General features: G+C 36.7%; 46 protein-coding genes and 1 pseudogene (1 of these 47 running past the window's edge). 42 read left to right on the forward strand and 5 right to left on the reverse strand.

Translation table 11 applies throughout. From position 1 onward, the window contains the following. The first annotated feature begins 168 nt into the window (after window positions 1–168). The 5 genes and pseudogenes from OCV53_RS04510 to OCV53_RS12410 form a co-directional block, all read left to right on the forward strand. Window positions 169–1,038, forward strand: a complete 870-nt coding sequence (locus tag OCV53_RS04510; protein ID WP_055196755.1) for a class II fructose-bisphosphate aldolase — start codon at window positions 169–171, stop codon at window positions 1,036–1,038. A gap of 14 nt (window positions 1,039–1,052) precedes the next feature. Beyond that, window positions 1,053–1,574 (forward strand): YjbQ family protein, encoded by a 522-nt coding sequence (locus OCV53_RS04515; RefSeq protein ID WP_055196757.1) that lies wholly within the window; start codon window positions 1,053–1,055, stop codon window positions 1,572–1,574. A gap of 13 nt (window positions 1,575–1,587) precedes the next feature. Beyond that, window positions 1,588–2,274, forward strand: coding sequence for a triose-phosphate isomerase (locus OCV53_RS04520; protein WP_055196759.1), 687 nt, complete (start codon window positions 1,588–1,590; stop codon window positions 2,272–2,274). A gap of 764 nt (window positions 2,275–3,038) precedes the next feature. After that, window positions 3,039–4,127, forward strand: a complete 1,089-nt coding sequence (locus tag OCV53_RS04525; RefSeq protein ID WP_022375202.1) for a glycerol dehydrogenase — start codon at window positions 3,039–3,041, stop codon at window positions 4,125–4,127. Between the two features lie 504 nt (window positions 4,128–4,631). Further along, window positions 4,632–5,000 (forward strand): annotated as a pseudogene (locus OCV53_RS12410) (group II intron maturase-specific domain-containing protein); the annotation flags it as partial. 70 nt (window positions 5,001–5,070) lie between these two features. Here the strand turns inward: OCV53_RS12410 and OCV53_RS04535 are convergent. Then, the gene (locus OCV53_RS04535) at window positions 5,071–5,787 is read right to left on the reverse strand and encodes a LytR/AlgR family response regulator transcription factor (RefSeq protein WP_055196763.1); all 717 of its coding nucleotides are present in this window, start codon (window positions 5,785–5,787) and stop codon (window positions 5,071–5,073) included. Window positions 5,788–5,820: 33 nt separating this feature from the next. Continuing rightward, a complete protein-coding gene (locus OCV53_RS04540; RefSeq protein WP_055196765.1) occupies window positions 5,821–7,131 on the reverse strand; it encodes an ATP-binding protein in 1,311 nt (436 codons plus the stop codon). 181 nt (window positions 7,132–7,312) lie between these two features. Between OCV53_RS04540 and OCV53_RS04545 the strand changes: the two genes are divergently transcribed. Further along, complete coding sequence (locus OCV53_RS04545) at window positions 7,313–8,284, forward strand: RCC1 domain-containing protein (RefSeq protein WP_055197190.1); 972 nt, start codon at window positions 7,313–7,315, stop codon at window positions 8,282–8,284. Window positions 8,285–8,325: 41 nt separating this feature from the next. After that, window positions 8,326–8,787 carry a hypothetical protein gene (locus OCV53_RS04550; protein WP_055196767.1) on the forward strand — a complete coding sequence of 154 codons (462 nt, stop codon included), beginning with the start codon at window positions 8,326–8,328 and terminating at the stop codon, window positions 8,785–8,787. A 225-nt stretch (window positions 8,788–9,012) separates the two neighbouring features. Here the strand turns inward: OCV53_RS04550 and glmS are convergent, their stop codons facing one another. Continuing rightward, complete coding sequence (gene glmS / locus OCV53_RS04555) at window positions 9,013–10,833, reverse strand: glutamine--fructose-6-phosphate transaminase (isomerizing) (RefSeq protein ID WP_055196769.1); 1,821 nt, start codon at window positions 10,831–10,833, stop codon at window positions 9,013–9,015. 528 nt (window positions 10,834–11,361) lie between these two features. Here glmS and OCV53_RS04560 point away from each other — a divergent pair. The 15 genes from OCV53_RS04560 to OCV53_RS04630 all read left to right on the forward strand — a co-directional run bounded on the left by OCV53_RS04560 (window position 11,362) and on the right by OCV53_RS04630 (window position 31,241). Continuing rightward, on the forward strand, window positions 11,362–13,368 hold the full coding sequence (locus OCV53_RS04560; RefSeq protein WP_055196771.1) for an LTA synthase family protein: 2,007 nt from the start codon (window positions 11,362–11,364) through the stop codon (window positions 13,366–13,368). Window positions 13,369–13,466: 98 nt separating this feature from the next. Then, window positions 13,467–14,747, forward strand: coding sequence for a trigger factor (tig, locus tag OCV53_RS04565; protein ID WP_022375207.1), 1,281 nt, complete (start codon window positions 13,467–13,469; stop codon window positions 14,745–14,747). A 77-nt stretch (window positions 14,748–14,824) separates the two neighbouring features. After that, window positions 14,825–15,406 carry an ATP-dependent Clp endopeptidase proteolytic subunit ClpP gene (clpP, locus tag OCV53_RS04570; protein ID WP_022375208.1) on the forward strand — a complete coding sequence of 194 codons (582 nt, stop codon included), beginning with the start codon at window positions 14,825–14,827 and terminating at the stop codon, window positions 15,404–15,406. Between the two features lie 23 nt (window positions 15,407–15,429). Continuing rightward, a complete protein-coding gene (clpX, locus tag OCV53_RS04575) occupies window positions 15,430–16,731 on the forward strand; it encodes an ATP-dependent Clp protease ATP-binding subunit ClpX (protein ID WP_055196772.1) in 1,302 nt (433 codons plus the stop codon). A 116-nt stretch (window positions 16,732–16,847) separates the two neighbouring features. Further along, window positions 16,848–19,154 carry an endopeptidase La gene (gene lon, locus OCV53_RS04580; RefSeq protein ID WP_055196774.1) on the forward strand — a complete coding sequence of 769 codons (2,307 nt, stop codon included), beginning with the start codon at window positions 16,848–16,850 and terminating at the stop codon, window positions 19,152–19,154. 31 nt (window positions 19,155–19,185) lie between these two features. Beyond that, window positions 19,186–20,466 carry a bifunctional folylpolyglutamate synthase/dihydrofolate synthase gene (locus OCV53_RS04585; protein WP_055196776.1) on the forward strand — a complete coding sequence of 427 codons (1,281 nt, stop codon included), beginning with the start codon at window positions 19,186–19,188 and terminating at the stop codon, window positions 20,464–20,466. 14 nt (window positions 20,467–20,480) lie between these two features. Next, the gene (locus tag OCV53_RS04590) at window positions 20,481–20,960 is read left to right on the forward strand and encodes an HD domain-containing protein (RefSeq protein WP_055196779.1); all 480 of its coding nucleotides are present in this window, start codon (window positions 20,481–20,483) and stop codon (window positions 20,958–20,960) included. 10 nt (window positions 20,961–20,970) lie between these two features. Then, window positions 20,971–21,777 (forward strand): dihydropteroate synthase, encoded by an 807-nt coding sequence (gene folP / locus OCV53_RS04595; protein ID WP_055196780.1) that lies wholly within the window; start codon window positions 20,971–20,973, stop codon window positions 21,775–21,777. Window positions 21,778–21,790: 13 nt separating this feature from the next. Then, window positions 21,791–22,612, forward strand: coding sequence for a 2-amino-4-hydroxy-6-hydroxymethyldihydropteridine diphosphokinase (gene folK, locus OCV53_RS04600; protein WP_055196781.1), 822 nt, complete (start codon window positions 21,791–21,793; stop codon window positions 22,610–22,612). Window positions 22,613–22,615: 3 nt separating this feature from the next. Beyond that, window positions 22,616–23,749: a bifunctional chorismate mutase/prephenate dehydratase gene (locus tag OCV53_RS04605; RefSeq protein WP_055196783.1), complete on the forward strand. Its 1,134-nt coding sequence runs from the start codon at window positions 22,616–22,618 to the stop codon at window positions 23,747–23,749. Window positions 23,750–23,807: 58 nt separating this feature from the next. Further along, complete coding sequence (locus OCV53_RS04610; protein WP_055196785.1) at window positions 23,808–26,291, forward strand: LTA synthase family protein; 2,484 nt, start codon at window positions 23,808–23,810, stop codon at window positions 26,289–26,291. Between the two features lie 21 nt (window positions 26,292–26,312). Continuing rightward, complete coding sequence (locus OCV53_RS04615; protein ID WP_055196786.1) at window positions 26,313–28,799, forward strand: LTA synthase family protein; 2,487 nt, start codon at window positions 26,313–26,315, stop codon at window positions 28,797–28,799. Between the two features lie 176 nt (window positions 28,800–28,975). Continuing rightward, window positions 28,976–30,265 (forward strand): adenylosuccinate synthase, encoded by a 1,290-nt coding sequence (locus OCV53_RS04620; protein WP_055196789.1) that lies wholly within the window; start codon window positions 28,976–28,978, stop codon window positions 30,263–30,265. 18 nt (window positions 30,266–30,283) lie between these two features. After that, window positions 30,284–30,835, forward strand: coding sequence for a signal peptidase I (gene lepB, locus OCV53_RS04625; protein WP_055196790.1), 552 nt, complete (start codon window positions 30,284–30,286; stop codon window positions 30,833–30,835). Between the two features lie 28 nt (window positions 30,836–30,863). After that, complete coding sequence (locus OCV53_RS04630; protein ID WP_022374841.1) at window positions 30,864–31,241, forward strand: RidA family protein; 378 nt, start codon at window positions 30,864–30,866, stop codon at window positions 31,239–31,241. An 81-nt stretch (window positions 31,242–31,322) separates the two neighbouring features. Here the strand turns inward: OCV53_RS04630 and OCV53_RS04635 are convergent, their stop codons facing one another. Beyond that, window positions 31,323–32,405, reverse strand: a complete 1,083-nt coding sequence (locus tag OCV53_RS04635; protein ID WP_055196792.1) for a pyridoxal phosphate-dependent aminotransferase — start codon at window positions 32,403–32,405, stop codon at window positions 31,323–31,325. Window positions 32,406–32,521: 116 nt separating this feature from the next. Here OCV53_RS04635 and OCV53_RS04640 point away from each other — a divergent pair, with 116 nt between their 5' ends. From OCV53_RS04640 to OCV53_RS04665, 6 genes are read left to right on the forward strand one after another with little or no spacing between them, the layout of a single operon-like run. Next, window positions 32,522–35,665, forward strand: coding sequence for a DUF5717 family protein (locus OCV53_RS04640; RefSeq protein WP_055196794.1), 3,144 nt, complete (start codon window positions 32,522–32,524; stop codon window positions 35,663–35,665). A gap of 3 nt (window positions 35,666–35,668) precedes the next feature. Continuing rightward, the gene (locus OCV53_RS04645; RefSeq protein ID WP_055196796.1) at window positions 35,669–36,700 is read left to right on the forward strand and encodes a DUF5716 family protein; all 1,032 of its coding nucleotides are present in this window, start codon (window positions 35,669–35,671) and stop codon (window positions 36,698–36,700) included. Continuing rightward, window positions 36,693–37,493, forward strand: a complete 801-nt coding sequence (locus tag OCV53_RS04650) for a tetratricopeptide repeat protein (RefSeq protein ID WP_055196798.1) — start codon at window positions 36,693–36,695, stop codon at window positions 37,491–37,493. The genes OCV53_RS04645 and OCV53_RS04650 overlap by 8 nt, the downstream gene beginning before the upstream one ends. Further along, complete coding sequence (locus OCV53_RS04655) at window positions 37,468–38,490, forward strand: hypothetical protein (RefSeq protein ID WP_055196801.1); 1,023 nt, start codon at window positions 37,468–37,470, stop codon at window positions 38,488–38,490. Before OCV53_RS04650 ends, OCV53_RS04655 begins: the two co-directional genes overlap by 26 nt. Before the next feature lie 2 nt (window positions 38,491–38,492). Continuing rightward, window positions 38,493–41,132 (forward strand): valine--tRNA ligase, encoded by a 2,640-nt coding sequence (locus tag OCV53_RS04660; RefSeq protein ID WP_022374847.1) that lies wholly within the window; start codon window positions 38,493–38,495, stop codon window positions 41,130–41,132. Window positions 41,133–41,168: 36 nt separating this feature from the next. Next, on the forward strand, window positions 41,169–41,912 hold the full coding sequence (locus OCV53_RS04665; protein ID WP_055196803.1) for a phosphatase: 744 nt from the start codon (window positions 41,169–41,171) through the stop codon (window positions 41,910–41,912). A gap of 50 nt (window positions 41,913–41,962) precedes the next feature. Here the strand turns inward: OCV53_RS04665 and OCV53_RS04670 are convergent, their stop codons facing one another. Next, window positions 41,963–42,895, reverse strand: coding sequence for a ribonuclease H-like domain-containing protein (locus OCV53_RS04670; RefSeq protein WP_055196805.1), 933 nt, complete (start codon window positions 42,893–42,895; stop codon window positions 41,963–41,965). Between the two features lie 230 nt (window positions 42,896–43,125). On the opposite strand from OCV53_RS04670, the gene ruvA reads away from it, so the two are divergent. The 14 genes from ruvA to OCV53_RS04740 form a co-directional block, all read left to right on the forward strand. Continuing rightward, window positions 43,126–43,731, forward strand: coding sequence for a Holliday junction branch migration protein RuvA (ruvA, locus tag OCV53_RS04675; protein WP_081019991.1), 606 nt, complete (start codon window positions 43,126–43,128; stop codon window positions 43,729–43,731). A gap of 13 nt (window positions 43,732–43,744) precedes the next feature. Next, window positions 43,745–44,749, forward strand: a complete 1,005-nt coding sequence (gene ruvB, locus OCV53_RS04680; RefSeq protein WP_008392602.1) for a Holliday junction branch migration DNA helicase RuvB — start codon at window positions 43,745–43,747, stop codon at window positions 44,747–44,749. Between the two features lie 3 nt (window positions 44,750–44,752). Continuing rightward, the gene (locus OCV53_RS04685) at window positions 44,753–47,134 is read left to right on the forward strand and encodes a U32 family peptidase (protein ID WP_055196806.1); all 2,382 of its coding nucleotides are present in this window, start codon (window positions 44,753–44,755) and stop codon (window positions 47,132–47,134) included. A 6-nt stretch (window positions 47,135–47,140) separates the two neighbouring features. After that, window positions 47,141–48,517: an FtsW/RodA/SpoVE family cell cycle protein gene (locus OCV53_RS04690; RefSeq protein ID WP_055196808.1), complete on the forward strand. Its 1,377-nt coding sequence runs from the start codon at window positions 47,141–47,143 to the stop codon at window positions 48,515–48,517. Further along, entirely contained in the window at window positions 48,450–49,931 is a 1,482-nt protein-coding gene (locus tag OCV53_RS04695) for a peptidoglycan D,D-transpeptidase FtsI family protein (protein WP_055196810.1), read from the forward strand. The genes OCV53_RS04690 and OCV53_RS04695 overlap by 68 nt, the downstream gene beginning before the upstream one ends. 125 nt (window positions 49,932–50,056) lie before the next feature. Further along, a complete protein-coding gene (locus OCV53_RS04700; protein ID WP_008392597.1) occupies window positions 50,057–50,506 on the forward strand; it encodes an NUDIX hydrolase in 450 nt (149 codons plus the stop codon). A gap of 134 nt (window positions 50,507–50,640) precedes the next feature. Beyond that, window positions 50,641–51,840, forward strand: coding sequence for a D-alanyl-D-alanine carboxypeptidase family protein (locus OCV53_RS04705; RefSeq protein ID WP_055196812.1), 1,200 nt, complete (start codon window positions 50,641–50,643; stop codon window positions 51,838–51,840). A 111-nt stretch (window positions 51,841–51,951) separates the two neighbouring features. Continuing rightward, window positions 51,952–52,767 carry an SDR family oxidoreductase gene (locus OCV53_RS04710; protein ID WP_055196814.1) on the forward strand — a complete coding sequence of 272 codons (816 nt, stop codon included), beginning with the start codon at window positions 51,952–51,954 and terminating at the stop codon, window positions 52,765–52,767. 37 nt (window positions 52,768–52,804) lie between these two features. After that, window positions 52,805–54,727, forward strand: a complete 1,923-nt coding sequence (locus OCV53_RS04715; protein ID WP_055196815.1) for a BglG family transcription antiterminator — start codon at window positions 52,805–52,807, stop codon at window positions 54,725–54,727. 18 nt (window positions 54,728–54,745) lie between these two features. Continuing rightward, entirely contained in the window at window positions 54,746–55,195 is a 450-nt protein-coding gene (locus tag OCV53_RS04720) for a transcriptional regulator GutM (RefSeq protein ID WP_015530380.1), read from the forward strand. Between the two features lie 17 nt (window positions 55,196–55,212). Next, the gene (srlA, locus tag OCV53_RS04725) at window positions 55,213–55,755 is read left to right on the forward strand and encodes a PTS glucitol/sorbitol transporter subunit IIC (protein ID WP_055196817.1); all 543 of its coding nucleotides are present in this window, start codon (window positions 55,213–55,215) and stop codon (window positions 55,753–55,755) included. Between the two features lie 34 nt (window positions 55,756–55,789). Further along, window positions 55,790–56,803, forward strand: coding sequence for a PTS glucitol/sorbitol transporter subunit IIB (gene srlE, locus OCV53_RS04730; RefSeq protein WP_008392589.1), 1,014 nt, complete (start codon window positions 55,790–55,792; stop codon window positions 56,801–56,803). Window positions 56,804–56,836: 33 nt separating this feature from the next. After that, window positions 56,837–57,190: a PTS glucitol/sorbitol transporter subunit IIA gene (locus tag OCV53_RS04735; RefSeq protein WP_008392588.1), complete on the forward strand. Its 354-nt coding sequence runs from the start codon at window positions 56,837–56,839 to the stop codon at window positions 57,188–57,190. Between the two features lie 189 nt (window positions 57,191–57,379). After that, window positions 57,380–57,671: the 5' portion of a metallophosphoesterase gene (locus tag OCV53_RS04740; protein WP_070097218.1), read on the forward strand. Its footprint extends 593 nt past the window's final position; 292 of the gene's 885 nt are visible here — the first part of the coding sequence; its start codon is at window positions 57,380–57,382; its stop codon lies beyond the right edge, outside the window.

Genomic DNA, 57,671 nt, shown 5'->3' on the forward strand with positions numbered 1-57,671 from the left:
ATATCGAATTAGATAAGAGCACACTGATCTACAAGTTAAGAAAAGAACAGGATGCTATGTACGGAAGAAACGTATTATAAGAGATAGAAAATACTCATACTTTCCTGCCACACTTATATGTGGCAGGAAAGAAATTAAAATGGTGAATGTAAATTAGGAGGAAGACGGATGTTAGTAACTTTAAAAGAATTACTCGACCAGGCCAAAATAGAACACAAAGCGGTAGGTGCATTTAATGGAACAACATTAGAAGCAATCCGCGGTATCATTCAGGCAGCAGAAGAATTAAATTGTCCAGTAATTCTGCAGCATGCACAGAGCCATGATGATATCATTGATCTAGAAGAAATCGGACCGATCATGAAATATTACGCAGAACGTGCAAAAGTTCCTGTTGCACTTCATTTAGATCATGGAAGCTCCTTTGAACGATGTGTACAGGCCTTGCGTTTAGGGTTTACATCAGTTATGTACGATGCATCAGCAAAAAGCTTTGAAGAAAATGCCGAAGAAACAAAAGAGATTGTGAAAATCGCACATGCAGTAGGTGCAAGTGTAGAGGCAGAACTTGGACATATTTTTACATCTGAAGTTGTTCATGGAGAGGGTGGCTCCGCAGACAGCAAGGATGATTATGATGATCTTGATGATATTTATACAGATCCAGAAGTTGCAAAGAAATTTGTAGAGTTAACAGGGGTTGACTGTTTAGCTGTTGCATTTGGTACAACACATGGAGTATATTTAACAGAACCAAAACTAGATCTTCCTCGAGTAGCAAGAATCAGAGAGGCTGCTAATGTACCACTAGTTATGCATGGTGGATCCGGAGTATCCGATGAAGATTACGCTGTTGCGATCGAGAACGGAATCTGTAAAGTAAATTACTATACATATATGAATGTTGCCGGAGGAAAAGCCTCCAAAGAATTCTGGAAAGATGATGAAACAAATTTCTATGATTCTATGGCAATCAAAGCAACAGAAGCGATCAAAGAAGATGTAAAACGTGCGATCAAAGTATTCCAGAAATTATAGAAAAGAGGATAAAAATGGCAGTATATAAAGAAACAATTGAGGTAAAATCTCATGGGAAAACCCCAACATATATTGATATTACAAAGGACGTAAGAAGAGTCATTGAAGAAAGCGGGATCAAGAACGGTATCTGTGCCGTGATTTCTCCTCATACAACATGTTCCGTATTCTTCGAAGAATTCTGTCATGACTATAATGAAGATGGAGATGAATTTTTACAGGAAGATTTAAATAATGTTCTTGCAAAGATCATTCCAGACCATGTATCCAAAGATCAGTATGTATATCCAGGAGAAGAACACTACAAAGCAGTAGAAAGCTGGCCAAATGCTGAAGATTATCTTCCAGGAGGAGACAGAACAGCATTATTTAATGGAGATGCACATTTAAAATCAACATTATTAGGTTCCAGTGAAACATTCGAAGTAGATAACGGAAAACTTGGGGTAGGTACAACAGGATATGTATATTTTGCAGATTTTGACCGTACACGTCCACGTACAAGAAAATGTAAGATTGTAGTTCTTGGAGAATAAGGAGGAAAGCATCATGGCAAAAGCCCAGTCACCATTTTTAATTGTCAATCCTAAGTCATATTTATACGGAAAAGAAAGTCTTGAATTAGCAAAAGCAGCTGATCAGGTTGCCAAAGATACAGGACTTCAGATATATTTCACATGTCCATATGCGGATATCCGTATGATCAAAGAAAATACAACTGATATCATCGTATGTGCACAGTCCATGGACCCATTAGTTCCAGGAAGAGGAATGGGACACGTATTACCAGAATCTTTAAAAGAAGCTGGAGCTGAAGCATTATTTTTAAATCATGCAGAGAATCCTAAAACAGTCAGTGATCTGTACGCAACGATCAAACGAGCAAAAGAACTTGACATGATCACAGTTGTATGTGCAGACTCAACCGTAGAAGCCAAAGCAGTTGCCTGCATGGACCCAGACATCGTACTGGCAGAGCCAACAGACTTGATCGGAACAGGCCAGGTGGCAGATGATTCTTACACAATTGAAACAGTCAAAGCGTTAAATGCGATCAATCCAAATGTATTAGTAATGATCGCATCCGGCGTAAGCACAGCTGAAGACTGCTACAATGTAGTAAAATTAGGAGCAGACGGAACAGGTGCAACCTCCGGAATCTTAAACGCACCATCCCCTGCACAGAGAGTCAGAGAAATGGCAGAAGCAATCGTTAAGGCAAAAAATGAAAAATAAAAGTTAACAAATAGTTTGTTCACTTGTTTTCTTAATCCATATGAAAAATAAGAAGGGATCTTGGATTCCTTCTTGTTTTTTGTATAATTCTGATTTGAAAGGTAGTCGTTGACTGTTGTATGAAATAGAAAGAAGATCAGAACAAATATTTATAATATATCGGTGGCAACACGCATATTTTAAGAGCGTTTTTTACAAATCGCCTATCCGCGCCTGTTCCTTTGATAACTCCTTGGCTGCGAGCCAAAATGCCCGCAGCTACAGTCAGACAATCAACCACAGAGCGCTGCGAATTTGTAAAAAATGCACTTAAAATATGCTGATCGTTGCCACCGATATATTATAAATATTTGTTCTGATCTTCTTTCTATCTCATACAACGGAAGACTATTCAAACCACTACGGAGTGTGTATGTTAAACAGTATTGGATGATAATTTTTGTATCCGTTAACGGAAGATCAAAGGAACTTACAATCACCGATTTGACGAGAAGTTTGACATATATTTAAATCTTAATTATATCCAATACCATCCAACATACACACCAACTCAAATTTTCCAATCTTGTAGTTCCCTACACTATAACCTTCAGGTATATGAGCAAAATTTCACCGCTGTGCTTTCGGTTGCTTATTTATTTTTTCCATATACGGAAAGACTTCAGTTGGCCAACACTACAATTAAAATTTTGAGCAATTCCACTAAAATAATGTTATAATAATAACAAACACCAAATCAAATTAACCAAGAAAGGAGCAAAATCATGGCAGCAATCATCGGAAGCCCAACACGTTACATCCAAGGAAAAGGGGAAATGAAAAACCTATGTTCCTATGCAGATAAGTTCGGAAAGAATCTATTCATTTTAACAAGTGCATCCGGAAGAAAACGAGTAGAACCAGCGATCAACGAAGGGAACAAAGACAGTAATCTGACATACGATGTATTTAATGGAGAATGTTGTATGACAGAGATCAACCGTATCATAAAGATCGTAGAAGAAACAGGAAGCGATGTGATCATCGGAATCGGTGGAGGAAAGATTCATGACACATCAAAAGCTGTTGCATACTATACAAAGAAACCAGTCATTATTGTACCAACCATTGCATCCACAGACGCACCATGCAGTGCATTATCTGTGATCTATACAGATGAAGGTGTATTTGAGAAATATTTGTTCTTGCCATCAAGCCCGGATATGGTTATGGTAGATACAGATATCGTTTCAAAAGCACCAGTAAGATTGTTGATTTCAGGTATGGGAGATGCCCTGGCAACTTATTTTGAGGCAAGAGCATGTAAAAGATCCGATGCAAGTAATTGTGTTGGCGGAAGATGTACATTGGCAGCAATGAATCTTGCACAGTTATGTTTTGATACATTAATGGAGAACGGAGTACAGGCAATGACAGCAGCAAGAGAAGGAATCTGTACAAAAGCTGTAGAAAATGTAATTGAAGCAAATACTTACTTATCAGGAATCGGATTTGAAAGTGGAGGATTAGCAGGAGCACATGCGATCCATAATGGATTTACAGCAATCCCAGAAACACATAAGATGTATCATGGAGAGAAAGTAGCATTTGGAACATTGGTTCAGCTGGTACTAGAAGATGCGGGAGAAGATGAGATCATGGAAGTAATTGATTTCTGCAGTGAAGTCGGACTTCCTGTGACATTAAAAGGATTAGGAATCGAAGAAGTGAAACCAGAACAGATTATGGAAGTTGCGAAATTAGCATGCGCACCAGAAGATACAATGGGAAATATGCCATTTGAGGTAACACCTGAAGATCTGTATGCAGCAATTATGGGTGCGGATGCACTTGGAAGATATTATACAGAATAGAAAATTGCCAGTATCTAGTTAATAGACATAGAAAATATGAAAGAACCCCTGAAAGGTTGATCAACCTTTCAGGGGTTCTTAAAAATGTGCGCCTAGCGGCGCACGTTTCGTTTGCGCGCCATGGGCGCGCTCTCGCAGGTGAAAGTCCTGAACATGCCCAGGTAGTGGGAAATGTATAGCTGAACAGCAAGGGTGTCCATCGTGAGGTGGAATCTGAAGGAAGCTGTAGGCAAATCCTTGGTCCGACGGACAGAAATCGCATATGAGGCTAGGCTTCGAGAGATAAGCTGGCGAAAGACAGCAAAGTCTAATAACTACCACATTTGTAGAAGCAGAGTAAATGCGGCGGATTTATGAGGAGAAAGAGCGTGCAACTTAAGCGTGGAGATCTCACAGAGGTTTCATTTGCCTAGTAACAATGAACTGTGAGAAGTCAGCAGAACCCATAGTAGTGAAGAAGTTTCTGTAATGGAAATGGAGCGAAGGGGCGAACAATCAATAAGTTCTTCCCGCAAGCGATGTCAGACAATCAAGCTAAGCCTTGAGAAAATCAAAGTATATGCAAGAGGATGGCTTAACTACTATGGAATTGCAAGTATGAAAAACAACATAGATGACATCAACGGATGGCTCTATCACAGAATACGTATGTGTATATGGAAACAGTGGAAGAAACCGAAGACGAAGGTACGTAATCTTATCAATATGGGAGTACCCGAAGACTTGGCAATGCAAGCGGGTAATACCCGACGGGGACATTGGTTCGCAACGCATACAGTTGCAATAAACATGGCAATGACAAAAGAAAGACTGATAAACAGTGGCTTTTATGATTTAGCCATAGCCTATCAGTCAGTGCACGTCAACTATTGAAAGCGCCGTATACCGAACAGTACGTACGGTGCTGTGAGAGGACGGCGGTTAGTCACCGCCTCCTACTCGATTAAAAAATAGAATTACACAAAAAATCAGTAAATAACATTTGAAACTTTTTCTTTTTATATCGACTGACTGGAATGGTGATATTCAAATTTAATACAGCACAATCTTTTTGTATAGAAGTTACATATGCCATATTAACAATATAACCTGTATGACAGCGATAAAAACGTTTATCAAGTTTAGTTTCGTATGTTTTTAAAGATTCATGTCCTGTGATTTCAGATCTAGATGTTAAATGAAATAAAATATTTCGGTTATAGGTTTCTATGTATACAATTTCAGAAAATTTAATTTTGAAGATATTACCAGAATCTTTCACAACTAAAAAATTATTTTTATTAGATGTTAGTTCTGAAATAGCTCGGTCCAAAACATTTTCTAGTTGAGTATATGAAAGTGGTTTTACAAGATAATCAAAAGCTTTTACTTTATAACCAGACAAAGCATATTCTGGAAAAGCAGTCAAAAAGATTAAAATTACGGATGGATTGATAGCTCGTATTTTTTCAGCAATTTCTATTCCGCTATATGTTTGAAATTTGATATCTAAAAATAAGATATCAATATCATTTTGAGAATCAAGATAAGATAGCAGATCCTCTTCATTTTCAAAGAAGTTAAAATGATGGATAGTTTTACGTTTTTTAAAGTACTGTTCTAAAAGCAATTGAAAATTGTGAATAAAGTCTTTTTCATCATCACAAATACAGATTTTCATAATGTTCCCCTTCCTTATATAATAAATAATATTTTAATTTAAGTTTTGTGGAATTGGTATGGAAATATTTACAACAAATTCTTCAACACTAGAAGAAAAAGAGATATTTCCGTTATATTTGGAAACGATTTTTTTGATCGAAATGGTTCCAAAACCATGCATAGCAGAATCTTTTTTCGTAGTTATGAAGGTTCCGTTTTTATGCTTTAATTTTTTGTTATATGTATTGGATGCATGAATACACAAATGATTTTGTGTCGTATTACAGTGAAAAGTAATACTTTTGTTATTATCACAACACTGGGTAGCTTCAATACAATTATCTAACAAATTACCAAGTAAAGAACATAACTCTATATTACGAATAAAATGAATATTCTCTAATTCCACGTTTATTTTGCAAGAGATGTGTTGTTCTTTGATCAGCTTTAATTTTTCGGAAATTAAAACATCAATAAAAGGATTTCCTGTGTGTACAGCATAGGAAGATTTTGAAAGATCATTTAGTAAGGAATCAATATGTTGGGTGTATTGATTGCTTTCTGCTGGCTGTGACTTTAAGGCTAAAAGCTGATTTTTAAGATCATGACGTATAATATTTAAATCTTCAATGTCCTTTTGTTTTTGTTGATAATAATAAAAAGTTTTTTCTTCTTGTGATTTTACAAAATTAATATAAGTTTCCTCGGCCTTTTTAGAAAGGTATAAGTGAAATAATATAAAATGACAAAAAGAAGTAATCATTAACACAATAGAGATCCATAAAAAGACTTCATGATATTGTGAGGAAATATTAGAAATTTTCAACAAGTATATAATACCTAAAATGAGAAGTAAGCATGTGATGATCGGAAGAAAATAAAGAATGCTTTCTATCATAGTAAATGAAACTTCCAGATCATTTGGTTTGTAATAAAAAACAAAATGTAACAATAAGAAGGATAAAATTTTTGAAAAAATGATCATTTCAAGTGAAAGAACTTGGTTATTAAAAATATCAGATAAAGAAGTGCAATATAAAACACTAAAACAAATTCCAACAGTTAATAATTCACACAAACATAAAACAATATAAAATACAGCGATCATTTTTAAAGTAGATTTCAAGTGGAAATCCAAATATAAGAAACGATTTAAAAGTACGATTGAAATCAGTTCATAGACTAATTTAAAAATAAATGGGCAAGAAAGTAAATTTAAAACAATAATAGAAAGTCCCCATAATGTGTAAATAATACCTGATTTTATGTAAGAATATCGAAAATCAAAATATTTTGTACAATAGCATAATAAAAGCGTATCAATAGAGGTTCCAAGAATGGTTAGTAGTATAGTAAGTGTCATAAGTTAATCTCCTGTTATAAATTTTCTCTAAAGATATATTTTACTAAAAAATTATATTTTGTAAAGACTCTAGTATAACCATTTAGGCATAAAAAACGACTAAATGTGCAGGCTAGATTTTTATTTGCAGAAAAAGATGGTATTATGTAAGAGAAAACATATGAAAAGAGGAAAAAGCAAGATGAGACAAAGTAAGAGAAAGAGGATTGTATTCATTGTGACAGTGATTAGTATCATAGTAGTTCTTGGAATTGTTGGATTGTTTAAATCAGGTGCAATGATACAAAAAGATTATAAAAAACCGGTAAGATACAAAAAACTAAAATATCTATCCTATAAATTAGAAGATCATTATAATAAAAAGATTCTTTGCTCTTCTGGAATCAAAGAAATGCCGTACGAGTACCAAATTAAAAAGAATGGGAAATTGTATGGAACATTAATTGATGAATATGGGTATCCACTGAAAAAATATGGACATGTGATGGAAGATACGATTGCGTATAATGTAAAACATATAAGTTTTGGAGGAAGAGGAAGTTTGCTGTATCTTGATCATAAAAACAGACTATATGGAATGGGCTGGAATAGTCATGAAGAATTTCAGATTAAAATGCCAGAAGATAAAAGAAATAATGTAAGTACAGCAGTTTTTCGTCAACCTGTTTTTATTATGAAAAATATTATTTATGCTTCAATCAATGAAGGTGGGGCAGTGATTGCTATGAAAAAAGATCGTTCTGTATGGACATGGGGGAGTAATGCAGGTGGAATGTTAGGATATGATAAAAATACAGATTTGATTTCCTGTAAACCTAAGAAAATATTTGAAAATGTAAAATATATTGTAGCAGGTGGATATAATATGGCAGTGATTACAGAAAAAAATGATTTATATTTGTGGGGAGATAATACATATGGACAATTGGGAAATGGAAAGAAAGATGGTTGGTATTTTGGAGATTCTGATAAAGAATGTTGGTTTAAACCTAAAAAAGTAATGAAAGATGTAGCAGCTGTTCATATGGGAAGTGGGGGAATTATTGTTACCAGAATGGATGGAAGTAAATGGGCAACAGGAATAGGATTTGGAAATGAAAGATCAGAATCTGGAAAGAAAGTTAGTACTAGATTTGTGATGATATCAAAATAATAGTTATTTGAAGATTAATTTTTAATTTAAGGAGAAATGTTTTGAGAGATAAAAAGAAACTAATAGTGTTAATAGTAATATTATTGATGCCAGTGGCTGGAATTGGGTATTTTATAAAAATGTGTTTGAGGTATATGAAAAGTGCTGAAATGGGAATGTTTTTCCCGAACAATTTTTTTAAACAATTTGGAATATGGAGTATTGTTTGGATTATTCTGTGGATAGTAATAATATTTATAGATAAGAAATGTAAAATAAAAAAAGCAAATGAAAGAAAAATCAGTAAAAAAATCTTACAGTGTATTGTTATGCTTGTAATGGTAGTGATTTCATTTTGGATTTATGTATCTGTTTTAAGTGGAAGGTTTAATCAATATATGGTATTGGTTTTTTTGGCGGAAATTATAGATGTCTTTATGGTAACATTGGTGATTAAAATATTTGGGAATTTGATAGATATTTATTTTGATAGGAAAGAAAATAAAGAAGTGGTAGATAAATAAAGAAATTTAAAAAATAAAAGATGCGAAAGAATGGATTAAGTTCTTTCGCATCTTTGCTTTATATAAGTTTCTTTGTTCTGTCGATTTAGTCTTTCGTATGTTTTAGACGTCCACTCAACTAAGTTCGTCTGTCGCCTTTGGCTCGGACTCACTAAGGTTCGGGACGGGCTTTCGCACTAAATTCATCTGTCGCCTGACGGCTCGGATTCATTAAGTGCTCAATGCCTATTCAACAGTTACAGATTTAGCCAGGTTTCTTGGCTGGTCAGCATCATATCCTCTAAACAGTGTTACATGATAAGCAAGTAACTGTAATGCAACAGTAGAAGGGAATGTTGCAAATAAATCATCTGTAGCAGGAACCTGAATTAAATCATCATAGATTCCTTCATAATTTGTCATATCTTTATCTGTTACAACAATAACGTGAGCTCCACGAGCTTTTACTTCCTCAACGTTTGCCATTAATTTAGGTAATACATTTTCCTGTGTAGCGATCGCAATTACAGGAACTCCTTCTGTGATCAGAGAGATCGTTCCGTGTTTTAATTCCCCTGCGCAGTAAGCTTCAGCATTTACATAAGAGATCTCTTTTAACTTTAAGCAAGCTTCACAAGCAATACCGTAATCTAAACCTCTTCCAAGATAGAAAGCAGAGAAAGTATCTTTGATTTTCTCAGCGATTCCTTTGATGTAATCATCCATCTTTAATACATCTTCGATCGTTCCAATCGCCTGCTCAAACTTCGCACAGAAATCTTTCATCTGTTCGTCTGTCATTAAGTTGTTAACTTCAGCAAGTTTTAATGCGATCAGATACATACCTGCACACTGTACAGAGAAAGCTTTTGTACTTGCAACAGCAATCTCAGGACCGGCATGTGTATATAATACATAATCACTTTCACGAGCGATACTAGATCCTTTTACGTTAACGATAGAGATTGTTTTTGCTCCACGTTCATTTGCAAGACGAAGTGCTGCAAGAGAATCTGCTGTTTCTCCAGACTGCGTGATAACAACAACTAAAGTATGTTCATCTAAGATTGGATTCATATAACGGAATTCAGAAGCTAATTCAACAGTTACAGGAATACGGATCATAGCTTCGATCAGATGTCTTCCGATCAGTCCTGCATGCCATGCAGTACCACAAGCTGTTACGATTACACGATTTACACCTTTAAAGATATCATCAGAGATATTATCTGCTGTAAAATCTGCACGGTTGTTATGGATACGAGGCATGATCGTGTTATGAAGAGCTTCTGGCTGATCATAGATCTCTTTCTGCATAAAGAAATCATATCCACCTTTCTGAGCTGCTGTTGTATCCCAGTCAACGTGAAGCATCTTAGGTTCTTCAACTTCACCGTCCATTGTATATAATGTAATGCTGTCACCTTTCATAACAACGATGTGTTCTTCAGGTACAACGAAATAGTCTTTTGTATATTTTAATAATGCAACCATATCAGAAGCGATGAAAGATCCATCTTCTGTATGAGATGCTACTAGAGGACTTGCATTTCTCATGCAGTAGATTTCCCCTGGATGATCCTTAAACATTACGCAGAAACCATAAGCTCCTTCTAAAACCTTGTCAGCTTCTTTTAATGCTGCAAATGGATCACCATCATATAAAGAATCGATTAACATTGCTGCAACTTCAGTATCTGTTTCAGAAATCGCTGTATATCCTTTTGTTTTTAAAGAAGCAGCTAATTCTTTGTAGTTTTCGATGATTCCGTTATGGATCAATGTTACGTTTCCAGATACATGAGGATGAGCGTTGACTTCTGTAACACCACCATGTGTTGCCCAACGTGTATGTCCGATACCACATGTTCCTTCAAGACCAGCAGTAGCAGCAACTTTTTCACGAAGAGTTGCAACTTTACCAGTTGTTTTTACGATCTGAGTTTCAGATCCGTTGTTTACTGCGATTCCGGCACTGTCATATCCACGATATTCTAACTGCTGTAATCCATCAACTAAGATTCCAGGTGCCTGTAAGTTTCCAGTAAATCCAATAATTCCACACATAATATAAATCTCCTTAAATTTGCACAAAGAAATAAGAGGAAGTACAGATATGTAAAAAACTTCCAAATAGATCTTCGATTTTCTTTTTTCTAACATCATATGCGGTTTTGTCCAGATTATACTGCCTCTGTTTCATGATCACTCATGGTTTTACTCAGTATATCACGTAGTCTGGAGCTGCGGGAAAGCATCCGCCGAATATCTCGATAACTTTCCTCCTCGTTAACCTTCCTATCAGACAAGAGTATGTCTGTTTCCGTATCAGAAAGGTGCATGGCGCTTCGATATGTTTAAAAACTCCTTTCATTTTATTTGAAGAAAATACTCAAAACCCAAAGCTTTTCAACGTTAGTGATTCTAACACGGAAATAAAATGAAGTCAAATAAGAATCGTATATTTAATAAAATGTTAATAAGTTACGGAAGAAAAAGTCATATTTTAATAAAGTTTTAAGAAGTTAAAACTAGATACTTTAGAACATGAATGGTATAATACTATGACAGCAAAAGAAGATAAAGGAGAAAAGAATGAAAACTTTTTTTAAGAATACAGGGAAAGTGATCGTGGAAAAACTTCACAGACATCCGATTATATGTAATCTTGTATTATCGGTTGTTCTGGCATTTTTACTGGAAGTTTTAGGTCGTCAGACATTTGATCTAAGTGCGGTTGGGTTTGTGAATGAACGGACCAAGATGTTCCTTTACAGCATTTTTATTATATTTTTGACATATTCTGTGACATTGATCACTAAGAGACGACTTTTTACCTATATTATAGTGACATTGTTATGGAGTGTTGTTGGGATTGTGAATTTTATGATGCTAAGTTCACGAAATACGCCATTTACTTATGTTGATATTACATTGATGAAATCTGTGCTTCCGGTTATGAATAATTATTTTACTCCTCTGGAGATCGGGGCAATCGGAGCATTAATTTTGATCGCACTGGTGTTGCTTGTTGTAGCATATATGTATCTTCCAATGGAAGAACAGTTAAATCGTAAGATTGGATTTGTGAAAGTGGCAGTGATCGTGGCAGCATTTGCAGGAGTAACATCGTATGGATTTAAGAGTGGTATGTTGACAGAGGAGATTCATAATATAAGAATTGCATTCAGTGATTATGGAACAGCATACTGTTTTTGCATTACAGCTTTGAAGAATGGAATCGACAAGCCATCGAACTATTCAGAGAAGAAGATTGAACAGATTGAAGAGCGCACAAAAAAAAGTGTTGCCAAGATGAAGAAAGAGAAAGTGAAGAAGCCAAATATTATTTTTGTACAGCTTGAATCACATTTTGATGTAACGCAAGTAAAAGGATTGAAATTTAATAAAGATCCATTGGAGAATTTTCATAAATATATGAAACAGTATTCTTCTGGGCAATTGTCTATGCCTTCTTATGGGGCGGGAACAGCAAATTCAGAATTTGAACTGATCACGGGAATGAATCTGGATCATTTTGGAGCAGCAGAATATCCTTATAAGACAGTGCTTCAAGATACTACGACAGAGAGTATGGCAACTGTATTAAAGCAATATGGATATAAAGCCCATGCGATCCATGATAATAGTGCTTCATTTTATGATAGAGATCTTGTGTTTTCACAACTTGGATTTGATACATTTACAACGAAGGAAAGTATGAATATCAGGAAATGGACGGAAAATGGATGGGCGAAGGATGGAATCCTTACAGGATATATCATGGACAGTCTGAATTCTACAAAGAATCAGGATTATGTTTATTGTATTTCTGTACAGGGACATGGAGATTATCCAACAACTCAGATCATTGAGAATCCAGAGATCAAAGTTGAAGGTATCAAAGATGAAGCTCTAAAGAATAAATACACGTATTATGTCAACCAGGTCTATCAGATGGATCAGTTTGTCGGAAGACTGGTTAAAGCATTAGAAAAACGTGGTGAACCAACAATTCTTTGCATGTATGGTGATCATCTGCCAAGTCTGGATATTGAAGATGAGGATCTGACATATGGAAACAAATACCAGACAAGTTATTTTATGTGGGATAATATTGGACTAAAGAAACAGGATGGAACGATCGAGGCATATGATCTTGGATCAGAAGTTCTTAATAAGTGTAATATTCATACAGGAATCATGAATAGTTTTCATCAGACAAGAAAAGGAACAAAGAATTATCAGAAAGATATGAAGAATCTTCAATATGATATGCTATATGGCAAACAGTATGTATGGAACCAGCAGAATCCATACAAGGCGACAAATCTTAAATTTGGAATCCGTCCACTTACTGTGACTAAGGCATATGAGACAAAGGACAGTGTTTTTATTGTAGGAAATAATTTTACGAACTTCTGTCAGGTTTATGTTGGCGATGTGAAGATCAATACAACGTATCATAATGAACATCTTCTGGAGGTTTCGAAGAAGGATCTTAAGAATGGAGATACATTTAAAGTAAGCATTGTAAGTAAGACACCAAAAGTATTAAGCAGCTCAAATGAGTATGTTTATCAAGAAAAAAGTGAAAAATAACGCAAAGATGCTTGTATAAGGCGTAATTCTTATGCTATAATAGGTGAATGTTTGTGAAATTACAAAAAAGATAATAATTTTTAGGAGGATCTATACAGATGAGTTTGCAAGTGGAAAACTTAGAACATAATATGGCAAAGGTAACAATTGAAGTTGAAGCAGCGAAATTAGATGACGCTATCAAACAGGCTTTCAACAAGAAAAAAGGGCAGTTTAATGTACCTGGATTCCGTAAAGGAAAAGTACCTTTCCAGTTAATCGCAAAAGAATACGGAGTTGAAATCTTCTATGAAGATGCGGCAAACATCTTAATTCCAGACGCTTATGCAGAGGCTATGAAAGATACAGATTTAGAAATCGTTTCAAGACCAGAGATCGATGTAACTCAGCTTGAGAAAGGAAAAGATTTCATCTTCACAGCTACATTTGCATTAAAACCAGAAGTAACATTAGGTGATTACAAAGGAATTGAAGTACCTAAAACAAGAGTTACAGTTAAAAAAGATGAGATTGAAGAAGAATTAAAGAAAGTTCAGGAACAGAACGCAAGAGAGATCACAATTGAAGATCGTGCAGTAAAAGACGGAGATATCTTAACAATTGATTACTCTGGATCTGTTGATGGAGTAAAATTCGAAGGTGGAACAGCCGAAGATCAGACATTAGTAATCGGATCAGGAGCATTCATCCCAGGATTTGAAGAACAGTTAGTAGGAAAGAATTTAAATGAAACAGCAGATATCAATGTGACATTCCCAGAAGAATACCACGCACCTGATCTTGCAGGTAAAGATGCTGTATTTACAGTAACAGTAAAAGCAATCAAAGAAAAAGAACTTCCAGAATTAGATGATGAATTTGCAGCAGAAGTATCTGAATTTGAAACATTAGAAGACTACAAAGCAGATATCAAAGAACAGATTCGTGCAAGAAAGAAAGAAGAAGCTAAGACTGAAAGAGAAAACAAGATCGTTGATGCAGCTGTAGAAGCAGCTACAATGGATATTCCAGAAGCTATGATTGAAGAACAGGTTCAGCAGATGACAGATGAATTCGCTCAGAGATTAAGCTATCAGGGACTTTCTATGGAACAGTATTTAATGTTCTCTGGAATGGACGCACAGAAATTTGCAGATGATTTAAAACCACAGGCAGTTAAGAGAATCGAGACACGCCTGGTATTAGAAGCAATCGCAAAAGCAGAAGATATTAAAGCAAGCGAGGAAGACTTCAAAGCAGAACTGGAAAAGATGGCAAAAATGTATCAGATGGAAACAGAGCAGCTTGAAAAGATCATTCAGGGAGCTCAGAAAGACCAGATGATGGATGACATCGCAGTACAGAAAGCTGTAGATTTCCTTGTAAGCGAAGCAAAATAAGCAAGGCATTTATGACTTTATGTTCCTTTTGACAGACATAAATAAACTGCCTTAACTATCGTTAGGAGGATGCAAGGATGAGTTTAGTACCTTATGTCATTGAACAAACAAGCAGAGGAGAGAGATCTTATGATATTTACTCCAGACTGCTGAAAGAAAGAATCATTTTCTTAGGAGAAGAAGTGAATGATGTCACAGCAGGACTTGTAGTTTCTCAGTTATTATTCTTAGAATCTGAAGATCCAGACAAAGACATCAACTTATATATTAACAGCCCTGGCGGTTCTGTAACTGCCGGAATGGCAATCTATGATACAATGCAGTATGTAAAGTGTGACGTATCTACGATGTGTATGGGAATGGCTGCCAGTATGGGAGCGTTCTTATTATCAGGTGGAACAAAAGGAAAGCGTCTGGCACTTCCAAATGCAGAGATCATGATTCATCAGCCATCTGGTGGAGCACAGGGACAGGCAACAGAGATTGAGATCGCAGCAGAGCATATTCTTAGAACAAAGAAGAAATTAAATACGATCTTAAGCGAGAATACAGGACAGCCATACGAGACAATCGTCAAGGATACAGAACGTGACAACTGGCTCACTGCACAGGAAGCACTGGAATATGGCCTGATCGATAAGGTTATGGAAAAAAGATAGTGATAGAATAGTGGGGTGATCTGGTGGCAGGTTATAATGATGAGAAAAAAGTATTAAGATGTTCTTTTTGCAATAAGACACAGGACCAGGTCCGCAAACTGATCGCGGGGCCAAAGGGAAAGAATGTTTATATCTGTGATGAATGTATTGACATTTGTTCAGAGATTATTGAAGAGGAATTTGAACAGTATACAGAGGATGATGGGGAGATCAATCTTCGTAAGCCAAAAGAGATCAAAGAATTTTTAGATCAATATGTCATTGGTCAGGACGAGGCAAAGAAAGTACTTTCCGTTGCTGTATACAATCATTACAAAAGAATTTTAATGGGCGGGGACTCTGATGTAGAACTGCAGAAGAGTAATATTTTAATGCTTGGACCAACTGGTTCAGGAAAGACATTATTAGCCCAGACTTTAGCAAAGATGTTAAATGTGCCATTTGCGATCGCAGATGCGACTGCTCTTACAGAAGCAGGATATGTTGGAGAAGATGTTGAGAATATTCTTCTTAAGATCATTCAGGCAGCAGATTATGATATTGACCGTGCACAGTGTGGAATCATTTATATTGATGAGATTGATAAGATTACAAGAAAATCTGAGAACACATCAATTACAAGAGATGTTTCCGGAGAAGGTGTACAGCAGGCATTATTAAAGATTATCGAAGGTACAGTAGCATCTGTACCGCCACAGGGAGGAAGAAAACATCCTCATCAGGAATTTATTCAGATTGATACATCGAATATCCTGTTTATCTGTGGAGGTGCATTTGATGGATTAGAGAAGATCATTGAATCAAGAATTGGCAAGAAGTCTATTGGATTTGGAGCAGATGTTTTCGGACAGAAAGAGAAGGACCTGGGAGAATTATTAAAACAGGTATTACCTGAGGATTTTGTGAAATTTGGATTGATTCCTGAATTTATCGGACGTGTTCCAGTCAATGTATCATTGAATCCTTTAGATCAGGATGCATTAGTACGAATCTTAAAAGAACCAAAGAGTGCTCTTGTGAAACAATACCAGAGATTGTTTGAGATGGATGGCGTGAAACTTACATTTGATGATGATGCTTTAAGTGCGATCGCTAAGAAAGCATTAGATCGTAAGACAGGTGCCAGAGGCTTAAGAGCTATTGTGGAACAAGTGATTATGGATTTAATGTATGAGATTCCATCACAGACGGATGTGACAGAGTGTCTGATCACGAAAGGTGTTGTGGAAGGCACAGAAGATCCACAGATTGGATGTTCAGACCAGAAGGTAAAAGCTACAGTACCAAAGAAACGGGTTAAAACAAGCAATCATGAGATTGCATAGATAGATTAGCCAAAATAAAAACTGCTTTCGTGCAAGAGATTCTTGTGTCAAAGCAGTTTTTCTTCTTATGGACATACATTTTAGAATTAAATTTATGAAGCGAAAGGAAATACAAGATGAAAAAGACTTTACCAATGCTTCCACTCAGAGGAAAGTACATATTTCCGAATACGGTGATTCATTTTGATGTGTCAAGAAGCCGGTCGGTTAAAGCAATAGAAGAATCAATGGAGCATGACCAGCTGATCTTTTTAAATAATCAGATTGATCCGATGGTAGAAGATCCAGGAATTGATGATTTATATCGTGTTGGAACGTTAGCAAGGATCAAGCAGGTGGTAAAACTCCCTAAGAATACATTAAGAGTGTTTGCAGAGGGATTATTCCGTGCAGAACTTAGCAAAACTGTAGAATATGATCCATTATTTAAAGTAGAGATTTTATATGATCATGTGGAGCAGCAACCATTTGAAGCATTCGAAAGAGAAGCATTTTTACGAATGATCAAAGAAGCATTTGAAAGTTATGCACAGGCATGGCCGCATTTGGACCAGAATATTATTAATTATATCCTGCTTCAGTCTGATGTAGAGATTCTGGTAGATGAACTGGCAACACATATTCCTTTTTCCTATCCGGAGAAACAAAAGATTCTGGAAGAGATGGATTTAAAAGAGCGCTGTGAACTGATGCTCGTTATGCTGGAAGAAGAACTGGATGTTTTGAAACTGAAACAGAAGATTCAGCAGAAAGTCAAAGTAAATGTTGATAAAAATCAGAAAGAATATATGCTCAGAGAGCAGATGAAAGTAATCCGTGAAGAACTTTGTGAGACAAATGTAGAAGATGAAGCGGATGAATTTATGAATCAGTTAAAAGAACTGAGGGCATCCGATGAAGTCAAAGAAAAGATCAAAAAAGAGATTTCAAGATTTCAGACAATGGGAAATCAGACACCAGAAAGTTCTGTGTTAAGAACATATATCGAAACAATGCTTTCTGTACCATGGGAAGAAATGAGTGAGGACAGTACAGATCTAGATAGAGCGCAGGAAATCTTAGACGAAGACCATTATGGCATGGAGAAGGTAAAAGAGAGAGTGCTTGAATATCTGGCAGCACGTGCAATGAGCGGCAAGAAAGATGCAGCGATCCTTTGCTTGGTAGGACCTCCAGGAACAGGAAAGACATCGATTGCAAAATCAATCGCAAGGGCAACGAATAAGAAATATGTTCGTTTATCTTTAGGTGGTGTGCGTGATGAATCAGAAATTCGAGGACACAGAAAGACGTATGTTGGGGCGATGCCTGGAAGAATCGTTGATGCATTAAGGAAAGTCAAAGTCAGAAATCCGCTGATGTTATTAGATGAGATTGATAAGACTGGAAAAGATCAGCGTGGAGATACAGCGTCTGCATTATTAGAAGTCCTTGATCCAGAACAGAATGAGAATTTTACAGATCATTATCTTGAAGTTGCTTTAAATTTAAGTGATGTCTTGTTTATCGCGACAGCCAATGATCTCTCTACAATTCCAAGGCCATTGCTTGATCGTATGGAGATTATTGAAGTTACAAGCTATACAGAGAATGAGAAATATCACATTGCAAATGATTATCTTGTGAAGAAGCAGATGGAAGCCAATGGATTAGATGATACACAGATTCACTGGAAAGAAGATGCACTGAGATTTCTGATCTCTGATTATACAAGAGAATCTGGAGTCAGAAATTTAGAGAGAAGGATCGGACAGGTTTCAAGAAAGGTTGCAAGAGACATTTACCAGAAGAAACACAGAAAAGTTACGATCACAAAGAAGGCAATCAAAGATTATCTTGGAAAACCAGTCTATGAATGGGAGAAGGATACATTACGAGATCAGATTGGAGTTGTTCATGGGCTTGCATGGACTGCAGTTGGAGGAGTAACATTAAAGATTGAAGTGAATGTTATGCCAGGAAAGGGTGGCATTCAGATCACAGGTTCTCTTGGGGATGTTATGAAAGAATCTGCACAGGCAGCGATCAGTTATATCAGAAGTCAAAGTAAGAAATATAAGATCAAGAATGACTTCTTTGAAAAACATGACATTCATATTCATATTCCAGAGGGAGCGGTACCAAAAGACGGACCATCTGCCGGAATTACAATGACAACAGCAGTACTCTCAGCGATCACAGGGCACAAAGTTTATGGAAATCTTGCGATGACAGGAGAAGTAACGATCCGAGGGGATGTCCTTCAGATTGGTGGATTAAAAGAGAAACTTCTTGCAGCTAAAAGACTTGGGATCACAAAAGTTTTAGTTCCAAAGATGAATGAAAAAGATGTTAAGGAATTTGAAGAAGAAGTAATCGAAGGACTTGAGATCGTTTATGTAAAAACAATGACACAAGTGATCAAAGAAGCGTTCGTACATTAATATCATGATAAAATAAAAACTGGAGGCAGTTATGAATTACGAAGAAGCAATGAATTTTATACAAAATACAAATAAATTTGGAAGTGTCTTAGGACTTGATAATATCAGAGAGTTATTAGAAAGACTTGGAAACCCACAAGAACAGCTTAGAGTGGTTCATATTGCCGGAACCAATGGAAAAGGTTCAACACTTGCATTTCTGGCAGGTATTTTTAGGGAAAGTGGATATCGTGCAGGGAGATATGTATCCCCTGCATCCTTTTACTATGAAGAAAGGTTTCGTATCAATGAAGAAAATATTTCTAAAAAAGACCTGTGCTTTTATATGGAAAAAATAAAGAATGTTGCCGAAGAAATGGTAAAAGATGGTCTATCCCATCCGACAATGTTTGAGATTGAGACAGCACTTAGTTTTCTTTATTTTCTCGATAAAAAAGTAGATGTTGTATTATTAGAGACGGGAATGGGCGGAAGACTGGATGCAACAAATGTAGTAAAGAAGCCGATTGCAACAGTTATAGCATCAATTGGAATGGATCATATGCAATTTTTAGGTGATACACTGGAAAAAATAGCATCAGAAAAAGCGGGGATCATCAAAGAAGGATGTCCGGTCATTTCTTATGACAATACAAAAGAAGTTAATGAAGTGATAAAGAACAAAGCTAAACAGATGCATGCAAAAGTAACTTTTGTGAATTCTGCAGGGATCAGAGTGCTTCAGGAGTCACTGAATGGGGAAAGTTTTTCTTATCGTTCTTCTGATGGAAGATGGTATGAAAAGATTGAGATACCACTTCTTGGAAGACATCAGATCAACAATGCAGCACTTGCGTTAGAAACTTTAAATGTTATAAAAAACTATTATTGTATCAGTGATTTTCAGACGGAAGACGGAATGCGAAAAACAATCTGGAGAGGTAGAATTGAGATATTGGAACGAGAACCTATGGTAATCTGTGACGGTGCACATAATCCAGATGGTGCAAAGAGTTTATTAAGTTTTTTGCAAAATAATTTTACAAACCAGCGATTAATCTATATAATGGGAGTATTGTCAGATAAAGATTACGAACAGATGGTACAGATTCTTGCCCCAGCGGCAGATAAGATTTATACAGTAGCACCGGATAATCCAAGAGCTCTTTCAAGCAGGGAGCTGTGTAATTGTATAAGTAAATATCATCAGAACGTAGAGGAAAGACAAAGACTCGCTGAATGTCTTAGTGAAGTAAGGCAGAAGGCAGAGAAAGATGATGTGATCATAATCTGTGGAACATTATCTTTTCAAAATGAACTAATAAACCAATAGCAGAGGATGAACAGGTGGAAAGATTCCAGAAGATCGTATGCCATGAAACATACAAACAAACGTACGAAAAACTACAAGAATTAGAAAAAGACCGTGAATTTTGCGGGCATGATATGGAACATTTTCTTTCGGTAGCAAGAATCAGTTATCTTATGGTGCTTGAGAAGAATCTTGATATTCCGAAAGATATCATATATGCGACGGCATTTCTTCATGATATGGGAAGAGCTGACCAGTATGAAAAAGGAATTTCACATGATGAGGCAGGTGCAATTCTTGCAGAAGAGATTTTAAAAGATTGTGGCTATACAGCCGCAGAAAGAAAAATCATGGTCGATACGATCTTAAAGCATCGTGACGTTGAAGAGAAAGAAGACAGCTTTGCAGCTATTTTTTATCGTGCAGACAAACTTTCCAGAGACTGTATCCACTGCAAAGCCAGACAGGAATGTTATTGGCCGCAAGAGAAGAAAAACAGCAGGTATATTTACTAGGAGAGATACAATGATTATTGGAAATAAAACATTTGATACGAAACACCATGGATATATTATGGGAATCTTGAATGTGACACCAGACTCATTTTCTGATGGAGGAAAATATGATCATCTAGATGCAGCATTAAAACATGCAGAAGAAATGATTAAAGATGGAGCTGCGATCATTGATGTAGGTGGAGAATCTACAAGACCTGGGTACACTCTGATTTCCGATGAAGAAGAGATTGGAAGGGTAACACCAGTGATTGAGGCCCTTAAGAAAGAATTTGATGTTCCAGTATCTCTGGATACTTACAAATCAGGTGTGGCAAGAGCAGGGATTGAAGCAGGAGCTGATCTGATCAATGATATCTGGGGACTTAAGTGGGATGGAACAATGGCAGAAGTGTTAGCAGAAACAGGAATCGCTTCTTGTTTGATGCATAACCGCAAGGATACAGACTACAAAGATTATTTAAATGATGTGATAGCTGATCTGAATGAGACAATGGAGATGGCAGAGAAGGCAGGGATCAAAAAAGATACGATCATGTTAGATCCAGGAATCGGATTTGCCAAGGATCTTGATCAGAATTTAGAACTTATGAATCATTTAGAACTTTTAAACCAGTGGGATGTACCTGTTCTTCTTGGAACTTCAAGAAAATCAATGATCGGACTTATTCTGGATCTTCCATCTGATCAGAGAGTGGAAGGAACTGTTGCAACAACAGTGAGTGGATACATGAAAGGATGCAGATTTTTCAGAGTACATGATGTAAAAGAAAACATGCGTGCTATGAAGATGATAGAAGCAATTTGTGCAAAATAAGGGAGAATTGATGATGGATCAGATTATAATCAAAGATTTGGAAGTTTATGCAAATCATGGTCTATATAAAGAGGAAAAGGTATTAGGACAAAAGTTTTTAGTATCTGCAGTACTTTATGTGGATACGAAGCTTGCAGGTGTCAGTGACCAGATGGAATTTTCTGTTGATTATGGAAAAGTATGCCGCGTGATCAAGGATATTCTGACAGAGAATGACTTTAACCTGATCGAATGTGTGGCAGAAACTGTGGCAAAGAAACTGCTTCTTAAATTTCCATTAGTCAGAAAACTTGAGATTGAAGTAAAAAAACCATGGGCACCAATTGGATTGCCTCTTGATTATGTTTCTGTTAAGATTAAACGTGGCTGGCATAGAGCCTATATTGGTGTTGGGTCCAATATGGGAGACCGTATGGAATATATCAATCAAGCAATCGATGCGATCGAGGCACAGGATGATACGAAAGTTGTTCATGTTTCAAGCCTGATTGAGACAAAGCCATATGGAGGAGTTAAGCAGGATGATTTTCTGAATGGATGTATTGCCATCGATACGTTAAAAGAACCGGAAGAACTGCTTGATTTTCTGATGGATGTGGAAGCACAGGCAGGAAGAGTCAGAACAATTCATTGGGGACCGAGAACACTGGACCTTGATATTTTAATGTATGATGATCTTGTGATGAATGAGAGAAAATTAACGATCCCTCACAAAGAGATGCACAAAAGACTGTTTGTTTTAGAACCATTAGAAGAGATTGCACCATATCTTATGCATCCACTGCTTGGCAAAACAGTCACACAATTAAAAGAAATGATAAAAGAGGAACAATAAACTATGAGAGATTTGATGGAAATAAGACAACAGATTGACGAGATCGATCAGAAGATGCTTTCTTTATTCAAACAACGAATGAGATGTTCTGCGGACGTAGCAGAATATAAAAGAGGGACAGGGAAAGCAATTTATGACCCTGTAAGAGAAAGACAGAAGATTGATGTTTTAACAAAAGATGAAACGGAAACGATCATTAAGAAATCCGTGGAAGAGATGTTTCTTCAGATGATGAGTATCAGTCGCAGATACCAGTATAGTCTGTTATCACAGGAAGATGCTTATATCGATGGAACATTTGAAGAAGTTGATTCTCTGGATATCAATGAAAATACAAAAGTCGTATATCAGGGAATTCCTGGTGCATATCAGGAACAGGCAATGGTACAGTATTTTGGAGAAAATGTTAAAAATTTCTCTGTACCGGAGTTTAAAGATGTTGTAAAGACATTAGATCGAGGGGAAGCTGATTATGGAGTACTTCCAATTGAGAATACTTCAGCAGGAACTGTCAGTGGAATTTATGATATGATTCTTGATTACGATATCTGTGTGGTAGGAGAAGAATCTGTTGATGTGAGACATGTTTTTGCAGCACTTCCAGGAAGCAGTTTAGAACAGATCGAGAAAGTGTATTCACATCCGCAAGGATTGATGCAATGCAAAGGTTTCTTAGATGAACATCCAGAATGGGAGCAGGTAAAAGTTGCTAATACTGCGATTAGTGCAAAGAAAGTAGCAGATGATGGCAAGAATACAAAAGCTGCGATCTGCAGTGAACGTGCAGCTAAGATGTATGGTCTTCAGATTTTAAAAAGAGAGGTAAATGATGAAGGAAACAATACAACAAGATTCGTGATCATGTCAAAGAAGAAACAATATAGAAAAGATGCAGGAAAAGTAAGTATTAGTTTCAGCGTACCACATGAATCAGGGTCTTTGTATAATATCTTGACTCATTTTATGTTTAATAATGTCAGTATGAGTAATATTGAATCCAGGCCGCTTCCAGGAAGAAAGTGGGAGTATGGATTTTATGTTGACGTGATCGGGAATTTAAATGATCCAGCAATCCGTAATGCACTGGCAGGAATCAAAGAAGAGACAAAGGATTTTAAAATATTAGGAAATTTCTAAAAATTATGAATGTGAAAAAAAGACTGGGGAAATACAAACGAATGGAAGGTAATGTAAAATGACACAGAGAAATAGTGAAACAAAATTACAAAAATTTCACAGCGTCATGCAAAAAGTCTTAAAATATGGGATTGTCCTTGCATTGATCGCATTTATTGTATTGGTTTTAACAAATAAAAATCAGTTTTCAGAAAGAGTTGCAAAAGGTGTTCCAGAAAAGAAAATATCAAAGATTGCAATTTCAGATGGTGATAAAGTTGTACAAAAGTTTAAAGCAACATGTGATACGATGGAACGTTTGAATATTCTGGTTGACAGAAATGAACAGGTTGGAAGAGCTGGAAGTATTGATCTGAATGTAAAAGATAGTAAGGGAAGATCAATCTATCATATTACGCCGAGCCTGTTAGAGGTTGATGGATTAAAGAATATGACGGCAACAATGAGACGTACCCAAAGAGCTGAATATCGCTGGTACAGAGTTGTAGTAAACCAGAAACTGAACAAAGGTGAGAATTATACGATTGAGATCACAGCAAAAGGAATCAAGAAAGATCGTCCATTATATTTATATACATCAAAGAAAATGGGAAATATTTTTAGTCCTGTGAAAGTCAATGGACAGAAGATGGATGTACATATCCGTACAAGAGTATGGACAACACAGATTGATGTTTCAGCAATTGTTTTAACAGTTGCAATTACATTGGCACTGATCGCATTGATTCTTATTCCAATATATTTGCCGAAAAAATGGAATAAGAGATTTACATGGATATTGTTTGTTATAACACCGTGGATTTCGTTTTACATGGTTGAGAAGGTATTCTATAATCCGATCAGTGTTATGAATAAGCTGGCATTCGGGCTGAATGTATTATGGTATTATATTATTTATATGATCTTGTTGCTTATATTTAACAGAGTGAAATGGGCATTGTTGGTTGGAAATGTATTTTTCTATGCAGCAGCGATAGGTAACTATTTTGTACTTGCATTCCGTGGAACTCCAATCACACCAGCAGATATTTATGCCCTTGGAACTGCAATGGACGTAGCAGATCATTATGTATTATCCTACGATAAAGCAGCAATCGTAGCAACAGTTGTATTACTTGGAATGTGTGTGCTTGCATCCAAACTTGAAACATATCCAATCTTTCAATGGAGAAAACGATTGATTGCTGTTTTAGTTACGGTTCTTGTTACAGCAGCAAGTGCTTTTACACTGACAAGAGTTGATGCACTACAATCTAAGGGAGTTAAGGTGAATTTTTGGAATCAGAAATTAGGTTATACCAATAATGGATATATTTTAAGTTTCTTAATGAATATTCAGTATACGATCGTATCCCAGCCAGAAGGGTATAGTGCAAATAAAGTAAATAAGATTGCAGACAACTACGAAGTTACACAGGGAAGTAACAAAAACTTAAAACAAAAACCAAATGTAGTCGTGATCATGAATGAGACGTTTTCTGATCTGAATGTGGTTAATAAGATCAAGACAAATAAAGAGGTTATGCCATTTATTAACAATCTGAAAGAAAATACCATCAAAGGTCATATGTTAGTGTCTGTTTTTGGTGGAGGTACAAGTAATTCGGAATATGAATTTTTAACAGGAAACTCTGTATCAGCACTTCCATTAAATGGAAACGCTTATACACAGTTTGTAAAACATAAAGTACCAAGTCTTGCATCCCAGTTGAAACAACAGGGGTATGATACGTTGGCATTCCACCCATACAAAGCACATGGATGGAACAGAGATACTGTTTACCCATTGATTGGATTTGATCAGTTCTTAGATGAAACATGCATGAATCCAAATGGAGAAAAATTCCGAGGATGGTATTCTGATTCCGAGGATTACAATAAGATCATTGATATCTTTAATAAGAAAAAGGCAGGGCAGCCATTATTCTTATTTAATGTAACGATTCAGAACCATGGAGGATATCTGATCGCTGATAAGAACTTTAAAGAAGAGATCAAGATCAAGGATGAAAAGGCAACAGATACAGCAAATCGTTATCTGTCACTGATCCATGAATCTGACCGTGCATTTGAGAAGATCATTAATTACTTTAAGAATAAGAAAGAACCAACGATCGTTGTAATGTTCGGGGATCATCAGCCGAAACTGGAAGATTCATTCTATGAACTGTTATATGGAAAATCATTAAGCAACTTAAGTTTGAAAGAACAGCAGAAGAAGTATACAGTACCATTTATCATATGGGCTAACTATGATATTGATGCAAAAAGCGATGTAGAAAATGTCAGTGCAAACTATTTATCAAGCTTGATGCTTCAGCAGACAAACTTAAAATTGTCAAGATATAATGAATTTTTATTAGATATGAGAAAAAATGTTCCTGCATTGAATGCAAATGGGTATGTAGACAAAGATGGAGAAAATCATCATTTTTCAGAACAAAATAAATACACAAAACTGATCACACAGTATCAGTATCTGCAGTATAATAGTTTGATGGATAAGAAACATGTCAGTACAGATTTGTTTTCTGTGAAATAAGCAGGACGAGAGGAAAGAAATATGTCAGAACGAAATGGAAAAAATAAAATTCATAATATAATAAACAAAGCGATGAAAGGCGTGGTTGTATTCGCATTATTTCTTTTTATTATTTTTGTACTAAAGAATAAGGCTGAGTTTTCAGAAAAAATCGCTAAGGGTGGACCAGATAAGGAAATTTCTCAGATCGCAGTGACAGGTAATGATGAGATTGTGCAGAAGTTTAAAGCGACGTATGATAACATTCAGAGCTTCACGTTCATGATCGATCGAAATCAGAGCTATAAAAGAGCAGGAAGTATTTCTGTTAATATCAAGGACAGCAAAGGAAAATCAGTTTATCATGTCACAAAAGATTTGCTGGATGTGGATGGAATGAGAAACATTCAGCCGTCTTTAAAGACAAGCAGATATACATCCCAAAAATGGTATAGCTTGATCGTTAATAAGGATATCAAAAAGGGCGATACATATACTCTTACGATCAAAGCCAGAGGAATCAAAAAAGATCATCCATTGTATTTATATACATCAAAGGAGATGGGCAAGATATATGAGCCAGCAGTGATCAATGGAAAGTCACAAAAAGACTTTCATATCCGAATGAGAGTATGGACAAATCGTATTGATGTAAGTGCGATCATAATGACAGTAGCAATCGCAGTTGCACTGATGGCTATTATTCTGATTCCATTAAAACTTCCAGAAAAATGGAATAAACGATTTAGTTGGATATTATTTATTGTGAATCCGTGGATCGCATTTTATATGGTTGAGAAAGTGTTTTATAATCCGATCAGCATTATGAAGCCACTGACATTTGCTTTAAATGTGCTGTGGTATTACATTATATATGCAGTATTGCTGATGCTCTTTAACCGTATTAAATGGGCACTGATGATAGGAAATATTTTCTTCTACGGTGCAGCGATCGCAAATTATTTTGTACTTGCATTTAGAGGAAATCCAATCACACCAGCAGATATTTATGCGGTTGGAACAGCGATGGATGTTGCAGATCATTATGTACTAAGTTTTGATAAACCAGCCATTATTGCAACGATCATTTTACTTGGTTTATGTGTGATCGCATGTAAATTAGAAACTTTCAAGGCATTTACGATCAAGAAACGACTGGTTGCAATTGTTATCACGGCAATAGTGATAGTTGCAAGTTCCGTTCACATGACAAAAGTAGATGATCTTGCCAAAAATGGAATCAAAGTTAATTTATTTAACCAGAAAAATGGATATTTGAAAAATGGATATATTTTAAGCTTTATTTTAAATGTTCAGTATACTCTTGTTTCTCAGCCAGATGGATATAATCCGCAGACGGTAAATAAGATTGCAGATAACTATCAGGTAACAACAGGAAAGAATAAAACTTTAAAACAAAAACCAAATGTAGTCGTGATCATGAATGAAACATTTGCAGATTTAAATGTAGTCAATCATATTAAGACCAACAAAGAGGTTATGCCGTTTATTAACAGTTTAAAAGAAAATACGATAAAAGGGCATATGCTTGTATCTGTATTTGGAGGAGGAACAAGCAACTCAGAATATGAATTTCTGACAGGAAACTCTGTATCAACATTGCCATTAAATGGTAATGCTTATACACAGTTTATCAAACATAAAGTGCCAAGTCTTGCATCGCAGTTAAAACAGGAAGGATATGATACGATGGCATTCCATCCATATAAAGCGAATGGATGGAATAGAAATACGGTATATCCATTGCTTGGATTTGATAAATTCATTGACGAGACATCTATGAATCCAAACGGAGAAAAATTCCGTGGATGGTATTCTGATTCTGAGGATTATAATAAGATCATTGATGTGTTTAATAAAAAGGAATCAGGGAAACCACTATTCTTCTTTAATGTAACGATCCAGAATCATGGTGGTTATTATGTCAAAGATACCAAATTTAAAGAAGAGATCAAGATTCAGGATGAGAAAGCAACGGATACAGCAAACCGTTATCTGTCACTGATCCATGAGTCAGACCGTGCGTTTGAAAAGATCATCAACTATTTTAAACAACAAAAAGAACCAACGATTGTTGTAATGTTTGGAGATCATCAGCCAAAACTTCCGGATTCTTTCTATGAATTATTATATGGAAAATCTTTAAATAATTTAAGCCTTAAGGAATTACAGAAGAAATACAAGGTGCCATTTATCATATGGGCAAATTATGATATTGATGAAGCTTCTGATATGGAAAATGTCAGTGCAAACTATCTTTCCAGCATGATGCTTGAGCAGACAAACTTAAAATTATCAAGATATAATGAATATTTGTTAAATTTAAGAAAGACAATACCAGCGTTAAATGCGAATGGTTATGTGGATAAAGATGGAAAAGATCATGAATTTTCTGAAAAGAACAAATATACAAAACTGATCAATGAGTATCACTATCTGCAATATAACAGTTTGATGGATACAAAACATGTTAGTAATACATTATTTTCCGTAGGAAATGGTAAGTAATATAAAAAATCAAAAGAAAATATGTAGAAATTAAAAGCTTTAGGCACTCTGTCTTGACAGAGTGCCTAAAACGATATAGAATGAAAGTTGTTGCTGTGTAGTATTTAAGATAAGTACGACCACACAATAAATACAAGAAAAAGTCAAATAATTGATTTTATTAGGAGGATACACATATGGTAAAAGCAGTCGTTGGAGCCAATTGGGGAGACGAAGGAAAAGGTAAGATTACAGACATGTTAGGTGAAACATCCGATATTATCGTTCGTTTCCAGGGAGGAGCAAATGCTGGTCATACGATCATCAATGATTACGGTAAGTTTGCGTTGCATACATTACCATCTGGGGTATTCTACAACCATACAACAAGTGTGATCGGTAATGGTGTGGCATTAAATATCCCTGTATTATTTAAAGAGATTGAAGAAATTGTAAGCCAGGGGGTTCCTAAGCCTAAGATCTTAGTATCAGATCGTGCGCAGATGGTAATGCCTTATCACATTTTATTCGATCAGTATGAAGAAGAACGTCTTGGAAAGAACTCATTTGGATCAACAAAATCCGGTATCGCACCATTTTATTCAGACAAATACGCAAAGATCGGATTCCAGGTAAGTGAATTATTCGATGAAGAAGAAGTGTTAAGAGAAAAAGTAAAATCAGTATGTGAGAAAAAGAATGTTATGTTAGAGCATTTATATCACAAACCACTTCTTGATCCAGATGAATTATACAATACATTAATGGAATACAAAGAGATGGTAGCACCTTATGTATGTGATACATCATTGTTTTTACACGAAGCGATCAAAGAAGGAAAGAATATCTTATTAGAAGGACAGTTAGGATCACTAAAAGACCCTGACCATGGAATCTATCCAATGGTTACATCATCTTCTACATTAGCAGGATATGGTGCGATCGGAGCAGGAATTCCTCCATATGAGATCAAGAAAGTTGTAACAGTTGTAAAAGCATACTCAAGTGCCGTAGGAGCTGGGGCTTTCGTAAGTGAGATCTTTGGAGATGAAGCAGATGAACTTCGCCGTCGTGGTGGAGATGGTGGAGAATTTGGAGCAACAACAGGACGTCCAAGAAGAATGGGATGGTTTGATGCTGTAGCTACTAAATACGGATGCCGTATGCAGGGAACAACAGATGTTGCCTTTACAGTATTAGATGTACTTGGATATTTAGACGAGATTCCAGTATGCGTAGGATATGAAATTGACGGAGAAGTAACAACAGACTTCCCAACAACAGGAAAACTTGAGAAAGCAAAACCAGTTTTAGAAGTACTTCCAGGATGGAAATCTGATATCCGTGGAATCAAGAACTACGAAGATCTTCCAGAGAACTGCCGTAAGTACATCGAGTTTGTAGAAGAGAAGATTGGATATCCGATCACATTAGTATCCAACGGACCAGAAAGACATGATATCATCAGACGTGGTTTTGAGGACTAAATTTTAAGGACAGCCAATATGAGCAGAGAGAAAGCAGATAAAGAAGAGAAGAAAGGCTTTAAGAGAGAAGCTTTAAGCTGGGTGATCTGTATTGTGGTGACCATTCTTCTCACAGAATTTATCTTGAATTTTGTAATTATCAACGCCAATATTCCAAGTGGTTCGATGGAGAATACGATCATGACGAATGACAAGCTGATTGCTCTTAGGACCTCTTACTGGTTTAAAGATCCGAAAAGGGGAGATATTATTATCTTCAAGTATCCAGAGGATGAAAGGGAATGGTATATTAAACGTGTGATCGCTCTTCCAGGAGAGACTGTGCAGGTTAAAGATGGTAAAGTCTACATTAACGGAAGCAGTAAACCACTTAGTGAACCATATATCAAAGAAGAACCAGTAGAAGATTTTGGACCATATACAGTGCCGAAGAATGGATATTTTGTTATGGGAGATAATCGGAATAATTCAAATGATGCGAGAGAATGGGATATACACTATGTTTCCAGAGACGAGATCTTAGGAAAAGCGTGGTTTCGATATTACCCATCAATCAAACGGATCAAGTAACAGATGAAGAAAGGCAGGAAATACTATCATGGATACAAAGATCATTAATGCACAGAATGCACCAGCAGCTGTTGGACCATACTGCCATGCAGTAGAAGCAGGAGATTTTGTGTTTACATCCGGACAGATTGGTTTAGATCCACAGACACAGGAGTTAAAAGAAGGTGTCGCTGAACAGACAAAACAGGTGTTAGCAAATTTAACAGCAGTATTAAAAGCATCTGATCTTACATTAGACAATGTTATCAAAACAACAGTATTCTTAGCAGATATCAATGATTTCGCAGAGATCAATGGAATTTATGAAGAAGCTTTTGGAGATAACAAACCAGCAAGATCATGTGTACAGGCAGGAGCTCTTCCAAAAGGAGCACTGATCGAGATTGAAGTTATTGCAGTAAAATAATAACAAGAAAATAAAAAGTTCCGATAATGGATAAACAGATTCATTACCGGAACTTTTTTAGTTTTATATAAAATAAATATTTTATTTTAATAATGCTAATAAACGATCATTATCTTCTTTTTTCTGAATACAGAAACGAATAAATTCACCATCAAGTCCATGAAAACTCGCACAGTCGCGGATCATCAGACCTTCTTTGATACATCGTTCAAACATTTCAAAAGAAGTAGTTCCATCTAAAAGTTTTACAAGAATAAAGTTTGCATAAGCCTTAAAAACCTTAAGATTAGGACGTTTGGATAAAATATTCATACAGCGGGAACGCTCAGAATCAATATAATCTTTCGTCATTTTGATATAATCCTTATCCATAAACATTGCTTCTCCGGCAAGGGCAGCCAGTGTGTTGATCGTCCATGGATTTTTGATGCTGTTCATACGTTCAAGGAAAGAAAGGTTTCCACAGATTCCGTAACCAAGACGAAGTCCTGGAGCACAGAAGAATTTGGAAGTTCCGCGAAGAACCATGAAATTATCAAATTTTGTAGTGAGAGAAACCGCTGAGATCTTTTGGATATCGGGGGCAAATTCTACATAAGTTTCATCAATCATAACAAAGATATTATGTTTTTTACAATGTGCAAGGATTTTTGAAATTTCCTCCGTATTCAGAGCACTAGAGGTTGGATTATTCGGATTACATATTGCAAGAAGATCAACACTGTCATCGAGTTTTGCAAAAAGATCATCAAGATCTAATTGAAAATCAAGATCTTCTCTTAGATAATATTCTTCTACATGACCACCAACAAGATCGATCTCTCGTGTATATTCGGAATATGTAGGAGATAGAAGCAGTGCGTGTTTTGGACGTAATAGTTGCATTGTAAGACTGATCATCTCGGTTGCACCATTTCCAACAATGATATGTTCCATTGGGACATTACAGTATAGTGAAAGGGTAGAACGAAGTTCCTTGTAATCACGGTCAGGATACTCGCTGATACATTCAATATGAGATGCCATGCTTTTCTTCAATAAAGGTGAAATTCCTAGAGGATTGACATTTCCTGCAAAAGGAATGATCGTCTCTTTTTTGATTCCATAATAAGCTTCGACTTTCTCAAGATCACTTCCGTGAAATTCTTGTTTTTTTTCTGACATGGTAATTCCTCTTTTCCTTTAATATTGTGTCGAAATTTGGTATAATGAATACTAATTGAAATTATGTATTATTATACCCACAAAATCTTTTGGTTGGCAAGGAGCAGAATAAGAATATGTCAGAATCATTAGAAAAGTTTACAAGTATTGCGAAGGAAGATCATCAAAGAGCTAAAACGCTCTTTTTTTCTGAAGCATTTAAGGAAGAATTTCTGAAAGATAAACAAAAAGAAAAACAACTATATCATCAGCTGCTGTTGGGAAGAAACAGAGATCAGATCTTAGAAGAATTTTTACTAAGTACAGACCAGAAATCACCAGTATTGCTTGATGTAACAAAAACAATGTATCATGCAACAATTGCAAATTTAGATGAACCGCTGGAAATTACGATAAGGAAGGATGGATGGGGATACATTGCAGGAAGAGTTAAGACAGAAGGAAAGTTTATCACTCTTCACAAAGATACATTTCATGCTGAAGATTTTGAAGATGGACAGATGGCTATTTATGTGGATCTTAAAACAATACCACGAGATGGAGACAGAGACCATTTAATCGTGCAGACTGTCTATCAGACGATCGAGATTGAAGTGATATACAAAGAAGAAAAAAGTGAAAGAAAAAAGGAAGAAGAGTTTAGACAAAAGAAACTTTATGAATTATACATTGATTTTTGCAGTGGAAGGATTCGCTTGGAGCAGTTTGCTGAACGTGCAAGATCTGTACTTGATAAGATGCCAGATCATCCGGTAAGAAATCGGATTTATGATCTTATGAAACTTCATTTGGATATTCTTTGTGGCAAGGAAGATCTAAAAGAGCACATTCCGGAAGATGCAAAGAAGGAATCGCTTGAAATCTGTCAGGGATATGTCTGGTATCTGCAGGCATGTTACGATAAAGAAGATGATACGATAGATGAAGCCAGAGAAGAGATGAAAATTCTCTATGAAAACAGCGATGATATCAATGTTAAAGGATATTTGTTCTGGTTTCTTATGAATTTAAGTGAAGATTTGATGAAAGATTCAGCACTTCGAATGAAACAGATCAAAGAATTATATCAGGAGGGATGTCAAAACCCTCTGCTTCGTTTTGAAGGCTGCTGTATTTTAGGGGAAGATGAACAATTATTAACATGTATAGATTCTTATGAATTATGGGTACTGGAATTCGGTGCACAGGAGAAGATTTTAAATACAAGATTGATTGGAAAGTTATGCTTTCTTGTTTCAAGAAATAAGATATTTTCAGAAGAAATCTTATGGTTATTTATGTGTATATATAAAGAATATCCACAGACAGATGTGCTGCAGGCAATTTGTGCCATGATGATTCAGGGAAACTGTATGGATGAAGACTGCCATCCATACTATGAGGAAGCATTGCAGCGAGGTGTACAGCTGATTGGATTACAGGAAGCATTTTTAAGAACGATTCCCAAAGGAGAGTACCCATTACTGCCAGAAGAGATTCTTATGTATTTTACATACAGCATGAGTCTTGGGGCAGAAGAACAAAGCCGCCTGTTTGCCAATGTAGTACATAACAGACGCAACTATCATAAGATCTTTCCGAATTATGAAGAACTGATTCGTACATTTTTAAGAGAAGAACTGCAAAAAGGACAGATCAACGAAGATCTTATTTTACTGTATCGTTATTATTATGAGGAACTTCTTCAGAATGAGGTGTCCAGACAAAATCTTGGAAATGTTGTGTTTGTACAGAAGCTGATATGTGATAATGAATTTATTCAGAAAGCAGAGATCAGTCAGGAGTGGAAGAAAAATCTGGACGTCTGCTATCTGTCAGAGCCTAACCGCTATGTAGAAATCTTTGACCAGAATGCAGCATTTATTTTCTTTGACAATGAAGGAAATCGTTATATTGGATCCGTTGCGTATCAGTTAAAACCAGTTTTTACAAGAGAACAGATGGAGATGTATTGTGAGAGTGCGGATGGAAATAATCCACATTATGTTATGTATAAAGCAGCAGGATTTGGAATAAGAGAAAAGCTTAAAGAAGAAGATTTCCCAGTTGTGCTATATGCATTAAAAAGCAGAAACTTAGATGTTGATTATGAGCAGGAATTGTTTGAGAAAGTTCTTGAGTATTATAAAGCACATGAATTGCAGAAAGAATTGCAGAATGCATTGTCTTATGTCGAATGGAAGAATTTAAAAGATGAGAACAGAAGACACATGATTGGATATTTTATTGCTGCAGGACTGTATGAGGATGCACTGAAAGGAATTGGACAGTACGGATATCAATTTCTTGACAAAGATCAGTTAAAAGAGATCTGTTTGTATGCACTTACAACATTGAGTAACAGACGGTCAGATCTTTTGGTAGAAATGTGTATGGAATCTTTTGAGTTAGGCAATGAAAATAACGAAGTGATCAAGTATCTGCAAAAATACTTCCATGGAACAAAAGAAGAGATGTTAGCTGTATTTGATGCAGGACAGAAAGTCAGTATGTATGACAGAGTATTTGTGGAGAGTGTGCTAAGAGCATGTATTGCAGATGGCGTGGATGGAACTGAATTTAAAGTGTTTGAAGAATACTTAAACCAGTCAGAAACAGACAAAGGTCTGATCAATGCAATGTTGGTGGAATATGTAAATTATGCATATGATAATAAGCAAGAACTTCCAGAGAAATTTTACGAATTGATCGGAGAGAAGATTGATCATGGGAAGATGGACTGGATGTACCAGCAATTGTATCTTGATTACTACAAAGATAAGAAAGAACAATTATCTGAGCGAAGTTTAAAACGTATTGAAAAGATCAAAGACTATCAGATCATCAGGAGAGATCATATTCTGCCTGTACTATTTGAATATGTTGATGTGATCTCACTGCCAAAATATCTTTGTGCTGAAACATTTGTACAGTTTTATGCAAAGAGCAGTGCCAATGTAGTATTTCATTATATGGACAGTGACAATGGGCATTGGATTGAAGAGCCAATGAATGAGTTACTCCCTGGATATTATGTTTTGTCCCTGGCAGTCTTTTATCATGAGCTGTCAGACTGCTATGTTAGTGTATCAGGAGAGTTAAGAAGATACAGAGAAGATGTGATCATATCAGACCATATGAAATACAGCAAAGGCAGCAGATTTTATGAATTAAATGAACTTTTAATTCATCAGCAGGATGAAGATGTTCAGAAAATGATGGAACGTTATGCAGTAAAAACAATGATGACACAGATGGTAAAACCAATGACAGAGGAATAAAATATGCAGACAGCGATACATTTTGAAGGAGATCAGGCATATATATGTGTATCTGATCATGGAAAAATTAAAGAAGAAGAGCCTGTTTCCTATGGAAGATCGAGAGTAGAATTTGTGATTCAGACTGCCAAGGCACAGGAAGAAGGAAAAATCGCAGTTGTTTTTGATGATGCAACAGGAAAGATCGTAAAGGATGCAGAAGAACAATGCATTAGATCTGGATTGCAGCAAGGACAGGTAAACTTCTTTACAAAAGAAGAAGCAGCACTTGGGGTTGTGTTATTTCGAGGAGACAATTTGGCAAAAGGAAACACAGGAATTTTTGACTACACAAGAAAACATTTTGTATATTATGAAGTAAAGAAACAAAAAGATTCAGTGATCGTGGAAGCAAAAGACTACACAGAACAGATCAAACATGCTGTTACAGACCAGGAAAAAGATGCAGCATTTTTAACGATCATCAAACAGGCATTGGCCAGAGGAATTACAACGACGATCTATTTATGTGGAGAAGGATTTGATGGAAACTGGTTTAGTCAGTCAACCAATGCTCTTTGTATCGGAAGACGAGTGTTTATGGGAAAACATCTCTTTGCATCTGGAGCGGCGTATTTGTGTGCAAACAGACAAGGAGAACAAAAAGTTCCGGCAACCGTAAATCATACAACGATCAGTCAGATTGGTCTGGTTGTTCATCATCATGGCAGGGATATGTTCTGCCCACTGATCATGGAGGGAAAACCATGGGAAGAGAGCAGAGGTGAGATGGAAATCTTTGTATCTGGAATCAATGGCTTAAGCTTTGAAGTAAGAAATCGTTCTGGAATGAAAAAAGCATCTATCCGTATGCCGCTTGATGGAATGAAAAAGGATGCAGATATTGTGTATAAATTAAAGATACAGGGAGAATACATAAAAGCAGATCAGTGCAAGATCAAGATCACAGATCTTGGATTTGGAAAGATAAGACCGGCAAGTTATCAGACATGGCAGCAGATCATTTATCTGGAAAGAGGTGATTATAATGAGTAAGATTGTTTTGTGTGAAACAAAACCTGCAAAAACAGCGTATACGATCCATAAGATCAATCGAAGTTTTCAAAGTTATGAAGAACTTTGCTGGCTGTTGGAACATTATCTGATCTTCTTTTTAAGTGAGGGGATTGATCGTTCATTAAAAAATTATTTAAAAGAATATCTGAATCTGGAGATTAAGAGTGAAGATGCAGTCCAGCAGGTAAAAGAAATCATAAATTTTCAGAATTATTTTACAGCAGATGAAAAGATTCAGTTTCAGCAGAAGATAAGGACAACTTACTTATATTCCGCTGCAAAGAAACAAAAGCTTCTGGCAGATATGTACCTGAAACATCATTTATATCTGATGGCACTAACATCTTATCAGAAATTAGAGATGGTCTCAGGAAAATTAAATCCAAATGAACAGATGCATGTATGGTATCACATGGGATTATGCCAGAGTAGAATGTTTTGTTTTGATGAGGCAAAAGAATCTTTTCGCAAAGCATTGATGCTAAAACCAGAAAAACAGATTCAGGAAGCGTATTTTATGATATCTTATCTAAGCGGGGATGAAAAAAGCTTTATCGAAGATGGAAAAGCAGTTTCTTTTGACGAGGAACACTGCAAAACCATATATGAAAACCTCAAAGAATGTGAAAAAGAGATTTTTGAGAAAGAACAGTTTGATAAACTGGCGAAAATAGATTATCATAGAAAGAAGGCAGATAAAAGCATGACCCGCCGGTTAGTAAAAACAACGTTAGGGAAGTGGAAAGATGAATACAAAGCAGAGATTATCTAATGACCTGTTAAATGATGGCGAAATCATCATAGAAAAACGTTTTGTAAAATTGTATGAATCAGAGATTGATAAGATTGATGAACAGATCAGTGATCTTAAGAAACTTGATCAGAAAGATTTTGATGCAAAAGGAGAAGTGGAAGAGAAAGCAAGAGCCTATTACCGGGCATTTGCAAGAGAATTTTATGATGTCTGTGAGGGACGAGTCAGTGATGATGAGTTCTTTGATCTTTGGGAACGCGAAGAAGAATTAAAAACAGGGATCAATTCCATTAATTCGCTGGAAGGAGAACAAAAACAGCTGGAGAAAGAACTTGCACGTGCCAATGAAGAAGAGATTTCCATGGATGGCAGGATTGTGGCAGTTTATGAAAAGAAGAAGAATAAGAAAGCAATATTGATTTCTTTTTGCCTGATGGCTGTTGCGGCAGTTTGTGTGACAGGATTTTATCTGTATCATTTCACAGTGCCAGTCAAGCAGTATGCATGGCAGCTTGCGTGTGCGGGCGTGATCGTGGTATTATTCCTACTAATCTTATTTCAATCACACAAGAAAGTTTCTGACCAGTTAAAGCTGTTAGAGATGATGGTTACTCACAAAGGTCATACAGGAAAACGGCTGGAAGATGATAAAAGAGAGATTGGAAATGATCTTAAATTCTACTATGAGAAATTTGAGAACGTATTTTCATATATTTCCCCAGAACAGTGGAAATTATTTGATTTTTGTGGTAAAGTGTCAGCCAGATTAAGATTTAGCGATGCAATCATTGAAGCGTCCGCTGATCTGGAACAATTATTAGACAAGAACCAATGGAAGACATCTGGATTCTGGATGTATCATCCAAAGGTTTTATATAATCTGATCAAACGAAGGGATTATCTGAATGCATTGAATCAGAGAAAAGATATATGTAGCAAGGAATTGATTCGTCATGAGCAGATTTTAGAAGGAATCGGTGAACAAGCAGATTCCGAAACTATAGAAGGAGTTTAGAGATGAAGAAAGAACTAGAAAAAACCTATGATCCAGGTGCGATTGAAGAACGCCTGTATCAGAAATGGCTGGATAACAAGTATTTCCATGCAGAAGTAGATGAGACAAAACAACCATATACGATCGTGATTCCACCTCCAAATATCACAGGAAAGCTTCATATGGGACATGCGTTAGATGAGACACTTCAGGACATTCTGATCCGATTTAAGAAGATGCAGGGATATAATGCATTATGGATACCAGGAACAGACCATGCAAGTATTGCGACAGAAGTAAAGATCATCAATGCACTGAAAGAAGAAGGAATCGAGAAAGAAGATCTTGGAAGAGAGAAGTTCTTAGAACGTGCCTGGGATTGGAAAGAAGAATATGGTGGAACGATCATCGAACAGATGAAGAAACTTGGATCTTCCTGTGACTGGGATCGTGAGAGATTCACGATGGATGAAGGATGTTCTGAAGCAGTCAAAGAAGTTTTCATTAAATTATATGAAAAAGGTTATATTTACCGTGGATCAAGAATCATCAACTGGTGTCCGGTCTGCCAGACATCTATCTCTGATGCGGAAGTAGAATACGAAGATCAGGCAGGGCATTTCTGGCATATTAAATACCCAGTTGTTGGAAGCGAAGGTGAATATGTAGAAATCGCAACAACACGTCCAGAGACATTATTAGGAGACTCTGCAGTTGCAGTTCATCCAGATGATGAAAGATATACACATTTAGTTGGTAAGATGTTAGAATTGCCATTATGCAACCGTCAGATTCCAGTTGTAGCAGATGAATATGTAGACCGTGAGTTTGGAACAGGTGCCGTTAAGATCACACCAGCACATGATCCAAATGACTTTGAAGTTGGAAAACGCCACGATCTGCCAGAGATCAATATCTTAAATGACGATGCAACGATCAACAAGAATGGTGGTAAATACGAAGGTATGGATCGCTATGAAGCAAGGAAGGCCATTGTTGCTGACTTGGAAGAACAGGGATATTTAGTTAAGATCAAAGAACATGAACATAACGTAGGAACACATGACCGCTGCGGAACAACAGTTGAGCCTATGATCAAGCCACAGTGGTTTGTGAAGATGGAAGAACTCGCAAAACCAGCGATCGAAGCTGTGAAGAACGGAGATCTGAAATTCGTACCAGAACGTTATACAAAGACATATCTTCATTGGTTAGAGAACATCCGTGACTGGTGTATTTCCAGACAGTTATGGTGGGGACACAGAATTCCAGCATATTACTGTGATGAATGTGGAGAAGTTGTCGTAGCAAGAGAAACACCGGAAGTATGTCCTAAGTGTGGATGCAAGCATTTCACACAGGATGAAGATACATTGGATACATGGTTCAGTTCTGCATTGTGGCCTTTCTCAACACTCGGATGGCCAGAGAAGACAAAAGAATTAGATTATTTCTATCCTACAAATACACTGGTAACAGGATATGATATCATCTTCTTCTGGGTAGTCAGAATGGTATTCTCAGGATACGAACAGACAGGAAAGAGTCCATTTGACACAGTACTGATCCATGGATTAGTTCGTGATGAACAGGGACGTAAGATGAGTAAATCCCTTGGAAATGGTATCAATCCATTGGATGTCATTGCACAGTATGGTGCAGATGCCTTAAGATTTACACTGATCACAGGAAATGCCCCTGGAAATGATATGCGTTACACAGAAAAACGTGTCATTGCAAGTCGTAACTTTGCAAACAAGATCTGGAATGCATCTCGTTTCATTATGATGAACTTAGAGCAGGCTGATTTCTCTGATGTTACATTAGAAGATCTTACAAGTGCAGACAAATGGATCTTATCTAAGTTAAATACACTTGCCAAAGATGTTACAGACAACATGGAGAAATACGAACTTGGTATCGCAGTTCAGAAACTAAACGACTTCTTATGGGAAGAATTCTGTGACTGGTATATTGAGATGGTAAAACCTCGTCTGTACAATGATGAAGACCAGACAAAGGCAGCAGCACTTTGGACATTAAATACAGTTTTAACAGAAGCATTAAAACTGTTACATCCATATATGCCATTTATCACAGAAGAGATTTATTGTAATTTAACAGATGAAGAATCTATTATGTTAGCAAAATGGCCAGAGTTCAAAGAAGAATGGAACTTCAAGGCTGATGAGAAGGCTGTAGAGACGATCAAAGAAGCAGTCAGAGGAATCCGTAATGTTCGTGCAGAGATGAACGTATCACCAAAGAAGAAAGCACAGGTTTACGTGGTATCTGAAGATGCGGAGATCAGAGATATTTTTGAACAAGGGAAAGTTTTCTTTGCTACACTTGGATATGCAAGTGAAGTTATCATTCAGGATAACAAAGACGGAATCGGAGACGATGCAGTATCAAGTGTGATCGCAGGAGCTGTGATCTACATGCCATTTGCAGAATTAGTTGACATTGCAAAAGAGAAAGAACGTCTTGCAAAAGAAGAAAAACGTTTAAATGGCGAGATCAAACGTTGCGAAGGAATGCTTGGAAATGAAAGATTCGTAAGCAAAGCGCCTGAAGCGAAAGTTCAGGAAGAAAAAGACAAACTTGCCAAATATCAGCAGATGTTAAAACAGGTCAAAGAACAGATCGCAAGAATTTCATAAAGATCAGAAGTGGATGATAAAACGAGGTTTTGAAAAATGAAATTTACATTAGATTTACACACACATACAGTAGCCAGTGGACATGCGTATTCAACAGTACAGGAGATGGCAAAAGCAGCGGCAGATAAAGGATTGAAACTTTTAGGAATCACAGAACATGCACAAGGAATTCCTGGAACATGCGATGAGATTTATTTCCATAATATGCGTATTATTCCAAGGAAGATGTACGGGATTGATCTGATGTTTGGCTCTGAGATCAACATTATCGATCATGATGGAACTTTAAGTATGGAAGAAGAAATTATTGAGAAGACATTGGATATCCGAATTGCGGGAATCCATCTTCCATGTTATGAAGTTGGAACCGTCACGCAAAATACGAATGCCTATGTAAAAGCGATCGAGAATCCAATGATCGATATTATCAGTCATCCAGATGACAGCAGAATACCGATTGATTATGAAACGATCGTAGATGCGGCAAAAGAAAATCATACATTATTAGAGATAAATAACAGTTCCTTGGATTCTTTGTCATCAAGAGTTGGAGCATGGCAGAATCTGCAGATCATGATTCAGATGTGTAAAGAGAAGAAAGTGCCAGTAGTCGCAGGGACAGATGCACATTTTTCAAGTGCGGTTGGCGTATTTGATCATGTGGAAGTCTTATTACAAGAGATGAATTTCCCAGAAGAACTAGTAGTGAATCGCTCTGTAGATGTGTTAAAACAAGAAATTTTACAACATCGTGAAATCCGAAAGATCGGGAGAGATTAAAAATAGAAACATCCATCGAGAATTAAAGTTCAGATGGATGTTTTTTTACTTTATTTTTCAGATAAAATGTAATAAATAATGTCAGCACAATAATTGGCAACATCAGTTTTTGCAGATAAGAAGCTATCTCCTGGAGTAAATTTTGAATAACAATTGTTTTTATCGGCACGAATGATACTCGTAGTATCCACAAATGACTTCATACTTTTATGGATCACAAGATCTTCCATAGGGAGGTAATAATAATTTTTATAATCTTTGAGGTAATGTTTTAGATGACCATTTTCCAAAGGACATGTAAGTATAGCATTTGAATGATCAAGAGTCAGAGATATGCCAGACTTTTCGTAATTGCAGCTGACAGGAATCTGTATATCAAGATTCAGATGAGCAACAAAATGATCATTTTCAATAAAATAGGATGATAAAGTAAATTCTTTATCAAGCAATGCGGGATAAGACATCAACGAATAAATTTTATGTAAACCGATAAGATCTTCGAGGTTATGTAAAAGTAGCGATTCTTTATTCTTGATCTCTCCATTCTCAAGATAATCCTGATAAGTTTTGATAAGTTTTTTTCCAGAAAGTTTGTCGGTTCGTTGAATTCCTAAATATTCTTCCAGATTCTTCTGCCGGAAATTCTTTAATCCCCACAGATTTTTATAAGGTTTTAAAATTTGATAAAGATCAAGATGTTCATACTGATCAAATGATGCATTGATCTTAAACTCCTTGATCTTCGATGTCAAAAAAGGAAGATCAAAGGTTTTGCCATTAAATGTAATCAGTGTATTATAAGGTTGGATAAATGCAAGAAAATCAGTTAAGATCTGTTCCTGAGATAGTCCGTCTTCATTAAACCATTGTGTTACATTTCCATCCATATCACAGCATCCGATCACAGTAATCGCTGAGATATCAGCACTCAATCCAGTTGTTTCTATATCAAAAAATAAAGATTGTTGTATGTTATGTTCCATAAAAATCCTTTCTGTGAACAAGAATCATATCCACAGATTTATTATATCGGCTTTTGATCGGATTTGCAATGAATGGAAAACCAGAGTATGACACTCCATCATATGATCATTTAAGATAAGAACATACGTACGGATTATTTGTGAATTCTGATCCAATAGACTGGACTGTTAAGACATGATAAGGTATAATACGAAACGAATGGAAAAAGACAGAATAAGGAGAAACCAAATTGATTTCATATATAAAAGGAATACTAGAAGATATGTCACCAGGGATGGTGGTTGTGGATAATCATGGGATTGGGTACCAGATGATGGTTCCGATGAGAGGAGAATCTTTTCCTAAGATCGGACAAGAAATCAAGATCTATACCCATATGCATGTAAGAGAAGATGATGTCAGTTTATTTGGCTTTTTATCAAAAGAAGAAAAAGAAGCATTTGAACTTCTGATCGGAGTCAATGGGATCGGACCGAAGGTAGGATTGTCTGTATTATCAACGTTGTCCGTTTATGAACTTAAGATGGCAGTGATCAGTGAAGACGTCAAGACAATTTCTAAGACCCCGGGATTTGGACCTAAGGGAGCGAAGAAATTGATCTTAGAATTAAAAGATAAGTTAAGCTTTGAAGAATTAGAAGAAGATGGTGTGGGAGCAGAGATCTTTGATACATCTGCAGACAGCAGTGATTCTGTGATGATCACGATTGAAGGATTAGTAAGTCTTGGATATTCAAAAAGTGAAGCAGCGATCGCAGTTAACAAGGTAGAAGATGCGAAAGATCTCACCCCAGAAGAACTTCTTAAAAAAGCATTGAAGAATATTATGATATAGATAGAGGGTAATTATGCAAAACAGAATGATTTCCACAGAACTTGTGGAAGAAGATATCAAAATTGAAAATCATCTGCGCCCACAAATGTTAAGTGATTACATTGGACAGGAAAAAGTCAAAGAGAATTTAAAAATTTTTATTGAGGCAGCCAAAAGTCGAGGAGAATCTTTAGATCATGTACTGTTTTACGGTCCCCCAGGATTAGGAAAGACAACACTTGCAGGGATCGTAGCAAATGAAATGGGTGTACATTTGAAAGTAACAAGTGGACCAGCGATCGAGAAACCAGGAGAAATCGCGGCAATTCTTAATAATCTGCAGGAAGGAGATGTCTTATTTATTGATGAGATTCACCGTTTAAATCGACAGGTAGAAGAAGTTCTGTATCCAGCAATGGAAGACTATGCCATTGATATATTAGTAGGAAAAGGACAGGCTGCGAGATCGATCCGGCTGGAACTGCCAAGATTTACATTAGTCGGGGCAACGACAAGAGCTGGAATGTTAACAGCACCGTTAAGAGATCGATTTGGAGTTGTAAACCGCTTGAATTTCTATAACAGTGAAGAGTTACAGACGATCATTGAACGGTCTGCAGAAGTCTTAGAGATTGGGATCGATCCAGAGGGTGCATTAGAGATTGCAAGAAGATCCAGAGGGACACCAAGACTTGCCAATCGTTTATTGAAACGTGTGCGAGATTTTGCACAGGTAAAATACGATGGACAGATTACATTAGAGATTGCAAGAGATGCACTGAATCATTTAGAAGTTGATACGATCGGGCTGGATCAGACAGATAGAAATTTATTAAAGACGATGATGGAGACATTTGAAGGAAGACCAGTCGGACTTGATACATTAGCAGCAGCGATTGGAGAAGATTCAGGAACGATCGAAGATGTGTATGAGCCATATCTGATCCAGAACGGATTGATTCAGAGAACACCAAGAGGAAGAGTTGTAACAAGAAGTGCATATGAGCATTTTCATTTACCAATACCAGAGGATAGATAACAGATGAGAACAAAGAACAGACCAATTGAAGTATTAGCTCCAGCTGGTTCCATGGAATGCCTAAAAGCAGCAATTCTAAATGGAGCGGATGCCGTCTATTTAGGTGGAGAGATGTTTGGAGCCAGAGCTTATGCCGGGAATTTTAATAAGGAAGAACTATTAGAAGCAATCGATTACGTACATTTGTATGGTAAAAAATTATTTCTTACAGTCAATACTCTGATGAAAGAAGAAGAACTTCCATTACTGCCGGGATTTTTAAAACCTTTTTATGAGCAAGGACTGGATGCGGTGATTGTACAGGATTTGGGAGCTGTATCCGTGATCCGAAAACACTTTCCGAAACTTGAGATTCATGCGAGCACCCAGATGACGATCACAGGGGTTCATGGAGCAAGGATCGCAAAGAAAATGGGTGCAAAACGAGTTGTTCCAGCAAGGGAATTATCTTTGGAAGAGATTCAGGAGATTAAGGATGATACAGGACTTGACATGGAATGTTTTGTTCACGGAGCATTATGCTACTGCTATTCAGGACAGTGTTTTATGAGTAGTATGTTAGGTGGAAGAAGTGGGAATCGTGGGCGATGTGCAGGAACATGCCGTCTGCCATTTTATCTTGACGGGACAAAGAATACAAAGAATGCGTATCCATTAAGTTTGAAAGATTTATGTACCATTGAACATTTACCAGAGATTTTAGATCATGGAGTGGATTCCTTAAAGATTGAAGGACGCATGAAAGGTCCAAGATATGTCGGGGAAGTCACAAGAATCTACCGCAAATACGTAGATCTTTATCTTTCAGAAAAACCATATAAAGTAGAATCCGAGGATCTGAAAATCTTGATGGAAGTATTTAACCGTGGGGGATTTACTGGCGGATATTATAAAGAATATCATGGAAAAGATATGATGAGTATGAAACGGCCAGATCATCAGGGGTTATATGTTGGGAAGATCAGCAAGCTTATGAAAGGTAAGATTTCTTTTACGGCCCAAGAAGATATCCACAAAGGAGATGCTTTGCAGATCCGTATCAATTCAGAAGAAAAAGTAGAACTTACCAGTCCCTCTGAATTTAAAGCAGGCAGCAAGGTTGTTTTAAATGGACAGAAAATGAAGAAACTTCATGAAGGCATGGAAATTAAAAGAACCTTGAATCATCCAATGATCGAACGGATTGATGAAGGATTAAAGCAAAAAAAGAAAGAAAATCTTAAGGGAAAAATCATAATTCAGAAAGATCAGTGTGCTAAACTCATTCTCAAAGACGGAGAAAATCACGTAGAAGTAATTGGTCCAGTGATCGAAGAAGCGAAGAAAAATGGTGCCATGCCAGCAGATATTGAGAAGCTTCTTAAGAAAACAGGACAGACCCACTATACATTTGAAGAATTAGAAGTTGATCTTGGAGAGAACTTGTTCGTACCAGGTTCTGTGCTCAAGAAACTAAGAAAAGAAGCATTTGCACAGATGGATCAGACAAAGATTTTAAAATACAGAAGAACTTACGAAGATCCAGTCAAAGAAAATGATGTAGCAAGCAGTCAGGAACAGGAAGACAGCAAGATACAGATTGCAGTTTCTATGGAGAACCTTGAGTATCTGGATATTGTAACAGAAGACAGGGAAGTAATGAAGATCTATCTTTCATGGATGGAACTCAAACAGCAGGAGGATCCACAATCTATCCTGAATAAAATAAAGACTGCAGGAAAACAGTGTTATCTGATGCTTCCACAGATTGCAAGAAAACGTCAGATGGAAGAATTAAAGGCAAAGAAAGATCTTATATTTACAAATGAAATTGATGGGCTGCTCGTACGCAATTTAGAAGAATTTTCATGGTTGATCGAAGAGGGATATCAAAAGGAAATGATCGCGGATTACATGTTTTATGGATATAACAAAGAGGCTGTCAAAGAATATCAAAGATTATCAGGTATTCAAATTCGAATGACGTATCCATCGGAATTAAACAAAAAAGAGATGGAACAGTTAGAACTTCTGAATGCGGACCTGTTCCTCTATGGTTATCAGCCATTGATGGTGTCTGCACAATGCGTGAAGAATAATCTTCGAGGATGTGATAAGACTCCATCTTGGCTGACATTAAAGGATCGTTACAATGCAAACTTCTTCGTTCACACAAGTTGTTGTGACTGCATCAATGAGATTTATAATGGAAAACCATTGTGGGTTGGAAATGAAGCAGGAATTCTTAATGATCTTCATCCATCCGTGATCCGTTTTCATATTACAAGAGAAAATGAGGTGCAGGTCAAGGAGATTTTAAATGCAGCGAAATCTATACAGAAAGGGGAAAGAGCTTCTCTTGCCACAGAATATACGACAGGGCATTTAAAGAGGGAAGTTTTATAAAACCATATGATAGACATTATTACTACGATAGCAAAATATCTGATCATCATTATGTGTCTGATCTATACACTGTCATGTTATACAGTATTTCGTCCAAAGAATAGAGATAGAAAGGAAGACCTGTTAGACAATCAGGTCATCTATATGTTTGTATTTTTGTTCTTATGTTACATGGTACTGTTTTTGCAGAAATTTGAATTAAAGATCTTGATCTTTTTTGCGGCACAAGTGATCTTTTTCGAGATTTTGATGATCGTATTTCCGAGAATCTATAAAAGATGTTCAAGACCGCTGATCAATAACACCTGTTTTTTGTTAGGAGTTGGGTTTGTGATATTAACAAGATTATCATTTGATCTGGCAATGAAACAGTTTGCGATCGCGGCAGGAAGTGTGATCGTGACAAGTTTTATTCCATTGATGATGCATAAGATCACGATCTGGAATAAATTTGGATGGCTTTATGCAGGGGCAGGATTTTTACTGTTGTCTACAGTATTCGTGTTTGGCATCAACAAGTATGGGGCGTATAACTGGGTCAGCATTGCGGGACTTAAATTTCAGCCTTCTGAATTTGTAAAGATCATCTTTGTGTTCTTTGTTGCAGCACTGCTTTCTAAGGCAAAGGAATTTAAAGATCTGGTAAAGATCACAGTGATTGCAGCATTTTATGTATTAGTGCTTGTTGTTGAGAAGGACTTAGGCGGAGCGTTGCTTTATTTTGTGATCTATCTGATGATGCTTTATGTTGCAACCGCAAAAGCAAGTTACTTATTTGGCGGTTTGGCAGCAGGATCTGTGGCTGCTATTATTGCAGATAAGATCTTTACTCATGTACAGATCCGTGTAGCGGTATGGAAAGATCCGTTTTCCATGATCGAAGGAAGAGGACTTCAGGTCTGTCAATCCTTATTTGCTATTGGAACTGGAAGCTGGTTTGGAATGGGGCTTGGAAACGGACGGCCGTTTGATATTCCGGTCAGGGAATCAGACTTTATCTTTTCTGTGATCTGTGAAGAATTTGGTGTGATCTTTGGAATCTGCCTGATCTTCGTTTTAATGAGCAGTTTTATCCTCTTTATGGATATTTCCACAAGAAGCAGAAAATTGTTTAACAAATTGTTATGCCTTGGATTCGGAGTTTGTTTCTTATTCCAGGTATTCTTAAGTATCGGTGGTGTGACAAAATTCATTCCATCCACTGGAGTTACGATTCCACTCGTAAGTTATGGAGGAACCTCTGTGATCAGTACTTTGATCATTTTTAATATCATACAAGGATTACATATGTTAGCAGATAGCGAGGAAGAAGAATATGAGCATATTAAGGCACAAGAATCAGAAAAACAATATACAAGACAAAACAACCGAAAGAATCAATAAGATAAAGAAGAAAAAGAAAAAAAGAGCAAATCGCCAGATTCTGCAGATTACTTATATATTTGTTGTAGCATTTTTGGCATTGATCGCTTATATTGCACATTTTGTTGCGGTAGATAGTAAAAATGTGGTCACGAATGCGCATAACCGGAGATTACAGTCTATGGCAGAGAAAGTAGTACGAGGAAAGATCATCAGTAGTGATGGAAAAGTGCTGGCACAGACACTTACTGAAAATGGATCAGAAATCAGAGATTATCCTTATGGCAGAATGTTTGCACATGTTGTAGGATATAACGATAAAGGAAAGTCAGGACTGGAATCTGTATGTAATTTTGATCTATTAAAATCGGATGCGAACTTGATGACACAGATCACAAGCAGCTTAAAAGGTGAGAAAAGTATAGGGGATAATGTATACACAACATTAAATACCAAAGTTCAGAAAGCAGCATATTATGCCTTGCAGGGACAAAAAGGAGCGGTTGTTGCGATGGATCCAGAGACAGGAAAGATCTATGCAATGGTATCCAAACCAGATTACAGACCAGCTTACGTCAAAGAAAACTGGACAGAATTAAATACAAGCAAGAATTCTTTGTTGTTAAACCGTGCAACGCAAGGATTATATCCGCCAGGATCAACATTTAAAGTTGTGACGGCATTAGAATATATGAGAGAACATAAAAACACATATAAGAATTTCAAATACCATTGTACTGGATATACAACGGTTGGAACTTTAAAGATTCATTGTTATGGAGGAGAAGCACATGGAACGGTGAATCTTGAACAGGCAATCGAGAAATCCTGTAACTGTGCGTTTGTGCATATGTCAGAAGAGATCAACAAAGGAAAACTCGCAAGTCTTGCAGGAGATCTGATGTATAATTCGAAAGTTCCGATCAATCTTCTTGCAAACAGAAGTCGTTTTGTTCTTGATAAGAAATCAGGAACTAATGAGATGGCACACACTTCGATCGGACAAGGTCAGACTTTGATCACACCACTTGAAAATGCGATGGTCATGTCTGTGATCGCCAATGATGGAGTTGTGATGCAGCCATATCTGGTAGAGAATGTCAAAAATATTGACGGTGGAGTGATCAAGGAAACAAAAGCATCAAAACTATCAGAACCTTTAGAGGCATCGGAATGTGAGACATTAAAGAAAATGTTGAGAAAAGTTGTCACAAAGGGAACTGGAACAAGAGCTTATTCTTCACACTATAATGTATATGGAAAGACAGGATCAGCAGAATATAACAGCGCGAAAGATTCCCACGCATGGTTTATCGGATGTGCCGAAAGAGGCGGGAAAAAGATCGTAGTCAGTGTTCTTGTAGAGGGTGGAGATTCTGGAGGACGAGTTGCGGCGCCAATCGCAGATAAAGTATTTCATGCATTTTTAGATTGATGTTTTCAAAAGAGTAAAACAGATAGCAGTTGAAATCAGTTCACAATCCATGTATAATATTTGTCAGAGAAAGACACACATACTTAGGCGAATAAGATCGTTTAAGAGACAGGAGGTTGTAACTGGTGACAAAAGCAACGAGCTGTGGTGGTGTCGTAATATTTAGAGGAAAGATTTTGCTGTTATACAAAAGTTATAAGAACCGATATGATGGCTGGGTACTTCCGAAAGGTACTGTTGAGCAAGGAGAGACTCACGAGCAGACAGCACTTCGTGAGGTAAAGGAAGAGACAGACGCGGACGCATCAATTATCAAGTATGTAGGGAAAAGTGAATATTCTTTCTATTCATTTCATGAACAGATCATAAAGAGTGTACACTGGTACTTGATGGAATCCGAGAACTATCACTCAAAACCTCAGAAGGAAGAGTTTTTTGTAGACTCAGGGTATTACAAATTTCACGAGGCTTACCACTTATTGAAATTTCCTAATGAGAAAGAGATCTTAAAACAAGCATATGATGAATATAAAAAGTTGAGATCTGCGAATCGTTGGGGTAAGAAAACAAGATAAATGAAGGAAAATCAGAGATATGATCAGAAGATATTTCTGGTTTTCTTTTTTTAAAAAACATATACAGCAAAGAAATTATGTATAAATCTAAGTATCTGCCACTAAACTATAACAAACAGGTTTGAGGTGGATGCATGCAGAAATGGAAAGTGATACTGCTCGTTGCAGCAATACTCGTTCAAAGCTTTCATTGTCCAGTCATGGCAAGAGAGGCAAGATTTTTAGAAACAGCAGCACCAGTACTTGATCTTTCAGCAAAATCAGCAGTAGTTATGGAACAGGAAAGCAAGGAGATCTTATTTGCGAAAGATAAGGATAAAGAACTTGCACCAGCTAGTGTAACGAAAATAATGTCCTTGCTGCTTATTTTTGAAGACTTAAAGCAAGGTAAGATCAAACTTACAGATACGGTTACAGTCAGTGAACATGCAGCATCTATGGGCGGCTCTCAGGTGTTTTTAGAAACAGGAGAGAAGCAGCAGGTACAAACATTGATCAAATGTGTTGTGATCTCAAGTGCGAATGATGCAGTTGTTGCATTGGCAGAGCATGTCTGCGGAAGTGAGGAAGCGTTCGTATCAAGGATGAACAAAAAAGCCAGAGAGCTTGGGATGAAACATACGACATTTCAAAATGCCTGCGGGCTTGATGCAAAAGGACATGTGACAAGTGCATATGATATTGCGTTGATGACGAGAGAACTTGCACAAAGATATCCAGAAGTTTTTAAATATACAAAGATCTGGATGGATACGATCATACATAAAACGAAAAAAGGTGAGAAAGAATTTGGTTTAAGTAACACAAACAAACTGATCCGCCACTACAATGGATGTACAGGAATGAAGACTGGAAGTACAGGGAAAGCAGGATTTTGTCTAAGTGCAACTGCAACAAGAAATAAGATTCATATGATTGCGGTAGTGATGGGGTGTGAAAGCTCTAAAGCAAGGATCAAAGATGCAAGAACTCTTTTGGACTATGGATTTTCAAACTGCCAGCGGATACACAGCGAAACTACAAGAAAAGAAATCGGAAGGATTCCAGTACAAAAGGGTCAGAGATCAGAGGTATCTTGCCAGGAAAAGGTGACTGCTGATCTGATCGATATTAAAACACAGAAGGGAAAGATTGTGAAAAAGATCAAGATAGATTCTGTGAAAGCACCAGTGAAGAAAGGACAGAAGATTGGTGAGATTCAATATAGCAAAGGTAATATTATGATCCATAAAGAAAAGATCCTGGCACAAGAAACAATAAATAAGGCAGATTTTTTGACACAGATTAAAAAAATTTCCACTCAATATTTCTTGATTTTAAGCCATTTTTTGTAATAAGTCCACAAAATTTCTTCACGATGGAAAATGAAAGAATTAAATTTTTTCTTGACGCTCTATATAATGAACTCATGAAGCAAAGAAACACAGATTCAAAGGAGGATTATAATGAGCGAATCTTGGTTAAATCTTGAAGGAAAAACAGTCATCGTAACTGGTGGAGCATCTGGAATCGGAAAAGCAGTTGCACAGGGATTCTTAAATGCAGGATCTAACGTAGTCATTTCTGATATGGCATCTGAAGCACCAGAGATGGACGAAGCAGCAGGAAAATTACTGTATGTGAAAACAGATGTTACAAAAGTAGCAGATGTTGAAGCAATGGTAGAAAAAACCAAAGAAACATTCGGAACGATCGACGTATTAGTAAACAATGCCGGAATTAACATTCCTCGTTTGTTAGTAGATCCAAAAGATCCAAAAGGACAGTATGAATTAGATGAAGCAGTATGGGATAAAGTTTGTAACGTAAACTTAAAAGGTGTATTCTTCTGTGCGCAGGCCGTTGGACGTGTGCTTGTTGAAAAAGGTGAAGGAGTTATCATTAACATGTCTTCTGAAAGTGGTCTGGAAGGATCTGAAGGACAGAGCGTTTACGCAGCAACAAAGAACGCTGTAAACTCTTTAACAAGATCTTGGGCAAAAGAACTTGGAAAACAGGGAGTCAGAGTTGTCGGAGTAGCACCTGGAATCATGGAAGCTACAGGACTTCGTACAATTGCTTATGAATCAGCATTAGCATATACAAGAGGAATCACAGTAGATGACTTAAGAGCTGGATATTCTAAAACATCTACAATTCCACTAGGAAGATCTGGTAAATTATCAGAAGTTGCAGATCTGTGTGTATATCTTGCAAGTCAGAGAGCTTCTTATGTTCATGGAGTTACAGTGAATGTAGCAGGAGGAAAAACAAGAGGTTAAAAACAATTAACCTGTATCAATAGAAAAGAGGATCAATATGAAACAGCTTTTTAACAATGAAAACAGAATCGCAGTTATTTTAAAGAATATCGAAATGCAATCTGTTTGCAGTGTAGAAAGCCTCGCGGCAAAGCTTGATGTGTCGCAAAAAACGATCCGCAATGACATTAAGGAATTGAATTGCCTGCTTGGAGGATACGCATGTATCAGCAATAACAAAGGAACATGTAAACTGATCGTGTTTGCACCGAAAGGTTTTACAGAAATCCGCAATAAGATTTACAAGCAGGAAGACCTTTTTAATTCAAGTCATACAAGAATGGCATATATGTTCTGGCAGCTGATGCATGCCGAGGAACCGTATCTTACCGATGATCTTTCTGAGGAGATGAAAGTTGCCAGAACAACAACGATCGGTGATCTGAACCGATTAAGAAAGGCAATCGAGAAATACGACCTGAAGATCAAAGGAAAAGCAAATACAGGACTGGCTCTTTGTGGTGATGAGTTTAACATTCGCCTATTTATCTTAGAAAATATTTATGAACAACTGTATTTAAATTTCCCACTTGGACAGACAATTCGTGAAAAACTATATGATTTTCAGGAAAGATTATCGATGGATGCCCTAGGGTTTGGTTTCTTTTACAGATTTTTTGTTGTGATGATCCAGAGAATGGAAAGCGGTCATACGATCAAAAAGCTGAAGCCGAAATATGAAGAACTATACGAAAGTTCAGCATATATGATCGTGGATGAGTTCCTTAATGAAATTGAACAGGTCAAAGGATATAAGATATCCAAAGAAGAGCGATTGTTTTTAAGCATATCTGTAGCAGGAATGAGAACACCGGCAAATACAGCAGAGATCGAGCAAAAGATCAGTATTTCGGAAGGTGTTGCAGATCTTATCATTGAAATTTTAGATCGGATCAAAGCAGAACTTAATGTAACAGTTGTAGCAAATGAATTATTTGATGATTTTGTCTATCACGTATTTTTTATGATCAACCGGCTAAAATATGGCTTCCATATTTATAATCCGATGGTTGATAATTTCAAGAACAAATACAGTGTAGCCTATAAGATGGCGGAGATTGCAAAAGGTGTTTTGGAAGAACGCATAGGAATCGAAATGACAGAAGATGAGATGGGATTTCTGGCTGCTTATTTTGGAGTGTTTTTATTAGAGCAGGAACCAGAAGAGAAACGATGCAAGATCGCGATCGTTTGCGGATCTGGAAAGATCATCGGACGTCTGATCGAGAATCAGTTAAAGAAAGTCTTTGATGTAGAACCGGAATTTGAATTTTTCTATGGTATCTTCGATGAAAATCGCAAAGATGATTTTGATTATATTGTTACGACGACAGAATTACATATGGATACGAAAACCCCGATTGTTTTTATGGATGAAGTATTCGATAGAGAATATATTCAACGTAAATTTGAAAATATGAGATATCTTTCTGAAGCAGGACGAACGATCCGAAAGGGAATAGATTCTTTGTTTATGAACTTATTAGATGAAACGAGATTTTTTGTTCTGGATCAAGAAAGTTCATATGATGAGAATGTTGATCGGATGGCAAGGGCACTTACCAATCAGGGAGAACTTGATGCAGGATTTGCCCAGAGAGTGAGAGAACGTGAAAAATATTCAACAATGGTTCTTGACCAGAATATTGCGTTTCCACATACAAAGAATATGCTGCCAAAATTAACATTGGCAATGGGTGTATTTCCAGATATGTTAAAAGATGATAAATACGGAAATATCCGGATCATTATTTTACTGGGAATCCCTGAATCAATGGAAGATGACACAGTACTTGTCAGATTGTATGATGATATTTTGTCGATCGGCAAGAAACCGGATGTCATTCCTAAGATCCAGAAAATGGAAAGCTACAGAGAATTTCTTCTCTATATTGCAGAAGAAAATAATATATTTGAGTAAACGAAAAGGAGGAAGACGATGTCATTTATGGTCATAGCTGTGGCGATGCTTGCAGCATTTTGTCTGCAGTTTTTATTTCAGATGGTGCAGATGAAAAGTTTTAATAAATTTTATACAAAACTTCGAAAAAAAGGCCGGGTTGCCATAGGAAAGGCAAAAGGCGGTTTTCATGCAGGTGCGATCGTTATGTTTGCGATCGATCAGGATGGAGTGATCATAGATGGTTGCTTTATGAGAGGATTTACAATGCTTGCACGATTTAAAAACTGGGATTTCTTTAATGGAATTGATGTTGGAACGATTAAAAAAGATGATTGTGCAACGATCGGTGTATCCTTAAGAAGAGCAGTGCTTAATGCTTCCTCAAATTACAACACGATTATGAGTGGAGGCGAAGTCTTAGAAAAGCCGAGTCTGTTTACAAGAATTGGAGACAAGATTTACGGTGTCAATAAGAAAAAAGCCTGAAATGAAAGGAGAATTATATGAATATCATTATTAAAGGTGCATCAGGATTCATGGGATTGTTTGATACAGGTGCAGAAACATTTGTAAGCTGGGTGTCAGGAATCGTACCAAAGGTATTATTACTGTTAATCTTAATGAATACGATCATCGCCCTGATTGGACAGGAAAGAGTTAATAAATTTGCTAAAGTATGTTCAGGAAACGTAATCCTTGCATATGGAGTATTACCATTTATTTCAGCATTTATGTTAGGAAACCCAATGGCATTATCAATGGGTAAATTCCTTCCAGAAAGAATGAAACCAAGCTATTATGCATCAGCTTCTTATCATTGCCATACAAACAGTGGAATTTTCTCTCATATTAACCCAGGTGAAATCTTTATCTACCTTGGAATTGCACAGGGTGTTCAGAAAGCTGGATTTGATATGACAGAATTAGGTCTTCGTTATATGTTAGTTGGTCTTGTTATGAACTTCTTCTCAGGATGGGTAACAGACTTTACAACAAAGATGGTTATGAAACAGCAGGGAATCGAATTAAGTAACGAATTGAAATAAGATGGATTTACGAGTATAATTAGGAGGAAAAACTATGTCAGAATATAGAGCGATTACGATCACACAGGGAAGCGGTGGATTTGGTGGTCCATTAACAGTAGAACCTAAAGAAGGAAAAGATGTATTATTATATATCACAGGTGGTGGAGCAGAACCTGATATCTTACCTAAAATCGTAGAATTAACAGGATGCCGCCCAGTTAACGGATTTAAGACATCTGTTCCAGAAGAAGAGATCTTCCTTGTGATCATTGACTGTGGTGGAACACTTCGTTGTGGAATTTATCCACAGAAGAGAATTCCAACGATCAATATCAACCCAGTTGGAAAATCTGGACCAATGGCAAAATATATTACAGAAGATATTTATGTATCTGGTGTTAAAAATGATAACATTGCATTGGCAGATGGATCTGCAGCACCTATTTCAGAAGCAGCACCTGCAAAAGAAGAAAAAGACTTCAAATACAGCGCAGATAAGAAAGTATCTGAAACAATGGGAAGCTCATCAAAATCAAGCTTTATCCAGAAAATTGGTATGGGAGCTGGTAAAGTCGTTGCTACTTTCAATAGTGCAGCGAAAGAATCTACAAACACAGTACTTCATACGATCATTCCATTCATGGGATTCGTATCATTGCTGATCGGTATCATTCAGGGATCTGGATTCGGTAACTGGTTTGCTAAATTATTACAGCCATTATGTGGAAATATCATTGGACTTGTAATCTTAGGATTTATTTGTTCTATTCCATTCTTAAGCTGTCTGCTTGGACCTGGAGCTGTAATTGCTCAGATCGTCGGAACATTGATCGGTGTAGAAATTGGTAAAGGAAACATTGAACCAAGCCTTGCACTTCCAGCATTATTTGCAATCAATACACAGTGTGCTTGTGACTTCGTTCCAGTAGGACTTGGACTTGCAGAAGCAGATCCTGAAACAGTAGAAGTTGGTGTACCAGCTGTACTGTACTCAAGATTTATCACTGGTGTACCTCGAGTTATCGTTGGTTACTTAGCAAGCTTTGGATTATATGCAGCAAAATAAAAATAATTATTAGTGAGAAAGGAAAGTAGTATTATGTATCAGGTAACGATTAAAGGAAAAGGAGCTATGGTAGACGCATTTAGAGAAGAAGGGATCTTCGTTACATTTGGTGATAACGCACCAGATACTCTGAAAGATTTCTGCTATTCCATCGATGTAAATCCAGTAGATGGAGAAGTAACTCCTGGATGTAAACTTGTAATTGACGGTAAAGAATTCAAGATTGTAAAAGTTGGAGAAGTTGCCAACGAGAATCTGAAGAATTTAGGACATGTTACATATAACTTCGGTGGAGAAGACGCTGAGTGTCTTCCAGGAACTATCTGCATGGAAAAGGCCGAGCTTCCAGCACTTGATATCGGAAGCACGATCGCAATCGTAAAATAAGGCTGCTTTCCAGACAGTAATATTATAATGAGAAAAAGAGGATGTCAGAATCTGGGCATTCTCTTTTTTTGTACAATATTCCTAAAGATGTTGTGCTATGGGTTGTTTTTTTTTGCTATATCTAGTAAAATAGGAAAAAGACATTTACGAATCAGAAGATGGATTGGGAAACAGAGAGAAGGAGTGTTTATGATTCCTTTATGGATATGGATCATAGCAGTGCTGTTGGTTGTGGGGATTGCCGTGGCAGTGCTTTTAAGCAGTTATGAAAATAAGAGATTGACAGTTGAATATTACGAAATAGAGTCAGAAAAGATTCCAGAAGCATTTGATGGATATCGGATCGTGTTTTTAACAGATCTGCATTGTGCACAGTTTGGAGAGAATAATCAGGAATTGATCGAACGAATTGATGAATGCAGACCGGATATGATCCTGGTTGGAGGAGATATGGTAATAAGCCGCGAATCTTCGAATGAGG

Origin of the sequence: Anaerostipes amylophilus (assembly GCF_025567365.1) — a bacterium.
Taxonomy (GTDB): domain Bacteria; phylum Bacillota; class Clostridia; order Lachnospirales; family Lachnospiraceae; genus Anaerostipes; species Anaerostipes amylophilus.

Bases quoted from the DNA above. Each gene is read 5' to 3' on its own strand.
- OCV53_RS04510 (WP_055196755.1), top strand. From the start codon at position 169: ATGTTAGTAACTTTAAAAGAATTACTCGACCAGGCCAAAATAGAACAC.
- OCV53_RS04515 (WP_055196757.1), top strand. From the start codon at position 1,053: ATGGCAGTATATAAAGAAACAATTGAGGTAAAATCTCATGGGAAAACC.
- OCV53_RS04520 (WP_055196759.1), top strand. From the start codon at position 1,588: ATGGCAAAAGCCCAGTCACCATTTTTAATTGTCAATCCTAAGTCATAT.
- OCV53_RS04525 (WP_022375202.1), top strand. From the start codon at position 3,039: ATGGCAGCAATCATCGGAAGCCCAACACGTTACATCCAAGGAAAAGGG.
- OCV53_RS04535 (WP_055196763.1), bottom strand. From the start codon at position 5,787: ATGAAAATCTGTATTTGTGATGATGAAAAAGACTTTATTCACAATTTT.
- OCV53_RS04540 (WP_055196765.1), bottom strand. From the start codon at position 7,131: ATGACACTTACTATACTACTAACCATTCTTGGAACCTCTATTGATACG.
- OCV53_RS04545 (WP_055197190.1), top strand. From the start codon at position 7,313: ATGAGACAAAGTAAGAGAAAGAGGATTGTATTCATTGTGACAGTGATT.
- glmS (WP_055196769.1), bottom strand. From the start codon at position 10,833: ATGTGTGGAATTATTGGATTTACTGGAAACTTACAGGCACCTGGAATC.
- OCV53_RS04560 (WP_055196771.1), top strand. From the start codon at position 11,362: ATGAAAACTTTTTTTAAGAATACAGGGAAAGTGATCGTGGAAAAACTT.
- tig (WP_022375207.1), top strand. From the start codon at position 13,467: ATGAGTTTGCAAGTGGAAAACTTAGAACATAATATGGCAAAGGTAACA.
- clpP (WP_022375208.1), top strand. From the start codon at position 14,825: ATGAGTTTAGTACCTTATGTCATTGAACAAACAAGCAGAGGAGAGAGA.
- lon (WP_055196774.1), top strand. From the start codon at position 16,848: ATGAAAAAGACTTTACCAATGCTTCCACTCAGAGGAAAGTACATATTT.
- OCV53_RS04585 (WP_055196776.1), top strand. From the start codon at position 19,186: ATGAATTACGAAGAAGCAATGAATTTTATACAAAATACAAATAAATTT.
- folP (WP_055196780.1), top strand. From the start codon at position 20,971: ATGATTATTGGAAATAAAACATTTGATACGAAACACCATGGATATATT.
- folK (WP_055196781.1), top strand. From the start codon at position 21,791: ATGGATCAGATTATAATCAAAGATTTGGAAGTTTATGCAAATCATGGT.
- OCV53_RS04605 (WP_055196783.1), top strand. From the start codon at position 22,616: ATGAGAGATTTGATGGAAATAAGACAACAGATTGACGAGATCGATCAG.
- OCV53_RS04610 (WP_055196785.1), top strand. From the start codon at position 23,808: ATGACACAGAGAAATAGTGAAACAAAATTACAAAAATTTCACAGCGTC.
- OCV53_RS04615 (WP_055196786.1), top strand. From the start codon at position 26,313: ATGTCAGAACGAAATGGAAAAAATAAAATTCATAATATAATAAACAAA.
- OCV53_RS04620 (WP_055196789.1), top strand. From the start codon at position 28,976: ATGGTAAAAGCAGTCGTTGGAGCCAATTGGGGAGACGAAGGAAAAGGT.
- lepB (WP_055196790.1), top strand. From the start codon at position 30,284: ATGAGCAGAGAGAAAGCAGATAAAGAAGAGAAGAAAGGCTTTAAGAGA.
- OCV53_RS04630 (WP_022374841.1), top strand. From the start codon at position 30,864: ATGGATACAAAGATCATTAATGCACAGAATGCACCAGCAGCTGTTGGA.
- OCV53_RS04635 (WP_055196792.1), bottom strand. From the start codon at position 32,405: ATGTCAGAAAAAAAACAAGAATTTCACGGAAGTGATCTTGAGAAAGTC.
- OCV53_RS04640 (WP_055196794.1), top strand. From the start codon at position 32,522: ATGTCAGAATCATTAGAAAAGTTTACAAGTATTGCGAAGGAAGATCAT.
- OCV53_RS04645 (WP_055196796.1), top strand. From the start codon at position 35,669: ATGCAGACAGCGATACATTTTGAAGGAGATCAGGCATATATATGTGTA.
- OCV53_RS04650 (WP_055196798.1), top strand. From the start codon at position 36,693: ATGAGTAAGATTGTTTTGTGTGAAACAAAACCTGCAAAAACAGCGTAT.
- OCV53_RS04655 (WP_055196801.1), top strand. From the start codon at position 37,468: ATGAATACAAAGCAGAGATTATCTAATGACCTGTTAAATGATGGCGAA.
- OCV53_RS04660 (WP_022374847.1), top strand. From the start codon at position 38,493: ATGAAGAAAGAACTAGAAAAAACCTATGATCCAGGTGCGATTGAAGAA.
- OCV53_RS04665 (WP_055196803.1), top strand. From the start codon at position 41,169: ATGAAATTTACATTAGATTTACACACACATACAGTAGCCAGTGGACAT.
- OCV53_RS04670 (WP_055196805.1), bottom strand. From the start codon at position 42,895: ATGGAACATAACATACAACAATCTTTATTTTTTGATATAGAAACAACT.
- ruvB (WP_008392602.1), top strand. From the start codon at position 43,745: ATGCAAAACAGAATGATTTCCACAGAACTTGTGGAAGAAGATATCAAA.
- OCV53_RS04685 (WP_055196806.1), top strand. From the start codon at position 44,753: ATGAGAACAAAGAACAGACCAATTGAAGTATTAGCTCCAGCTGGTTCC.
- OCV53_RS04690 (WP_055196808.1), top strand. From the start codon at position 47,141: ATGATAGACATTATTACTACGATAGCAAAATATCTGATCATCATTATG.
- OCV53_RS04695 (WP_055196810.1), top strand. From the start codon at position 48,450: ATGAGCATATTAAGGCACAAGAATCAGAAAAACAATATACAAGACAAA.
- OCV53_RS04705 (WP_055196812.1), top strand. From the start codon at position 50,641: ATGCAGAAATGGAAAGTGATACTGCTCGTTGCAGCAATACTCGTTCAA.
- OCV53_RS04710 (WP_055196814.1), top strand. From the start codon at position 51,952: ATGAGCGAATCTTGGTTAAATCTTGAAGGAAAAACAGTCATCGTAACT.
- OCV53_RS04715 (WP_055196815.1), top strand. From the start codon at position 52,805: ATGAAACAGCTTTTTAACAATGAAAACAGAATCGCAGTTATTTTAAAG.
- OCV53_RS04720 (WP_015530380.1), top strand. From the start codon at position 54,746: ATGTCATTTATGGTCATAGCTGTGGCGATGCTTGCAGCATTTTGTCTG.
- srlA (WP_055196817.1), top strand. From the start codon at position 55,213: ATGAATATCATTATTAAAGGTGCATCAGGATTCATGGGATTGTTTGAT.
- srlE (WP_008392589.1), top strand. From the start codon at position 55,790: ATGTCAGAATATAGAGCGATTACGATCACACAGGGAAGCGGTGGATTT.
- OCV53_RS04735 (WP_008392588.1), top strand. From the start codon at position 56,837: ATGTATCAGGTAACGATTAAAGGAAAAGGAGCTATGGTAGACGCATTT.